Source organism: Clostridia bacterium, from assembly GCA_034926675.1.
Taxonomy (GTDB): domain Bacteria; phylum Bacillota; class DTU025; order DTU025; family DTU025; genus JAYFQW01.
In genome coordinates this window covers 57,672-100,632 of record JAYFQW010000003.1, presented here as the reverse complement: position 1 = coordinate 100,632, position 42,961 = coordinate 57,672, and the positions used below count along the sequence as shown (strand labels likewise).

At 58.6% G+C, this 42,961-nt stretch carries 35 protein-coding genes and 2 riboswitches (1 of these 37 running past the window's edge); of the genes, 21 read left to right on the top strand and 14 right to left on the bottom strand.

The window, feature by feature from the left end:
- Positions 1-288: 288 nt before the first annotated feature.
- From VB144_02065 to VB144_02040, 6 genes are all read right to left on the bottom strand, one after another.
- Positions 289-633, bottom strand: coding sequence for a hypothetical protein (locus VB144_02065; GenBank protein ID MEA4882443.1), 345 nt, complete (start codon positions 631-633; stop codon positions 289-291).
- A 37-nt stretch (positions 634-670) separates the two neighbouring features.
- Positions 671-1,105, bottom strand: coding sequence for a hypothetical protein (locus VB144_02060; GenBank protein ID MEA4882442.1), 435 nt, complete (start codon positions 1,103-1,105; stop codon positions 671-673).
- A 197-nt stretch (positions 1,106-1,302) separates the two neighbouring features.
- Positions 1,303-1,785: a hypothetical protein gene (locus tag VB144_02055; GenBank protein ID MEA4882441.1), complete on the bottom strand. Its 483-nt coding sequence runs from the start codon at positions 1,783-1,785 to the stop codon at positions 1,303-1,305.
- 168 nt (positions 1,786-1,953) lie between these two features.
- On the bottom strand, positions 1,954-3,030 hold the full coding sequence (locus tag VB144_02050) for a hypothetical protein (protein MEA4882440.1): 1,077 nt from the start codon (positions 3,028-3,030) through the stop codon (positions 1,954-1,956).
- Between the two features lie 930 nt (positions 3,031-3,960).
- Complete coding sequence (locus VB144_02045) at positions 3,961-4,671, bottom strand: PaeR7I family type II restriction endonuclease (protein MEA4882439.1); 711 nt, start codon at positions 4,669-4,671, stop codon at positions 3,961-3,963.
- Positions 4,647-5,684 (bottom strand): site-specific DNA-methyltransferase, encoded by a 1,038-nt coding sequence (locus VB144_02040; protein ID MEA4882438.1) that lies wholly within the window; start codon positions 5,682-5,684, stop codon positions 4,647-4,649. The genes VB144_02045 and VB144_02040 overlap by 25 nt, the downstream gene beginning before the upstream one ends.
- A gap of 913 nt (positions 5,685-6,597) precedes the next feature.
- Between VB144_02040 and VB144_02035 the strand changes: the two genes are divergently transcribed.
- From VB144_02035 to VB144_02010, 6 genes are all read left to right on the top strand, one after another.
- Entirely contained in the window at positions 6,598-6,984 is a 387-nt protein-coding gene (locus VB144_02035) for a hypothetical protein (protein MEA4882437.1), read from the top strand.
- A gap of 234 nt (positions 6,985-7,218) precedes the next feature.
- Positions 7,219-8,727 carry an ATP-binding protein gene (locus VB144_02030; protein MEA4882436.1) on the top strand — a complete coding sequence of 503 codons (1,509 nt, stop codon included), beginning with the start codon at positions 7,219-7,221 and terminating at the stop codon, positions 8,725-8,727.
- On the top strand, positions 8,724-10,088 hold the full coding sequence (locus tag VB144_02025) for a sigma-54 dependent transcriptional regulator (GenBank protein MEA4882435.1): 1,365 nt from the start codon (positions 8,724-8,726) through the stop codon (positions 10,086-10,088). The genes VB144_02030 and VB144_02025 overlap by 4 nt, the downstream gene beginning before the upstream one ends.
- Before the next feature lie 172 nt (positions 10,089-10,260).
- Positions 10,261-11,280 (top strand): ABC transporter substrate-binding protein, encoded by a 1,020-nt coding sequence (locus tag VB144_02020; GenBank protein ID MEA4882434.1) that lies wholly within the window; start codon positions 10,261-10,263, stop codon positions 11,278-11,280.
- 55 nt (positions 11,281-11,335) lie between these two features.
- Positions 11,336-12,973 (top strand): iron ABC transporter permease, encoded by a 1,638-nt coding sequence (locus VB144_02015; protein ID MEA4882433.1) that lies wholly within the window; start codon positions 11,336-11,338, stop codon positions 12,971-12,973.
- Positions 12,974-13,002: 29 nt separating this feature from the next.
- Positions 13,003-14,106, top strand: a complete 1,104-nt coding sequence (locus VB144_02010; protein MEA4882432.1) for an ABC transporter ATP-binding protein — start codon at positions 13,003-13,005, stop codon at positions 14,104-14,106.
- A gap of 40 nt (positions 14,107-14,146) precedes the next feature.
- Here VB144_02010 and VB144_02005 read toward each other — a convergent pair whose 3' ends face one another.
- Positions 14,147-14,506 carry a NusG domain II-containing protein gene (locus VB144_02005; protein MEA4882431.1) on the bottom strand — a complete coding sequence of 120 codons (360 nt, stop codon included), beginning with the start codon at positions 14,504-14,506 and terminating at the stop codon, positions 14,147-14,149.
- A 5-nt stretch (positions 14,507-14,511) separates the two neighbouring features.
- Complete coding sequence (locus tag VB144_02000; GenBank protein ID MEA4882430.1) at positions 14,512-15,039, bottom strand: Gx transporter family protein; 528 nt, start codon at positions 15,037-15,039, stop codon at positions 14,512-14,514.
- A gap of 313 nt (positions 15,040-15,352) precedes the next feature.
- On the opposite strand from VB144_02000, the gene VB144_01995 reads away from it, so the two are divergent.
- Both VB144_01995 and VB144_01990 read left to right on the top strand, forming a co-directional pair.
- On the top strand, positions 15,353-15,919 hold the full coding sequence (locus VB144_01995; GenBank protein MEA4882429.1) for a hypothetical protein: 567 nt from the start codon (positions 15,353-15,355) through the stop codon (positions 15,917-15,919).
- A gap of 271 nt (positions 15,920-16,190) precedes the next feature.
- On the top strand, positions 16,191-16,943 hold the full coding sequence (locus tag VB144_01990; protein MEA4882428.1) for a carboxypeptidase-like regulatory domain-containing protein: 753 nt from the start codon (positions 16,191-16,193) through the stop codon (positions 16,941-16,943).
- Between the two features lie 59 nt (positions 16,944-17,002).
- On the opposite strand, the gene VB144_01985 is transcribed toward VB144_01990, so the two are convergent.
- Both VB144_01985 and VB144_01980 read right to left on the bottom strand, forming a co-directional pair.
- A complete protein-coding gene (locus tag VB144_01985; protein ID MEA4882427.1) occupies positions 17,003-18,388 on the bottom strand; it encodes a YqaA family protein in 1,386 nt (461 codons plus the stop codon).
- A 70-nt stretch (positions 18,389-18,458) separates the two neighbouring features.
- A complete protein-coding gene (locus tag VB144_01980; GenBank protein ID MEA4882426.1) occupies positions 18,459-19,229 on the bottom strand; it encodes a hypothetical protein in 771 nt (256 codons plus the stop codon).
- A 338-nt stretch (positions 19,230-19,567) separates the two neighbouring features.
- Between VB144_01980 and VB144_01975 the strand changes: the two genes are divergently transcribed.
- From VB144_01975 to VB144_01950, 6 genes are all read left to right on the top strand, one after another.
- Complete coding sequence (locus VB144_01975; GenBank protein ID MEA4882425.1) at positions 19,568-20,863, top strand: ROK family protein; 1,296 nt, start codon at positions 19,568-19,570, stop codon at positions 20,861-20,863.
- Between the two features lie 100 nt (positions 20,864-20,963).
- Positions 20,964-22,097, top strand: a complete 1,134-nt coding sequence (locus VB144_01970; protein MEA4882424.1) for a glycoside hydrolase family 15 protein — start codon at positions 20,964-20,966, stop codon at positions 22,095-22,097.
- Positions 22,098-22,162: 65 nt separating this feature from the next.
- Positions 22,163-22,987 carry a sugar ABC transporter permease gene (locus tag VB144_01965; protein MEA4882423.1) on the top strand — a complete coding sequence of 275 codons (825 nt, stop codon included), beginning with the start codon at positions 22,163-22,165 and terminating at the stop codon, positions 22,985-22,987.
- Positions 22,980-23,819, top strand: a complete 840-nt coding sequence (locus VB144_01960; GenBank protein ID MEA4882422.1) for a carbohydrate ABC transporter permease — start codon at positions 22,980-22,982, stop codon at positions 23,817-23,819. The genes VB144_01965 and VB144_01960 overlap by 8 nt, the downstream gene beginning before the upstream one ends.
- Positions 23,820-23,990: 171 nt before the next feature.
- Complete coding sequence (locus VB144_01955) at positions 23,991-25,241, top strand: sugar ABC transporter substrate-binding protein (protein ID MEA4882421.1); 1,251 nt, start codon at positions 23,991-23,993, stop codon at positions 25,239-25,241.
- A gap of 144 nt (positions 25,242-25,385) precedes the next feature.
- Positions 25,386-28,361: a glycoside hydrolase family 31 protein gene (locus tag VB144_01950; GenBank protein MEA4882420.1), complete on the top strand. Its 2,976-nt coding sequence runs from the start codon at positions 25,386-25,388 to the stop codon at positions 28,359-28,361.
- Here the strand turns inward: VB144_01950 and VB144_01945 are convergent.
- Positions 28,332-29,117, bottom strand: coding sequence for an RNase H family protein (locus VB144_01945; protein MEA4882419.1), 786 nt, complete (start codon positions 29,115-29,117; stop codon positions 28,332-28,334). The genes VB144_01950 and VB144_01945 overlap by 30 nt on opposite strands.
- 471 nt (positions 29,118-29,588) lie before the next feature.
- On the opposite strand from VB144_01945, the gene VB144_01940 reads away from it, so the two are divergent.
- Together VB144_01940 and VB144_01935 are read left to right on the top strand one after the other, a co-directional pair.
- A complete protein-coding gene (locus tag VB144_01940; GenBank protein ID MEA4882418.1) occupies positions 29,589-30,089 on the top strand; it encodes a GNAT family N-acetyltransferase in 501 nt (166 codons plus the stop codon).
- Positions 30,090-30,322: 233 nt separating this feature from the next.
- On the top strand, positions 30,323-32,515 hold the full coding sequence (locus VB144_01935; protein MEA4882417.1) for a serine hydrolase domain-containing protein: 2,193 nt from the start codon (positions 30,323-30,325) through the stop codon (positions 32,513-32,515).
- A gap of 389 nt (positions 32,516-32,904) precedes the next feature.
- Here the strand turns inward: VB144_01935 and VB144_01930 are convergent, their stop codons facing one another.
- Positions 32,905-34,863 (bottom strand): AAA family ATPase, encoded by a 1,959-nt coding sequence (locus VB144_01930; GenBank protein MEA4882416.1) that lies wholly within the window; start codon positions 34,861-34,863, stop codon positions 32,905-32,907.
- 828 nt (positions 34,864-35,691) lie between these two features.
- Between VB144_01930 and VB144_01925 the strand changes: the two genes are divergently transcribed.
- The 4 genes from VB144_01925 (at position 35,692) to VB144_01910 (ending at position 39,649) form a co-directional block, all read left to right on the top strand.
- Positions 35,692-35,895 carry a histidine kinase dimerization/phosphoacceptor domain-containing protein gene (locus VB144_01925; protein MEA4882415.1) on the top strand — a complete coding sequence of 68 codons (204 nt, stop codon included), beginning with the start codon at positions 35,692-35,694 and terminating at the stop codon, positions 35,893-35,895.
- A gap of 161 nt (positions 35,896-36,056) precedes the next feature.
- A complete protein-coding gene (locus VB144_01920) occupies positions 36,057-37,349 on the top strand; it encodes an acetyl-CoA hydrolase/transferase C-terminal domain-containing protein (GenBank protein MEA4882414.1) in 1,293 nt (430 codons plus the stop codon).
- A gap of 97 nt (positions 37,350-37,446) precedes the next feature.
- Positions 37,447-38,451 carry a ketoacyl-ACP synthase III gene (locus VB144_01915; protein ID MEA4882413.1) on the top strand — a complete coding sequence of 335 codons (1,005 nt, stop codon included), beginning with the start codon at positions 37,447-37,449 and terminating at the stop codon, positions 38,449-38,451.
- Between the two features lie 79 nt (positions 38,452-38,530).
- Positions 38,531-39,649, top strand: coding sequence for an alpha/beta hydrolase (locus VB144_01910; protein ID MEA4882412.1), 1,119 nt, complete (start codon positions 38,531-38,533; stop codon positions 39,647-39,649).
- A gap of 30 nt (positions 39,650-39,679) precedes the next feature.
- On the opposite strand, the gene VB144_01905 is transcribed toward VB144_01910, so the two are convergent.
- Positions 39,680-40,750, bottom strand: coding sequence for a hypothetical protein (locus tag VB144_01905; protein ID MEA4882411.1), 1,071 nt, complete (start codon positions 40,748-40,750; stop codon positions 39,680-39,682).
- A gap of 21 nt (positions 40,751-40,771) precedes the next feature.
- Complete coding sequence (locus VB144_01900) at positions 40,772-41,971, bottom strand: aromatic amino acid transport family protein (protein MEA4882410.1); 1,200 nt, start codon at positions 41,969-41,971, stop codon at positions 40,772-40,774.
- 263 nt (positions 41,972-42,234) lie between these two features.
- A riboswitch (glycine riboswitch) is annotated at positions 42,235-42,359 on the top strand.
- A riboswitch (glycine riboswitch) is annotated at positions 42,360-42,430 on the top strand.
- Between the two features lie 96 nt (positions 42,431-42,526).
- On the opposite strand from VB144_01900, the gene VB144_01895 reads away from it, so the two are divergent.
- A protein-coding gene (locus VB144_01895) for a GrdX family protein (protein ID MEA4882409.1) crosses the window boundary here: on the top strand, positions 42,527-42,961 show its 5' portion. 69 nt of this gene lie beyond the right edge of the window; the window shows 435 of its 504 coding nt (coding positions 1-435); the start codon lies at positions 42,527-42,529; the stop codon falls past the right edge of the window.

The following is a 42,961-nucleotide window of genomic DNA, read 5'->3' as shown; positions in this document are numbered from 1 at the left end:
CGCGAACCCCACTCCAGGCCCCAAGCCTCTGTCCAATGGGCCCAAAGAATGTATTTCCTGCACTATTTCCAGGTTACGGCGTCCAAATTCCCGTGTTGATTCCTTGTTACCGATTTGTGGGAACCAATATCGTATCGTCAGACATTTCTCTTGGCAGCTGCCATCGTGGTTACCCCCTCGGATTGTATTTGCATTACACCCGAAGAGAACCACATGGCGGCTGTCCCTGTCAATACGCTCAGGATCCTCCCGCTGGATTTACACCACTACCTGAGACACTAACGCAGATTATGGCGGCTGTTGTACTCGCTTGGGCTTACGCGAGTTGAAGTAATTGATGACCGTGAGAATCACACCGACTACTCCCCAGACAGTCATATCCTTGAACACCGTGGTACTGCCTGCCGCGAGCCCGAGAAGGCCTGATAGTCCCGTAAAGACCATAGCAACCTTAGGAACCTGAAAAGCAAAAGCGCCGCCGATCATGAGGAGCAAGGCCACTAGCGCCCCAACTGAGCCTCCCTGACTGGCCGACGTTTCGCCAACGATAGTGCCGCCAACCCCTACTAGAAGAGACTGGAACAACACTGCAAAGCCAAAGAGCAGAGAGATGATGCCAGAAGCCAACTTCACAATGATTCCCCCCAGTTTCACACTTTCTTGAGTGGGATCAGTCGCTGAGCCTGTTGATGTATATGGTCCACGTGTTTGGATCACCGCTGGAAGTGGGGGTGGATACGTACATGAGCTCCCAAACGGAGTCAAAGCGGGACGAATCGTAGCGACCTGCTATGACAAGCTTCTGGCCTGAAGGCACTAAGCTGACTGCGGGTACGATGAATCGCAATGCGCGTTCTATTTGTCTTTGCACTAACGAGATGTCGTCGTGATAGGTGGCGAACACGAATACTACGCCATAACCAGGCAAATAGGTGAGTAGGACCGTCTCATCACCCAATGCCTTACTGAGTGCGCCCTTGAACACCTCCATGTCCTGCATCGCATCGGCCCATCCGGGGATCTTCTTGGGCTCGGCTGCTGCTATCGATACCGATCCGACGAGAAGTAACCCGATAAGCAACACCACAATCCTAGAACGGTTCACAGCAAAACCTCCTTTGGGATGCGTTCCCTTTTGTCTCTCTGCGTTTCTGCGCGATCTTGTGGCCCCTACCCAATGTCGCTCGAGTGCCAGCGCGTGAGGTGTCTTGCGATGTGCCGAAGCCCGGTGAACCCTGTGGCAGTCGTGCGGTGGCGCCACGTCACCTCCATGTACTCCACACCCGTGTCTGTACGACTCGCCTACTTAGCGGTGCTCATTAGGTCCTGAGGAGATACGGGAGCCTTGATCACTTCACTCATCCTAGAGGCCACTTCATCTGTGTTCGCCACAAGCACCGTGTCGTCGCCCAGACGTATTGCCCGTACCCACACGAAGGCAGTGAGAGGGGAGCTGCGGATGTACGATTGCATCCATGAGGCGGACTCGGCCTTGTCAGGCATGATCTTGCTGGTGCTGTAGCCGCTGAATGCCTCACATTTCTCGTTGAAGTAGTCGAAGAAGATGAAGCTAAGAGAATAGGCTTCGATGGACTGCGGGCCTGCATTCTTCACTGTTGCGTTCACGCTCAGCTCGGAAGACCCGGCGAACCCAAACTTCTCAATGCTGAGGTAGTCCTGCAGGTTGTTGATGATGTGCGTGCGCGGCGATAGGGCTGCCCTCGCAGGGCCCAAGAACACAGAGAGGCCTATTAGGCAAACAAGCAGCAAGGCGATACGTTTCACCATGGACACCTCCGATTTACTCTCCCTTGTTCAGTCGGGCTTCAGTAGTCCACTCCCTGCGTCTACCATCCGAACCCGAGTGCTGCCATCCCCAAGGGTGCCCAGGCGAGGAAGCGGAAGGCCATCTGTGGCACGGTCTCACTTCCTTGGTAGACGCTGGCCTGTGTTCTAGCGCCGAGACCTGACCAGCTGAAGCCATTCGACAGATACGGTGGGAACGGTGCGAGTTGCACCAAGAATGGTCCTGTACGAAGTAGGGATCATGATAGTCCCGGCAAAGTCAACCACATCGCCCTCCACAAGGCGGGTTTCCGCAGCCTCGCCATCCTGAGATATGAGGATGAGCATGTCATCGTCAACGTAGGAACCGAAATACCCCTTGCTCGTTGCGACTCTGTAGGTACCGTCCCCCGTGTCCTGCAGAACCTCGCCCTGCCGTCTTGTCGTCTTGCCCACGAAGTCTTCGGGTCGCCGAAGTAGTTCCCCATATGACTGTCTGGATGAGGCAAGAAGCGCCTTTCGCTTCTCAGCTGCCAGCTGCTCCTCGTGCTTCAGTCGAGCAGCCATCTTGTCGCGCGCGATACGGTCTACCTCGTTCTGCAATTCCACGGTGTTGTGATCCAGGAGCAACTGGTCCTGTAGGGATGCCAACTCCTGCTCAGTCGCGGATGTATCCCTATCCCAACTGGGTTTGAGGCCGAACCTCGCTTTGGCAGCGGCCATGATTGGGCGGTCGTGAGCTTCCATAACCACTGCAACCAGGCGGTCGCATGCATCACTGTCTGCTCCCTTTGGAACGCTGGCGGCGATCTCTTCGATGCGCTTAATGCGTTTGGGAAGTTCATCGGCAGGCATGCTGTTGTCAACTGCGGCCAGCTGCTCAGCCTCTGCGATAAGCAGAGCGATCCGTTCTTGGTCAACAAATGGTTGCAGCCGTTTGATCTCTGCAAGTAATTCCTTCTTGAGCCGCCCGCCGACTGAAGTGGATGCCTTCTTCAGTTGATTCGAGTGGTCGACGTAGTTTGAGGTGGGAGGGTTCGCCAGGAGCTGCTTAGCGTGAGCCGCTGTACTATCTGCTTCGAGGCTGAGCCCCAATGCAATGAACAGACAGAGGAGCGCGGCCGGAAGCACCAACCGGGCGAATCCACGGCGGCGCATTCTCGGAGCAGGCATTGCCTTACCGATGATGTTGGCGATGGCGACATATAGACCGAAAAGACTCAGCAACCAGAACACTGTACTCATCAGCCCGTCACTCCTTGGCTATTTCGTAGGCGTTCGCTCTCTCATTGTCGCGTGCGCAGACTGCGAGTTGCTAACGCAGTTTCTCAGGCTCCTAGTCCCGACAACCTAGTCTCCATCGCCTCCACGGAAGCCTAGCGGCGGTCATTGGGGATTCCTGTGATCGCATGCAACTCCAAGCAACGCATGCGCGAACCTGTCCGCTTCCCGTTCACAGCGGCCAGGCGAGATGAACGTGCTCTCCACGATCAGATAGTGCCTAGCAGGATCGTGCAAAAGAGCATGGCCAAGCTAATGTGCACGCGCATATGACAATTGAGACAAAGCCATGCATGGGCGCCGGCAGCACGATTTCGATGTGAGGGACGTCTAGCAGTTCAATGAGCTGGCGTGGATCGGTGGTGTGATATGTGGATGTGAGCTGCCGCGCGAGTCGTTGCGGCGGGTTCATATGATCACCCGATACTTCGCGTAATGGAGGCGCTCGCGCGGCTTGGTTTTTCTTGGGGCCTGTCTGACATGTGTATTAACGTTGGCCTGTTTCGACCCCTTCATGATTCTTCCTGCGAGTCTTCCGTGTTTTCCTCATCTTCTCCCGGCTGGCTCCTGCTTGCCTCCATAGTCGATGCGGAGGTGGAGCGGTTCCTGTATGGTACAGTGGCCAGGATAGTGCAGTTTCAACCTACGCGCCCGAGCGGGGCGCGACACTAGCGTGGGCACATCTGTGAGGGGAATCTACAAGTTTCAATCGACACCCGATCCCGAACACATGAGAATCCACGACGCTCCGGGTTTGCCGCATCCACTATGGCGCCCGTGAAGACATGGTCTAGCACAGAGTGACGAGTTTTCGTCTTCATGTGTCTGGTCAATTCTTCCTCTTGAGCCATCGCCGGAGGTCGGAATAGGTTGTCTGCGGCTCGCAGGCCGAAATCATGCCATGAAGCACTTCACGTGGCCAATGAGGTGATCAACGAATCTCTGGAAGCTCAAATCCGGGTTGGGCTGAGTGACTGTGGGGTTCTCGGGGTCTCTGGTTGAAGTTATGAAACAAGCTCCATTGTACAGTCGTTCTAGGACCAATCGTTTGCACAGAAGCTCGTATCGCTGTTTGTAGGAGGCATCCACAAAAACGGGGTCGACTGCGAAATGAGGTTCACTTACCTTGACAGGGCTGGACGATTGGTCGCAGTCCTCCAGAAGGAACAGATAGCCCAGCCATGGCGCTCTTGCCAGCCCGAAACGGCCCTCTCTGAATGCCGTCCAAAGGTCCTGAGCATTGCCTATTGCTTCTTCGACACGATTGTTGAAGTTGTTCCCGAAAGACGGTCCAGCCTGAGACTTCAGTTCAACCGCGCAGGCCAAGGCGGAATTGCGAACGACCAGAAGATCCCACTTCTTCTCAGGCCGATAGTATCCAGGTAGCTCCATGGCACTGCTGCGGTATATGCAGGCATCAGGAACGCCCTCGTCACGGAGGCGTTGGCAGATCAGATCCACAATGGCATCCATATGCTGCCCACCTGTGACGGATCGGCGTTCCCCGGAATCCTTGTCGCCATTCGCTCCCTGGCGGTCGCCTTGCAGGAGCCTGATGCTCCAGTAAGACCGGATTGCATCTATGAGTTCGTTGCTAGCTTGCATTGGTGATCACCTTCGTTGGGCGCCTCGTCGCCGAACATTGTCTGTTGATGAGAGATGCCGTCTGGAGTATCCACCAAGTGCAGTCCCGCTTGGGCGCAACGACGGACGGCCATCTTGACGAAATCGTGTTCTAGCTCAACGCCTATACTATGTCTGCCAGCCCTTGAGGCGGCTACGCAGGTGGTGCCGGTTCCGGCAAACGGGTCGAGAACTGTGTCGCCGACGAAACTGAACATCCTGATCAGACGATATGCTAGCTCCTCGGGATATGGAGCGGGGTGCTTTCGCGTTGAGGCGCCGGGAACATCTGACCAGATCTGCCGGAACCATGTCTGGTATTCCTCATTGCCAATGACACTCAGGATACGGGCCTGAAGGCTTGGCGTGCGATAGGCGCCGGGTTTGCGCTGCATAAGAATGTACTCTACATCGTTCTTGATTACAGCGTTAGGTTCATACGGCTTACCAAGGAAAGACGAACCATTCTCTATTTCGTAGTTTGCGTTGGCGATCTTGTACCAGAGTATCGGGGCAAGATTGTCAAACCCGATGTCCATACATTGGGTCTGTATGGAGGCATGTAGGGGCACTACATAATGTCGCCCATGGCGCCGTCGAGACCGGCATACATCGCCTACGACGATCACCAGACGCCCACCCTTCACCAGAACTCGGCAGCACTCACGCCACACCTGCTCCAGTCCGGAAAGGAACGCTAGATAGTCATCTACATTCCCCAACTGACCATCACAGTCAGGATAATTCTTTAGATCCCAGTATGGCGGAGAGGTCACAACCAGATGAACGCTTTCGGACTCCAGAAACCCCAGGTCTCTCGCATCGCCATGAACTATACGGTGGCCAGTTCGTAACCCCGCCACTGCGGCAGCGATACGCCTTTGAACCAAGCTGTCCTTGGCAATCAAAGGGATGCCCCGTTTGGGGTCTGATGTACCTACCATGGCCAGGATCTCATCAGCAGCTGTGAGATCCAAAATGGGTGACTCCGTCATCAAAGGTGTCTCCCTTCGGCTGAGACAGTGTGCTTACCTAAGATACTTCTAGCCGGCTGGATCAATACCTCCTGCACCTGATCGCTGATTCCCGTGTCGCGAACCAGCATGCCCGCAGGCCCCTCCGCCGGGAGCATTCGGCTGCACGGCAGAAACCGCCGGTGAAATTGCCGTCGCGTTCAAAGCGGAATGTTAGGCTGCACTTCTTGGCTTCTTTCTCCGGTATGATCAACTCGCCGACGGGCTGCGGCCTGAACTGACTCAAGTCTTCATCTTTGTGGGTTATTGGAGCGATGCAATCAGCAAGCTGCAGCCGCATATGGGGCTCCCGAGTTGGTCGCCCGCGCTGCCTGTCGAGGCGCGACTGGCGCGACCGAGTCCTGGGGCGATGATGTCGACGAATCCAGCAGTGAGACGAGCTCAATGTCGATGGAATCGACGTTGAAACGCGCGCAGTGTCGACAGATCCAGCATTGAGGCTCTCCGAACGTGCGTCCAGGCGGGATCGGCGATGGGGAGCGTGAGAAGGTGAGATCATGACATAATGTGGTGCGGTTGACTCGCAGGTAGACGCGTTTTCAGGGATGGGTCGGGCGCGCGATGCAGTTCACGTGAACCTCGACAGCGGGAGCCGGACCGTTAGTGTCGACGAAATGGACACTGACCTCGTGGTCAATGTCGAATTGAGTGGCATTCAGCGTGCGACGATGCCGGTTTGGTAGGCATTGACCGCCTGCGAGACCGGAATCTCAGGAACCGCAGATTTGTTTCTGCGGCTGTGGCGGCGGGCGAGGAATGTGCAGGAATCCGGAGATCAGCGTCGTACAATTACCTTGAAGGCGGGACTCGCATCAGCGGGCAGCGCCAAGATCGGATGGGCGAATGGCATGGTAAGAAGGAGGTGATAGCCATTATGAGCAGCGACAACTGGGACGATATCAAGACTCGATTCGTCCGTGACCGGCTTGCCGAAACCGCATGGGAAGACCGCATGTACATAGGCAAGCTCATGGTGATCGAGAGCTTCGTCGAGCGTGGAGGCCCTCATGCATGGGCTGAGGCCATGGTGCACCACTCGCTCAAGGAGCAGTTTCCTTTGGAGATCGAGTGCATCTCAAAGGAGATAAGAGAGGGGATCATGACCACGGCGGAGCAGTTCAACGAGATGAAGCTCAAGGCCGCGGAGAGATCCGAACAGTGGTTGCGTGAGAGGAGACTCCGTGCCCAGCAGCAACAGGACGAAGAGAAGCGCCGCCTGGAAGAGTCGCATAAGCAATGGCGTGACAAGGGTGGCAAGTGACAGGCCGAAACTAGCGCGTTCCAAAGCTACAGCAACTCCGTTCGCGGCGAGGACCCCTCACCTCGCCCACTTCATCCCCGGCGTCTCCGACTATTCCGCTTCCCTCACGCACACTGCAGCCCTCCGCACCTGTGACATCCCCATGCCCAATCACCACCATGCCGGCGACCTCGGCCAACAGGTGATCCCTAGCCAACCGTCGAATACGCGTCACGACGGAAGGGGGCCGACCCTGTGAAGCGGACGCGACTCGCCGATAGATTTGCGGTGTACGCTGCGCTTTTCCTCGCCGTGATCATGGCGGCCAACTGCTATTTCGGAATCCTGAGGGAGACGCGTCGCATCATGGACCAGATGCGCAAGGACGGCGTGGCTCTAGCTCAGGCCTACGCGCTTGCCATAGAGAACTCCATTGTCACTGACTCTGGGATCTCGCGCATAGTTGAACAGGCCCGTGCATCACGAGGGCTATCATACATGCGGATTCATGGACAGAAGGGCCGCTTCCTTACCTGGGCGGACCTTCTCGAGGATCCATCTTCTCCGGATATGGACGTATTCTCTGAGTGGGATGCGCCTGCTGACGATCCTATGCTGGCTACAGTCATGCAGACAGGACGGCCGCAGGACACCATACACTCGGTCCCTGATGGCGCCAGAGTGTACCGGGTGATGGTCCCCATCTACCTCTTCCGAAGTATGGTAGGCGCTGTGGAGCTGGGTATGGACATGACAAACGTTGTCCAGGCTGTTAGACAGGCAACGGTGCAGGCAGCTCTGATGACCATGGGGGCTCTCGCCCTTGGGATTGCGGGCATCTACATTCTGGCTACCACTGTCACCAAACCGATCGGGGAAATGACGGAGGCCTCGCACCGAATCGCTTCAGGCGACTTCTCCACCAGAATTCGGGTGAACACCGGCGATGAGCTGGAGGCGCTTGCAGGCCACTTCAACTCAATGGCGGCGAGCCTTGCGGTCTACTCTGAGCAGCAGAAGGAAGCCTACCGGGTCAGGCGCCTGGCCGAACTGGGTCAGATATCCGCATCGATAGCACACGAAGTGAGGAATCCGCTGGGTTCCATAATATCCTGCGCCAGGTACATTCAGTCCAAGGCTGCACAGCCTGAGACGGCTGAGCTGACAGCGATAATGATCAAGGAATCCGAGCGCCTGAACGCCCTGGTCCGGCAGCTGCTGGAGTTTGCCCAGCCCAGACAGGCGGAGGTCGCCTACACGGACCCGTCTCTGGTCTTGGCCGATACGGTGAGGCTCATAGAGCTCAGAGCCGCGTCGGAAGGAATCGGGGTGGAGTTCTCAAGGTCGGAGGTCCCCATGTCGTTCCTTGATCCTGATCGGCTTCACCAGGCATTCCTTAACGTGGGACTTAACGCAATCGACGCGATTGTCGAGTGGCGCAGAACGGGTGATCCTGCACTTCCAGTCGGGCAGGACGTAATATCCGTGAAGATATGCCATGACCAGCAGCGCGCTGCGATAGCAATTGCCTTCGACGACACGGGTCCAGGCATCTCCCGCGAGAACCTTGAGAGGGTGTTCGAGCCCCTTTACACTACTAGAAGCAGAGGGACGGGGCTGGGCCTTGCTATTGTGCGGCAAGTGGTGGAGGAGCATGGCGGAACAATCAGGGCGCAAAGCCCCCTGGCCAATGGAAGAGGGGCGAGGTTTGAGATCTTGCTGCCAGTGAGGAGCGGCGGCGGCGCGGAGGTGGGCCTGCCATGACCGGTCAGAGAGTCAGTGTGCTTGCGGTGGACGATGATGCGAGCCTCAGAACTGTGCTGAAGGTGATCCTGGCGGAGAAGGGCTTTGAGGTGGATGCGGCCGCCGACGCATTTCTCGCCATAGCAGCCCTAGAAAGGCGCTCATATGATGTCGTGCTCCTCGACATGAAGATGGCGGGGCGGACAGGCCTTGAGGTCATTCCGGATATCGTTGCGGGCCAGCCGAATGCGGTCATAATCATGATGACCGCATATGGAACCATACGGACTGCAGTGGATGCCCTCAGGGCAGGAGCCTACGATTACATCACCAAGCCTTTTGATGTAGACGAACTGGTGCAGGTTATCCATCGCGGCCTGGACGCAAGAGCGGGAACGGGGGAGGGGACTGGCCCTGCAGCCGGCCGTGGAGACACCGCCCGTTTTGCGGGGATTCAGTGGACATGCATGCCCATGGTGGAGGCATACTCAAAGGCTTTGAAACTCGCGCAGTACGATGTGACTGTACTGGTGACCGGCGAATCCGGCACTGGGAAAGAGCTTGTGGCCCACATGCTCCACGAGAACAGCCCCCGATCGGATGGGCCGTTTATCAAGATGAACTGTGCTGCAGTTCCAGAGACACTCCTCGAGAGCGAGCTGTTCGGGTACGAGAAAGGAGCTTTCACCGGCGCAGGGGCCCGAAAGCTCGGCCGATTCGAACTCGCCGACGGAGGCGCGCTGTTTCTCGATGAGGTGGGCGATATGAGCCCTGCGATGCAGGCGAAACTACTCCGCGTTCTGCAGGATGGGGAATTCGAGAGGGTGGGAGGGACCGACACCATAAAGGTGGACGTCAGGATCATCGCAGCCACGAACAGAGACCTAGGCTCAGCGGTGAGAGAACGGAGGTTCCGCGCTGACCTGTTCTACCGGCTGAACACAGTGACGATATGCCTGCCTCCCCTCCGGGACAGGCGCGAGGACCTGCCCACTGCACTCCAATACTTCCTGGAGCTATTCAACCGGCAGTTCAAGCGGGATTTTCGCGGCGCCGACGAGCAGGCCATGGATGCGCTCAGGAGGCATGAATGGCCCGGCAACGTCCGGGAGTTCCGCAACGCTATAGAGCATGCCGTCCTCCTCGGCGATGGGCAGTTGATCACACTGGCGATGTTGCCTGAGAGTGTGAGGGGCGGACAGGCGCCCCTCGATCCGCAGCCGATCTCCGAGGGTTCATCGATCAGGACTGTGGAGAGGGAACACATCTTGAGGGTTCTGGAGGCATGTGAGTGGAACCAGAGCCGATCGGCTGAAACTCTCGGGATACACAGGAACACGCTCAGGCGCAAGATCGCGGAGCTTGGCATCGAGAGAGAGTAGCGCGGAGCATGTGCACCAAGTTGGAGCACTGAGGCACTCGGGGAGTGCACCATCTTAGTGCAGGTGGGATGGATAGCGCCATGCTGTGCCTTCTCATGCGGCAGTTGCCCATGGCTGGCACGGCATTTGCTTGTCATATGCGGCAGCGAATAATCTCAGGAGGTGCACATCCATGAAGAAGCGATTGGCACTGTTGCTGGTTCTAGCGGCGTTGCTCGTGGGGATGGTTGCCCCATCTTTCGCAGCTCCAGATCCCAAGGAGCTAGTAGTGTATTTCACCTTCCACGAGAACGAGGCCAAGCGGCTGTTCGCCTTATTCGAGAAGCAGACTGGGGTGAAGGTCAAGTACCTGGCGCTTGCTACCGGGCAGGCCGTGGCGAGGGTTGAGGCCGAGGCTACAGCTCCTCAGGCCGACATCTTCCTGGGAGCGGGAGCTGAGAATCACGAGGCCATGAAGATGAAGGGCTTGCTCGCGCCATACGCCTCTCCTTCAGCCGATGCCATCTCGAAGGCGTTCAAAGACAGAGACGGCTACTGGACCGGCCTGTACCTTGGCCCTGAGGCGATAATCGTGAACAAGGACAGATTCGCGGCGGAGTTTGCGCCGAAGGGCATCCCGATGCCGAAAACCTGGTCCGACCTGCTCCGGCCGGAGTTCAAAGGCGAGATCGTCATGCCAGGCCCGGCCCTCTCGAGCACCGGCTACACGTTCCTCGCGTCCTACGTGCAGAAGTACGGAGAGGATGCTGCCTGGGCATTCTTCAAGGCTCTCGATAAGAACATCAACCACTACACCAAGAAGGGCCTCGCCCCGGCGCAGTTCGTCGCCACCGGCGAGTTCGTGATTGGCATCAACTTCATCCACGACCAGCTCCTCATGCAGAAGGCCGGGTTCAATGTGGACATCATTGTGCCGCCGGACGCCGGCTGGGAGATCGGATCAGTATCGATCATCAAGAACGGTCCCAATACTGCGAACGCGAAGAAGTTCATCGACTTCGTCCTTGGTGAGCAGGCGCAGCAGCTTCATACCGACTTGACGATGAGGATCCCCACAAGGGCCGACGTGGAGCTTCCGGGAGGGGTCAAGCCACTTGCAGAGCTGAACATATTCGAGGGCTTCAATGTGATCAAGGCTGCGAGCGACAAGGCCGCCCTTCTGGACAAGTGGGCTAAGGCCATCGGTCGGTAACCACGTATTGCAGGCGGGTTTCAAGCAGAAAGCCTGTAGATGAGGGGGTGGTTCCATGCGCAGTAACCCTGTGTCGAGGGACCTGAGGAGAATGCGGGGGGAGCCCCTCCTCGCTGCAATGATCCTAGCATCAGCGATGTTGCTCTTGCTGTTCGTGGTGTGGCCGATACTGAAGGTGCTGTCGCTTCCAAGCTGGGCGAACTGGGCAGCCTACTTCCAGAACCCCAGGTTCCTGAAGGCCACGCGCAACAGCCTGTTCATGGCTGCCATATCCACGCTATCAGCGACTGCCCTGGGGTTTCTGTACGCCTACGCAGTGAACAGGGCGAACGTTCCAGGCTCGAGGTTTTTCAAGACCATAGCCATCCTTCCGATCATGACACCCCCGTTCATCACTGGCCTGGCGTTCATCCTCCTCTTCGGCAGACGCGGCTTCATAAGCTGGACACTCCTGCACATGCGCCCCGACATTTACAGCTGGAAAGGCCTGTGGGCGGTTCAGACCTTCGCGTTCTTCCCAACTGCGTTCCTCGCGACATCCTCGGTGCTCAGGTCGATCAGTGCGAATCTGGAGCTTGCCGCTACTAACCTCGGGGCATCGCGGTGGCGCGTGTTCAAAGACATTGTCCTACCCCTTGCTACGCCCGGGCTGGCTTCCGCGGCTCTTCTCGTGACGAGTCAGGCTCTAGCGGATTTTGGGAATCCTATGCTCATTGCTGGTGATTACACAGTCCTGGCCACTGAGGCTTACCTGGAACTCATCACGAACTGGAGCCCGCAGGGGGCGGCCGTTCTTTCCGGCGTGCTGCTGGCGCCTGCATTGATGGTCTTCTTCGTCCAGAGAAACATCCTTGAGCGCAGGTCATTCGTCACCGTTACAGGGAAGCCCACAAACCTGGAGAAGAAGGGCCATTCGCCCATGGTCAGGTGGAGCCTGTTTGCGGCATGCCTGATTACATCGCTGGTGGTAGTCTCGGTGTACGGAGTGCTCCTGGTGTGCGCTTTCACGAAGACGTGGGGCGCCAACTTCAGCTTCACCTCCTACCATTTCGTAACGGCTGTGCTGCATGGGGTTGAACTGAAGAACAGTTTCATGCTCTCGGCTGCTGCTGCAGCCTTCACCGCGCTCTTCGCGGTGTTGCTCGGCTACATGGTGAATGTGAAGAAACCCATCGGCGCAGGCGCCCTTGATCTCATGGCGGTTATACCGGCCGCGGTGCCCGGCACAGTGCTGGGAATCGGTTATGTCCTATCGTTCAACACGCCCCCGTTGGCTCTCACAAACACTGCGGCGATAATCGTGATACTGATGGTGTTCCGATACATGACCGTGGGCTATCGGACCACGGTAAGCTCGATCAAGCAGCTGGACAGATCGATAGAGGAAGCGTCCACCAATCTCGGGGCCGACACCATCAAGTCGTTCCGCTATGTGATGCTGCCGCTCCTGCGGTCGGCATTCACCGTGAGTTTCATCTACACGTTCATTAAGGCGATGAACGCTGTGAGCGGACCGATCTTCCTGATATCTCCCCAGTGGCGACTTGCTTCTGTGTCCATTATCAACTTGGCCGATCACGGATACTGGGGCGAGGCTAGCTCTCTAGGAGTCGCAGTCGTCGGCATAATCGCCCTGACTCTGTTATTTTTCAGGTTCGCCCTTGGCGGCAAGGTGAAACTCTTCGAAATCTGAGCATCCAAATGCGTAAGGGGTGAAGGCAGATGGCCGATGGACGTGCTGGAGCGAGTGTGAAGCTAGCGGGGCTCGACAAGTGGTTCGGCAAGAACCATGTAGTCCGTGACCTGCACCTCGACATAAAGCCGGGGACCATGACGACCTTTCTCGGCCCTTCGGGCTGCGGGAAGACCACTACCCTCAGGATGATAGCAGGCTTCCAAGAGCCCGACCATGGACGCATATCAATTGGAGACCGAGACATCACTGATGTTCCTGCCTACAGGCGGAACACTGCCATGGTTTTTCAGGAGTACGCTCTGTTCCCCCATATGACGGTGGCAGAGAATGTAGGCTATGGCCTCCTGGTGAGGGGGATTCGCGCGGACGAGAGGAAGCGGCGGGTGCGCGCGGCTCTCGAACTCGTGGAGTTGGACGGAATGGGAGATAGGTTTCCGGGGCAGCTCTCCGGTGGCCAGCAGCAGAGAGTGGCTCTGGCCAGAGCGCTCATCGTTGAGCCCGATGCGCTTCTCCTAGATGAGCCGCTGTCGAACCTAGATGCAAAGCTTCGGGAGAGTGTGAGGATGGAGCTTCACCGGATCCAGAGGAGAACCGGCATTACCGCGATATACGTAACCCACGATCAGGAGGAGGCGTTCGCACTCTCCGATGAGGTAGTCGTGATGAGCGAAGGCCGGATTCAGCAGGCAGGTCCGCCTGATGAGGTGTACTACCACCCCGCCAATCGGTTCGTGGCGGAATTCGTGGGCACAATCAACCTGGCGCCCGCTCTGGTGACTGAGGTCTCCGGCAGCGTGGCCGCGATGCAGTGCGCATCGGCGGAGGTCGTGGCGACTGGGCTCACGAGGCCGATCAGGGCGGGGCAGACCGTGGTTATCGGCGTGAGGCCAGAATCAGTGCAGCTATGCTCTGTGGGTGAACCGCTTCCAACAGAGGATGCCAACGTGCTCCCAGGAAGAATCGCGGGCGCAGCTTTCCTAGGGCACAAACTGCGCTACACTGTGGAAGTCCCGTTCGGCAGCACCCCATGGGTGGTGGACCAGTTCGATCCCGGATCCTCGGTGGGGCTGTCCGGCGAAGTGAGCCTTGTCGTGCCTCGATTGAGGACACACGTGATGAGCGAGGAGTAGTGCGGGGAGTAGAAGCCAGGGGTAGAGCCAGCGGCTGAGCCTACTTGTCCACCATCTCTATCAGCACTCGATTTGGCAGGCACGCGCTGTAGTCTCCAACCTGTTCAAGCCAGCCCATTTTCACACATATCTTGTCGGGGCAGGGTGATGATAATACCCGCGCTCTGGTCCCGTCCACCTCCACGATTGTCGTCCCCAGGGGGCCTTTCACTGGGATTGTCTTCTTCAGGGTCCCGGACAGTGTCAATGTCGACACTACGCGATCACGTTCTTCGCCTATGGAGACTACTCTGAGTGTCGTGCCCTCGACCGTGCGCCCCCCGTGCGCCCCTCCAAACATGATCAGAGCTATGCCTATTGCGAGCAACACTAGTATGAGTATTCGCTCCCGTTTCCTCATCTGCCTCACCTTCTGTTCCTTGAACGCACATATTGCCGCACTGCGCCATCTAGGCTGTCGCAGGCTATTCCGATGAACACCCCTGTTACTATCGAAAGGCCCATAAGGACCGGCGCGCCGATGAGCAATCCTGGCTGCTGCAGCGCGATAATGGCGATTGCCAGCTGGCAGCTGGCATGGACTATTGACCCGATAACGCTCGCCCACACCGATGAGCATCCCTTGGGCAGCACCCGCAATGCAATCCCCATCGCTGTGGCGCTCAGAGTGGCCCCGGATAGACTCATCCAGAACCCCAGCCCCCAGAATTTGCCGCCGAGCATGCTCCCCAGTATGCTTCGAGCTGCACTGATGCCGATTGCCGCACCGAAACCCAGGTAGCGAAGGGCCACCAGGCTAGCGATGTTAGCAAGCCCGATCTTCGCTCCAGGGACCGGCAAAGGTGGGAACAGCGACTCCACAACATGCAGAGTGAGTGCAACCGCCAGTATCATTGTTAACTGCATCTGCCTCTGGAGGCCGCTAGATCTCAAGGATTCATCACCGCTCTGAATCGTCATTGTGTCAACTAGAGAACGGAACTGATGCTGACTCGCAGCACGGTACGAGTATACACTATTTGATACACCGCTGGGTATTGCGTGTGTATGAGGGCTTGTGCATGTGCGAGAGACTACGGTGCACAGTGCATTGAAAGCGTGCATCACGCACAAAATGACGGGTCGAATCGTGAGAATGGACACGCGTGCTAAAGACGCGGTAAATCGTGACAAGTAGCAGGGGGCGAGCAGGGGAGTGTCCACATAATGTGTGGCAACCCCAAAATGGAGGAGGTTAGTACTCACAATGCGTAAGCGTGCACTCCGCGTACTACTCATGCTCGCCCTAACGGCGGTTCTGGGCTTTGGTTCCGTTGCCGTGAACGCTGCTGCACCCACTGCTCCGCCCGCGCCCACTCTGGAGCAGTTGCTCCAAGAAGGCATGGATGTGATCGTTGCGTGCGTTCGGTGCGAGGAGCTCGTAGTGAGCGACATCCAGCTGTGCCCACCTCTGAAGTCGGGAACGGAACCCAGCATTCAGAAGTTCCCAGTAATCGACAACATCAAGATCTGCTCTGGCCTTGTGCTCGTCGATGCCCACGTCTGCAAGCTGGTTACATGGACCGATGTCAATGGTGTTGTGCGCAACAAGTTCGCCAGAATTCCTGTTGACTGCTGCATCGAGGCGCCCGGTGTGGCGCCCACTGATACTGTGGCTTTCCAGGCGATAGAAGTAGTGTGTGAGCGGGACGAACTGCAGAACGGGCGTTCTATACTCCATGAGAAGATGTGCGTGAGGATCAACCTGTCCATACAGCGCCACATAGCTGGCCCTGCAGAAGTGCTTATGGACGATACGGAGATTCTGAACTGACCTGCCTGAATGTTGGGGATTCGAGCTTCGGGACATCGTGCCTTGAACACTGGCTAACGGATAAAGGAGGAACCGGGCGAGTAATCGCCTGGTTCCTCCTTTATCCGCATATTCTCCGTAACGTGCAGGATTCTTCAAATCCGCGTCGCACACTTACGGGGGCGACGCCCATCGTGAAGAGTACGGGGCAGCCCACGATCCTGACCCGGCAGCCGGTTCGGCACTGCGTCGGCGGTCGTTGTTCAATGATTCTCTGGTGGGAGGTACTGTAATGAGTAATTCGGGCAAGTGCTGGAGGAACCTCAGAAGGATCGCCTCAGTGGGCCTGCTGTTGCTGGCGATGATCGGCGTGGCAGGGTGTGCAGGAGGCGGAGTGTACGTGTCAGGGCGAATCATGGCCGAGAACGAACCGGTGTATGGAGCTGCAGTGACACTGGGCTCATACGGATCCGTGATGACCGATTACGATGGAAAGTTCGAAATAGCCGGCGTGAAGCCTGGTGCGTACCAGCTGAAGGTGGCGAAGGCCGGATTCGTCGCCAAATCCGTGAATGCGAACGTGGCGGCTACGACTGATCTCGGAGAGGTGACCATAGTCCCCAATGACGGCACATGGACTGTCGAGGCAGTTCCCAGCCTCGGCCTCGGTCCGACTGTCCTTTCGGAGCTTCCCAGGGGGCTATCTTCCCAATCCGACAGTGCGCCTCCAGTCGACGTTCAAGCGGAGATCACCTTCGACCTCGCTTGTGACGACAGGCACTACGAATCGAAAGCAATCCTGCACATTCGGATGGAGAACGCAGCGTTCGTGTTTGAGCACAGCGGGTCTCTAAAGATCATGGGCGTGGAGCCCCTCGAGGAAGGCAAGAGTTACACACTCACTGCGACAATGCGCTTGACGGGCTCATCTTCTGAGCAGCAGGTCAACGCCACGATAACAGTAGAGGGTGAGTGCAAGCGCAGCCTCGTGGATGACAGGCTGTACACGGCTGATCTCGCGATCAACTTGAGTTCGCTGGTCTAGGCCAGGCTGCATCATGAGCAGCGTCGTCGGCCGCCGGCCCGCCTGCCGACGGTCGCCCGTTACCTGTGCGGCCGTCCTCGCTCAGCCAACCCCAGCAGGCGTATGCACAGAAGCAGCCAGATCCCGCCGGATGCCAGGTTGATCGCGGCTTCCGACGCAAGACGCGCGCCGAGCCCCACCTGGGCGATGGTGACGCCTGCGACCACGATCCCGGCAATGGCTCGAATGAGGCTCTGGAACTCGCGACGCCCCGAACTGGCCATGGCCTTCGCTGCTATGTGGGCCGCCATCCCGTAGAAGCAGAGCGCGGTGGCGGCGCCCACTCCAAGCAGAGCCTCTCGAAGTGCTGAAGGGCCAACGATGTCGGCGGCGCGCATGAGTTGGTCTAGAGAACCGGAGAGAGACAGCCCGAGAGCGCCTGATACACACACTGTGAGGGCAATGGCCCTCTCATGCTTGGCTCGGAGCAGCAACAATGCGATAGCCATGCAGAGCATTGCTGCGATCGCATTGTGGCTGCCCAGCGCCGAGATTGCCCGGAGTAGGCGACCCGCCTCAGGCCCAAGTCCGCGCAGGGCATCTGCGAGGCGAAGGCCCACAAGGTCGATACTGCGGAGGACTAGAACCCGCCCCGACCAGGCCAGTTCCGTCAACTCCTCAGTGACGATAAAGAGAAAGACGAGCCCCGCCATGGCATAGATCATCCACTCGCCCCAGAATCGCTTCTCGTGTCCGAGCAATGCGGCACGTGCCCGTCCAAATAGCCTGGCGCCAGGCCTGGGCCTGGGCTGCCGCGCCTGGCGCGCAGCGTCCCCATCTCGGTTCCCATCTCGGTTCCCATCCCGGCTCCCTGTCGGCCAGGCTGTCCCGGATGAGCGCCGCTTCTGCAGGCCTGCTGCTGCTACTGCGCCGGCCACCGCCAGGAGCGAGAGCGCGAGTGTCGCGATCTCGAACCAGGGCCCGATAACCTCACGCACCCGAGAGCCGAACCTGATGGTCATCGCTGCCTCAAGGAAGAAGCGCGCACCTCGCCCGATCAGCGATGCAATGAGGAACGGGGCCATACGCACTCGGAAGATGCCAGAGGCTATGGTGAACACCTTGAAGGGAATGGGTGTGAACGCCGCAATGCCGACTGCCCATCCGCCGTACTTCTTGAACAACGTCTCAGTTTGGGAAAGCCCTTTTCGATCCGTGAAGCGGAGCAGCATGGGTCTCCCGCCCCTTACACCCACGGCATACGCAAAAACCGCTCCTAGCACTGATGCTCCTGTGGTCACAGTGGCATACCACAGGGCACGCCGAGGGTGCGAAAGGCACAGAGGAAACAGCAACACATCTGGGGGAACTGGGAAGAAACTGGACTCCGCGAACGCCACAAGGAATAGCCCCAGAGCGCCCCATCTGCCGAATACTGTGATCGACCAGCCAACAATCGCGTGCATATGTCCACCTCATCATGATCTACAGTGCGATGGATAGCGTCTGAATGGCGTCCGGCCGATTTCCCGAGGCTCAGATGCCGCTATTGTGACTGCCTGGAATGAACTGCGTAAGCTCGCTCACGGCGTTTGCTTTCCTATCCACATACTTTACGATTGGGTGTGGGGGATCAACGCCTACCCACACAGTAACACCTGTCCCCTTCAGTTCCACGGCCCATGCAGTGTACCTCCCGGCGGGCACAGAGATGGTCTCCTTCTTAACAACATGCACAGTGAGGGTTCCTGTTATCCCGAGCCTGCTAATCACCGTGTTGAACGTGGCCCTGTAACCCCGGCGGAATGGAATAGCTCGGATTAGCATGGGCGCCTGCTCAAGGTCGAAGCAGGGCTGGGCCGGCGGTGCGATCATCTTATCCTGCACGCCGGATGGGAGAGAGGCGGTGATAGCCACCTCGTTTTCGTGAAAGAGGGCCGTGTAGGCTGCGCGTCCCTCAGATGAATCCCTAATGAACTCGGTTCTCACCGGGGTGAGGTAGTCAGGAGCAACGAATACCGTGGCTTGTTCATGGAAATCGCCGCCCTGCTTGTCGGATACCAAGGCAGCGCCCTCGCCATCCGCCTCCACCCGCAGTTCCCAGGAGGCGAAGGGCCTTCCCTCGATGCGGCTTTCGAATCGACTTGCCTCACCAGGTGCATAGGGGGCCTCCAACTGCAGGGTTCGCCTGGGATCGCCGTTTGTGTAGGCAATGATCCCGGCGCCTATGGCCAGAATGATGATCAGAAGGGCAACTGGGGATCTTGGACCCCGGGGCCGATCCTTCGGGCTGTTGAAGAGTGACAACGGCGTTCTGCTCCTCTCGATTCAGCTGAATCCATGATACTCCGTTGAGATGGTGGGCTCAAGTTACGTGCCTTGACAGATACGAACCTCGCTGCCGCAGATGGCCGGTCGGAGAGGCAGTCGCGCAACATTTTGTTCTGGAGAAGAAGGATTGCCGGAAGCAGTGCCGAACGCATAGGCGTAATAATTTGTACTGTCAGTGAACGAACAAATGCACTACTACACTAACAGCCGGTATAACTCGAAGTTAGGCGTAGATTGCCATGTGGCATTCGTTCATTGGAAAGCGTTATCGATGCGGTCAAGTCTTCAACTGCGATAGAGAGGTGCTGCACCTGATGGACGGCAGGACTCTGAGAACCGGTGATAGGCAGCTCATCAAGGACATTAACATATCCCTGGCCGTGAACGCCATAAGGCAATTCGGCCCAATATCCCGCGTCGACGTGGCGCGGCTGACCGGACTTGGCAGATCCACTGTGTCTGGTATTGTCGGCCTGCTCCTGAAGGAGGGGTTCGTGCGGGAGATCGGAAACGCTCAGCAGGATCCTGCCAAGCCGTCGGTGGGCCGTCCGCCAGTGATGGTTGAGTTCAACCCGAGCGCCAGGTTCGTGGTCGCTGTGAAACTTGCACCCATGAGCATAACAGCCGCAGTGACGGATCTTGACGCCGAGGTGATCGGCTCAGTGGAGATGCCTACGGGGACCCGTTTGAGCGAGAGCGCCATAAGAGAGCGGATATCCGAGGCCGTCAACCAGGCCATATCCAATTGCGGAGTCAGCACGGATAAGATCGTGGGCATGGGCGTTGCCATGCCAGGCATTGTCGATTCACGCACTGGTGTGTCAATCTCACCCCAGTTCTTCCTCTGGCAGAACCTCCCCCTGCGCAACCTGCTCGAAGAGGAGTTCGGCGTGCCCGTGTTCATCGATAACGACGCCAATGCCGCCACCCTCGCCGAGAAGTGGAAAGGGCACGGGCGCGGAGCATCGAATTTCGTGTGCGTTACGGTGGGAATTGGCATCGGCGCCGGGATCATCATCGACAACAAACTGTACCGTGGCGCCATTGCTGGGGCAGGAGAGATTGGGCATATCACCATCGATGAGGATGGACCCGAGTGCATGTGCGGCAACCGAGGGTGCCTGGAGGCATTTGCGGCTGATGCTGCCATCATTCGCGAGATGAACCGGGTTATCGAGTCAGGCCAGGAAAGCGTGGTCTCCCGCATCGCCGCGAGCGAGGGTAGGGAGATCGATAGATCGGTGATCGCTCGTGCTGCCGCAGCGGGCGATAGCGCGGCCCTTTCCGTGGTAAGGCAGGCGGGTGAACACATTGGAGTCGGCCTGGCAACGCTGGTGAACATCCTGAACCCTGAGATGATCGTGGTGGCGGGCGAGGCTGCTCTGGACTTCGGAGGCGCACTGTTGGAGCCGATGCGCGACTCAATACGGCGGAGGTCCATGGGCGTGCTGGCCCAAAGGCTGGAGGTTGTAGAGTCGAGCCTGGGCGCAAACATATGGATAGTGGGCGCTGCATCTCTGGTGCTCGATGATTTCTTCGGGGCGCCCATATACGAGAGGCGAGAGCGCGTGGCGGCGGTATCGATTCCAGAACTGATGCAGGGATCGTAGAAGAAGAACTCAGGCGAGAGGGGTAGGGTGGCAGCCTATGGCGATAGCCTGGGGTGAGAGCCTAGGGTGCAAGCCAACATGTTGGAGCGGGAGATGTGCAATGAACGATGGCCTAGCTGAAGCGAGCATCGCCTTGATAGAGAGGAATCAGCATTCCTCCGGGGCATACATCGCCTCGCCAAGCTTTCCAACGTACGCGTACTGCTGGCTTCGCGATGGGTCCTACACCGCCCATGCCATGGGTTTGTATGGACAGAATGACAGTGCGGCGGCATTCTTCCGCTGGGTGAACAGGACCATTGCGGGTGACCGGATGAGCTGCACCGGGAGGAGCGTCTCACCGGGCGAACGTGCAAGGCGAGCGCTGCGCGCGCGATGGACTCTGGAGGGAAAACGGGACGACTCCGAATGGCCTAACTACCAGCCAGACGGATATGGTGCATGGCTTTGGGCGCTTGACGAGCATGTGGCGCGCACAGGAGACCTCGGCTTGTGGCGAGAGTCGCTCGAGGCCGTTCGGTATGTGGTGGATTGCCTGTCGCAGGCATGGGCCATGCCGAGCAGCGATTGCTGGGAGGAACACCCCGACCGAGTGCATACATCCACGTTGGCATGCATCGCTGGCGGGGTCGAGCGAGTGGCTCGACGAACCGGAGATGTGCGGACGCTCTCCCTCGCTAGCGAGATCAGAGGCTACATACTCGAGCACGGCGTATTTGATGGGCGCCTCGCGAAGTTCTGCGGAGGTGAGAGGCGCGGAGTTGACTGGCCCCCGAAGGAGCGTGTCCATGTTGGTCCGTCCATCGGAGATTCCGTGGATGCGAGCCTGCTCTGGGCGGCTGAGCCGTTTCGGGTGCTAGATCCCTATGACCCACGTATGGCGCGCACCGTGCACGAAATCGAGCGTGGTCTCGTGGGGGAATATGGAGTGCACCGCTACTCCACCGACACTTACTACGGTGGTGGGCTGTGGCTCCTCCTAACGGCATGGTTGGGCTGGCACTACTGTGGAACTGGCGCCATTGCCAAGGCTCTTTCGTGCTTGAAGTGGATTGAGGAGCAGGCGGACGAGGACGGTTGCCTCGGAGAGCAGGTGAGCAGGGATCTCATCGACCCCGCTCTCTGCGATCCATGGATTGCCTGCTGGGGCCGACCCGCAGATCCTCTTCTGTGGTCGCACGCGATGTATCTGATCCTTCGAAAGGCGATTGAGGTACAGACGAGGGAGGTGTGAAACGCGTGTACATAGGCAAAGGAAGGAAAAGGCGCGCGACGATCGCGGCATTTCTGGCGCCTACGATGCTGGGGTTCGTGCTGTTCAGCTTCACCCCAATAGTGCGGTCTTTATACCTCAGCTTCACATCCTGGGACATTCTTCAGCCAGCGAAATGGGTTGGGATCGAGAACTACAGGGTTCTCCTGGGGAGCGAGGAGCTGTGGCGGGTCATGAGAAACACCGCCGAGTACATCGTGCTGTATGTTCCGTTGCTGCTTGCGGCATCACTTGCCATAGCCTCGCTTTTGAATCGGGACTTCCGCGGTGTTGGAGTCTACAAGGTGTTGTTCTTCCTCCCGGTTCTATCCTCATGGGTCGCCGGATCCCTGATATGGCGCTGGATTCTGAATCACAAATACGGCATCGTGAATGTCTTCCTCGGCTACATCGGGATAAAGGGCCCCGCCTGGCTCGACAACAAGTACTGGGCCATGCCGGGAGTTGTGATGGCGAGCGTGTGGAAGGACGCGGGGTTCTCCGCCCTTATCTTCCTTGGGGCGCTAAGGGGCATAAACCACGAGTACTACGAGGCTGCCGCGATGGACGGGGCAAGACCATGGGACCAGTTCCGTCACATCACCTTGCCGCTAGTGTCGCCCACCACCTTCTTCGTAGCAGTGACCTCGCTCATCAACTCCTTTCAGGTGTTCACCCAGGTGGCGGTCATGACAGAGGCAGGTCCTGCAGGCGCCACACAGGTGATGGTCGAGCGGATCTACAAGTATGCCTTCCAGTTCTTTAAGATGGGATACGCGTCGGCAATGTCGTGGCTGCTGTTCATCATTATCCTCGTGTTTACCCTAATCCAATGGCGGCTCCAAAAGAGGTGGGTGCACTACGATGGTTAGGTCAGCTCGCGCCTTCAAGACCGCTCTGTTCTATGTCGTGATCAGTCTGATCGCACTGGTGATGATACTGCCATTCCTATGGATGATCAGCACATCGCTCAAGGAAGCAGAAGCGGTTATGGTGCTCCCGATAAGGTGGATACCTGAGAAGATCAGCCTTAAGGCATACCGAGATCTTTTCACCATATCGACGATCATCCCTTTCCACCGGGCGACGCTGAACTCTCTGATCGTGTCGCTGCTTACAACCTTCGTCACCCTAACATCTTCGTCTATGGCAGCGTTCGCGCTAGCGAAGTTCGACTTCAGGCGGCGTGACCAGATTCTGATGCTGTTCGTGGCCACTATGATGGTTCCGCAGGCGGTGACCATGATCCCAAACTACCTAGTGCTGCGAACGTTGAGGCTGCCCAACACGTTCATCGGCTTGGTGCTGCCCATGATCTACAACGCCTGGGCGCTCTTCCTGCTGAGGCAGAACATCATGGCAATTCCGGAGCCGTACTTCGAGGCGGCAATAGTGGACGGAGCGGGGCCCTTCACGATATATCGCCACGTGGTGCTGCCCCTGGCCAAGCCGATCATCGCCTCCCTCGCGGTCATCACGTTCATGGGGACATGGAACGACTACCTCTGGCCACTGATAATGATATCCGACCCGAACAAGGCCACGCTCACACTTGCCCTCGGTAATCTGAACTCCAGATGGGGGCAGCACTGGGAGTTGCTCATGGCTGGCGACCTGGTTTCAATGCTGCCCGTAGTCCTAGTCTACATACTGGGCCAGAAGTACTTCGAAAGCGGCATCTCAGTGGGAGGGCTCAAGTCGTGACTCAATCGCGGCCTGTAGAGATATCACAGGATCGGAAAGAGGGTGAGGATGGGGACTGGCTGATCTGTGGCCATCGTTGGCCGACCGTCGGTGGACCTACCGGGACCGAGCGCTCGTTTCCCGTCTGCAGTTCGTATCTGTGTGCGATTTATCGATGAGGAGGAGATCCGCGTGCATAATAGGAGACTCGCGCTGGCGTTTGTGTGTGTCGCCCTGGTCGTGCTCTGCGCGCTTCCGGTCTTCGCAGCCAAGAAGGTCACGATTACCTACGGCAACTTCTCGGCTGGATCCGACAACGAGCCCACCCTGAACGCGATGAAGGCCGCATTTGAGAAGGCCAATCCTGACATCGAAATCAAGCTCCAGAACACCGGGTTCGGCGAGTACTTCCGTCTGTTGCAGACTCAGGTCGCAGGCGGGACTGCACCAGATTGCTACGAGCTGAACTACGAGAACTTCGTCGCCTTCGCGGCCAAGAACGCCCTAGCAGATCTTGGACCGCTTGCCAAGGCCGCTGAGGTCAGCTTTGATGGGTTTGATGACAACGCCCTCGATGCGTTTTCCTACAACGGAAAGCAGTTCGGCGTGCCTGGCAGCTACTCCGTAGTCCTGCTTCTCTACAATAAGGATCTTTTCGACAAGGCCAAGGTGGCCTACCCCAACGACAAGTGGACATGGAAGGACATAACCGAGGCTGGGAAGAAGATCCGCGCGCTTGGGGATGACACCTTCGGAATCATCCAGACTGTGCAATTCTGGGAGTTCTACAAACAGATAGCTCAGAACGGCGGCAGTCTCTTTAACGCGAACCGCACGAAGTTCACCGTGAATTCGCCGGAAAACGTGGAGACCTTGCAGTATATGGTGGACAAGATCATCAAATACAACATCGAGCCCACACAGGCACAGAAGTCGAACCAGGGTGAGTGGGATCTGTTCGCTACCGGGAAAGCCGGAATGCTGGTAACTGGAAACTGGGCCTTCACCTTCATGAAGGAGAAGGCGAAGTTCAGATGGGACGTGGCCGTGGAGCCGGGAAACAAGCAGAAGGCGTGCCACTTCTTCTCCAACGGATATGTGATCAACAAGGCCAGCAAGAAGCAGCAGGAAGCTATGAAATGGATCACCTGGCTCTCTTCAAGCCAGGAGTCGTCGCTGCTCAGGGTGAAGGCCGGATGGGAGACTCCGCCTGTGTCGGACAAGGCGGTCATTGAGGCGTACGTCGCGCAGAGGCCGCCTGAGAACAGGAAGGCCGTATTCGAATCCCTCAAGTACCTTGTGACGCCGCCAGTGATTGAGCAGTTCAATGAGATGTCGCAGATAGTCGATATCCAACTGCAGAAGGCCCGCGACGGGGAGAAGACTCCGAAGCAGGCACTGGATGATGCCCAGAAGGAACTGGAGCAGAAGATCAAGCTATAGGCGATCATCGGCGTACTGCAAGACCAGTTGAGATCGAAAGGGCCCGCCGCTCCGCCTGCCGCGGCGAAGGGCGGGCCCTTCGCCATTGTATATCGCCGGCAAGGCCGTCTGCCACATGAAACGATTGGCTATGAGGTGCATGACATGTCTGATAACAGTCGACTCACCATCCGCCATGTTCCAACTGGGTACTATCCATTTGGACACACCAGCTTCGACCGGAGCCCCCGTCACCCGATAGAGGGCGAATTCGTAACGGTCAGGGCTGAGGTGAATGGCTCACCCTGCGACAGGGGGGAGGATGGACACGAGCGCAAGCGTGAGCATGGGCGCGGGGATTGTCTCTATCTTGAGATGCGGTGCGGCGCAGTTGTCCGAACCATCCTCGGCAGGAAGATATCTGACTACCACGTGGAACAGTGTGACCTGGCGCCTTCTCAGGGGAGCGCGCCCGGGCACATCGAGTACGTCCTGTTCGAGCTGGGGCGATTCACAGCAGGCGATGTTGTGCGATACTCGATTCACGCAGGCATGGCATGTGCCGGCGATGATGGCAGCGCATCCTCTACATGCAGAGACGGGGCGTGTTCCGACAGTCTGGTGAGCGGACCTTACGAGTTCAAAGTGGCACAGGGCTACACGTGCAGCAACAACGCGGATCTATCGATTGAGAACGGACGGCTAGTGGCTCGGTTTGAGGCCGTCGGCCCATACGCCCCGAGAATCGAGTTCCGCTTTGAGGATGGGCGGTTGCTGATTACGCACTCCGTCATCGCGTCTGAGAGTGATCTCGGACGAGTCCCGATGGAGCGGATGGGTATCGAGGACGGCAGGACCGGGGCGAGGCTGGACGCTGAAAGCGACCCATTCCAGTTCATGCTGACGAGCGCGGATGGGCGAGTGCTGCTTCGAACGAAGCCCGGCTTGCCGCACTTCAGCTTCAGAGCCACGCCGCAGGGCGAAGCGTTCGAGTTCAGGCTGAGCATGGACAGCGCTGCTTCTCACTACTACGGGTTCGGCGAGCGTTTCGATTCGCTGGACCAGAACGGGCGAAATCCCGATGTCTGCGTCGTGAACCAGTATCTCAGGCAGGGAAGCAGGACCTACATCCCCATGCCCTTCTTCCTCACTGAGGCCGGGTATGGAATGCATGTGGCGACTGACAGGTACGTGAGCTACAGCCTTTCACCGTCACTGCCAGGGCAAATGAGTACGACTGCTCAGGTTGACCCAGCCTGTCCGGTGCTGGAATCGACAGTGTTCCTCGGCGCTCCGGCCGAAATCGTTCGGGCATACTCCAGATCCACGGGCACTGCTGCTCTCCCGCCGAAGTGGGCTTTCGGTCCTTGGATATCGGGCAATGCATGGAACACTCAGCGTGAAGTTGAGGAACAGGTTCGCCGCGGTGAGGAACTGGGCATTCCGGCCACGGTCGTAGTCATTGAGGCATGGTCCGACGAAGCGACGTTCTACCTGTGGAACGATGCTAGGCATTCCCTGGCCCCAGGGAGCCACGGGTTCAGCCTTTCCGAACTGCGGTTTCCTTCGAACGGCAGGTGGCCCGACCCGAAGGGCATGGTGGATAGTGTGCACGATTCCGGGGCGAAGCTTGTCCTTTGGCAGATCCCAGTCCTCAAGCGGCTGGCCGCCCATGAACCCGCATGTGAGCAGCACAGGAGGGACGAGGAGCATGCTTGCGCAGAAGGGTATGTGGTGCGAAATGCCGATGGAACTCCGTATCGCATTCCAGATGGATGGTTCGCCGGCAGCATGCTGCTGGACTTCACGAACCGCGAGGCCAGGCATTGGTGGTTCGGGAAGCGGCGCTACCTCGTTGATGAGCTAGGTGTGGATGGCTTCAAGACGGACGGAGGCGAGTTCATCCTCGATGATGGGGTGGTGTTCGCCGATGGACGACGCGGGGCCGAGATGAGGAACCGGTATGCCCTGACGTACATCGAGGCCTACCGCGATTTCGCCGGGCCCGGTCGAATAACCTTCAGCAGAGCCGGGTATGTGGGCGCGCAGGCGTCTCCGTTGTTCTGGGCGGGCGATCAAGCCTCATCATATCGCGAGTTCCGGGCTGTTCTCACGGCTGGCCTCAGTGCCGGGTTGTCGGCGGCGCCGTTCTGGGGATTCGACATCGCGGGATTCTCAGGTGACATCCCAACAGCCGATCTGTTCATCCGAGGATGCCAGATGGCTGCGTTCTCCCCGGTAATGCAGTTCCACTCCGAGAGCAGGGGTGCACAGAACTGGGATCGAAGTCCGTGGAACATCGCCGAGCGAACTGGTGACGAACGTGTAGTGGCGATATATAGGGACTACGCTAACCTGAGGATGAATTTGCTGCCGTACATATACAGCGAAGCTGCGCACGCAGCGGAGATTGGCGAACCCCTCATGCGAGCGCTAATGATCGATTTCCCGCAGGACCCCGCGTCGCTGCTTATTGACGATGAATACATGTTCGGCCGCGACCTGCTCGTGGCCCCGGTGATGGAGGAGCACGCGCGCGAAAGGCGTGTTCATCTCCCGCCAGGGGAATGGCTGGACTTCCGGACTCTGGATGCAATTGGACCAGAGTTCGATGGACCGGGGTTCGATGGGCTGTGCAGTGGCAGCGCGGGCGGGGAGAAGCTGGGTGCGAGCGAGCAGGGCGTAGAAGGGCCGGTGACCGGTGGACTGGACTCCAGCGGGACCATCGTCTGTATGTGCGATCTCGACGTCATACCGTTGTTCATCAGGAAGGGAGCAATCATCCCCATGAACCTCGGCGATGATCTGCGCCTAGGTGGTCCCATAGGAGTGCGAGGCGCTGGCTATCGGAATCTCGCTTTTCTGCTTACGGGAGACCCAGGGCAGGAATGGGTGTTCACCGATGACGAGGGGGTTCGAATCCGATTTTCCCCCTGCGGGGACGAGGTGCTCATCACTGCTGAGTCCATGGGCAACCTCGACCATGCATACCTGCTTTCCCGGAGCGCAGTATCGCGTGAGCCGAGCAGCTGTGACCAGGGCGGTTCCGCCACTTGGATGGGAGGCTGCACCTGCGTGAAGGCTGCCCGCGTCGAGCGCGATCAGCTCATGCTAGGAGTCCGGGTCTGTGTGGGCCAGTGAGGCTTGCACTGCGGCTTCCCGCGCCAGTGCATCCACGAGGTCGTTGCGGGGATCCCCGGAATGCGACCGCACTTTGAACCAGGCGATCTTGATGCCCGACTCGGCCACGCGCCTGACGTACTCCTTAGTGAACGGAGTGTTGGCCTTCCAGCGGCGCGTGGCCCACATCTCGAGGCCTAGGTAATCGTAGTGAATGGCAACCTGATTCACTCCGTTCTCGCGGCACCATTCCAGGGCGCGAACAACTGCGGTGATCTCGGCGGCCACGTTAAAATGACGCCAGGCATCGCGGGGTATTCCAGAACCCGAGTCGCGGAGCAACTCGGCGTCGCCTTCCATGATGAGGAGGCCCCAGCCCAGCGAAATCCCACCGTCCACGTCCATCTTGGATCCGTCAACCCATATGTTCACCATGCCCGGCTGGCTTGGAGCCTCGGTAGTGCGCGTGCGCAGGCGAACTCCGCCGCGCGGCACTTTGTCGCGGAGAGCATCAGGTTTGTGTGTTGCGGCTGTTGGGGCCACATGCGTTGCCGCGAGCCACGCTTTCTCAAGCACACGCTCGATCTGCCCGTCTCCCTTCAGCTCCCGCAGGACCATGCTGGGCCCCTTCCGGCCGCTGTACACCAGAACCCGTCCGGCATATCCATCAAGGCGGACTGGGCTGCAGTACTGTGATATCGCATCTCCCACCTCACAGGGCACTGAGCGAAGCAGGAGTTGATCTCGGAGCCTCAATGCAACTTCGTGTGGTGTCAATTTGAGTCCCCCATCTGGCGTGGCATTTTGGCATTCGCAGAACCTGAGTGCCTCGCGGGACATTCCGGTTGGGCTCGCCCTATCCTTCGACGCAATCCTCGCCCAGTCCTGCGTCACATCGCGGACAGGCGCCTGAGGGAGGCTCGACTTCTGCGCCCGCGCCCTGTCGCATCGCCTCTGAGCCGAATCGAACCTGCGCCCAGTCCTCCTGCGCCCGCGCCCGCGGGAGAGGGCGCGGGTCCTGTGCAGGTTGATACCTGTTCAATGTCGAAATTCACAGTGTTATGCTATCGGCCAGGACGGATAGTCAGGTATCTTGCTCTTCTCAGAGGTGTTCTCGCTAACATGAGCATTGGAAGCAGGGAATGCGGACTCGTTATGCTGGCCACGGGAAAGCAGGGAAGAGCACCCCGGCGCGCGGGTGACATGGAAATCTCTGATGCACTTGCCTGAGGAGGCGAAAGATCCAACATGGATTACATCATTCGTCCAGTGAGGCCTGAGGATGCAGAGGCCATTAGCGAATTCCGGCGACTGCCCAAGGTGATGGAGTACACGTATGCCCTGCCGTCGGAGCGAGTGCGTCTCATGGAGGAATGGCTCGGGAGCATGGGACCCGATAACCACGATTTCGTAGCTGAGGCCGACGGAAGGGCTGTTGGCGTAGCCGGTGTTCAGGTGGCCAGGGGCAAGCGGCGCCACGTAGGAGAGCTGGGCATATCCGTGCACGATGCCTATCAGGGATACGGAATAGGAAGGGCTCTTATGGAGACGCTGCTGGACCTTGCCGATAACTATCTGGGGCTCATTCGGGTGGAGCTTGAGGTATTCGCCGATAACACCCGAGCGATCAGCCTTTATGAGTCGCTCGGCTTTGAGCTGGAAGGGCGGAAGCGCAAGGCGGTATTCCGACGAGGCGGGTACATCGACGTACTAGTGATGGGCAGGATCCGAGAGCCGAGAGACGCGTAGGCGCATAGGCAAGTGAGTATGCGTGCGCGGGCGTGGGTGTGGACATGTTGGCATCGCCAGGTGCACGAGGGCCGCGCCGTCGATGCATGCACGTAGGTGCTGGCATATGCGCGTGGTGTCGCGCGTGGTGTCGCGTGCGGGAGTATTCGGGTGTGCGGAAGTGGTAATCAAGGTCCGGATATGCGGGAACGGGTACTTCGGGAATGGGTACTTCGGGAATGGGGGTCTGCCGAGTGGCGCGAGCGAACGGACCGGCGGGGCTGGCCATACGTACGTCGAACGGGTGTAGACATGCGAGAGAGTGGGCGGCTGTCTCCCTGGCTCTTGTCGTCCTTGCCCTTTTCGCCCTACTCACCGTTGTGCGCGTTCCGGACCTCACTGTGGCTTCTCCTCCGCAGCTGGATGGGGCCAGACGCTCCACTGTGGCGCCGATGGGGGCTTGGATTGCGTCGAGATTCCGCTCTGTGGGCGCGCCGACGGCGCGTCTGCCTGTGGGCAATTCGGCTGCTCCTGAAACTGCGAATCTTGGACAGATCGAGTCTTTTCTCGATGGCTTCCTCGCAGAGGCAATGCAACGCATGAACGTGCCCGGCGTGGTATTCGTGATGGTCAGAGACGGCCAGACGGTTCTGAGCAGGGGATATGGCTTCGCCGATTTGGAGAGGCATGTCCCAGTCGACCCGAGTAAGGCGGTATTCAGTGTAGGGTCTATCTCAAAGCTGTTCACTGCCACAGCTGTGATGCAGTTGGTGGACCGAGGCCTTGTGGATCTGGATGATGATGTGAATCACTATCTCGATTCACTGATAATCCCGCCGACGTATCCGGCGCCAATCACAATTGGAAACCTCCTGACCCACACTGCCGGGTTTGACGAAGGATATATCGGGATGGCGTCCGCGGATGAGCGGTATGCTATGCCCCTCCTGCAATATCTCGCAAAGTGCATGCCCGCGCGAATCAGGCCGTCTGGCCAGGAGATTCAGTATAGCAACTACGGAATGGCGCTGGCTGGCTATGTTGTGGAACACGTGAGCGGCATGCCGTTTTCGCAGTACGTGAAGGAAAACATCCTCGCGCCTCTGGCGATGGATCACAGCGGGTTTGAGCTGTCCGACACGGTTGCGGATGGCATCGCCAAGAGCTATCGCTCTGTGAAAGGCTCACGTGTGCAGGTCGCAGTACCGCACGTGCAGATCAACCAGGCTCCTGCTGGAGCATTGATGACCACTGGAGATGACATCGCCAGGTTCATGATCGCCCACCTGAACGAGGGCAGGCTCGGAGATGCTCGAATACTCACTCCTGAGTCCGCTCGCGCGATGCATACTCAGCAGTTCACGAACCATCCCATGCTCCCGGGCGTGGCGTATGGTTTCTTCCCCGATACGCGCAACGGACGGCGAATCCTGTCGCACGATGGAGCGGTATGGAACTTCTACAGCGCACTCGTGCTCATACCGGAGGAAAATACCGGATTCTTCGTCTCATGCAACAGCGACTCTGGCGCAGCCCTCCCCTACGAGCTAATGGGGAACCTGTTTAGCGAGTTCTACCCGCCGACCGAGGACGCTGGGTCGATCAGCGCCATTGCGACGCGCCCAATCTCTGGGTTCGAAGAGCGGGTGAAGGCAATCGAAGGTGCATACCGACCGACTCGCTACCCTAGGCGCACCGTGGAGAAGCTTATTGCGCTTTCACAGGAGTACCGCGTTGAGGCAAACAGAGATGGGTCCATCGTTCTGCACCCGCCTGGCGGAAGTCAGCCCGCCGAGGTGTGGGTCGAGATAGAGCCGTTCGTGTTCAGAAAGCTGGGCGCGGATACCCTAATGGCATTCAGAGAAGCATCACCCGGCGACGCCGGTCGCATGTTCATAGGAGCGCATTCCTTCGAGAAACTGCGGTGGTATGAAGGAACCTCGCTGCATGTGCCGCTGATTGTGGGATGCACTGCACTGTTTGCGCTCGCCATCGTTGTCTGGCTTGTCCGAGCACTGCCCGGGCTTACGCGGCGGAGCCGGAGTCGGATGCGCTTCCAGGCGCCTGGCTCCCGACTGGCTGGCCGAGCAAGAATCCTGTGTGCTGCGGTGGGGATTCTCAACATCGCGGCGCTCGGCAGTGGGGCGCTTGGCCTTCTGTCGATGCCCGAGTGGGAGATGGTGAGCACGGCGCCGAGGGCGCTAGTCTTTATCCGGGTCCTCTCTCTTGTCGGAGTCCTGCCAGCCATTGCCCTCGCAGTGTTCGTGGTCCGCGGGTCACGTCACCGAGGGCGCCTGAGCGTGGGCAGCCTGGATCTTGGCGGATTCGGCTGGCGGCGGGCGCGGATGCCGTTCGTCACTGCAGCGTGGTCATTTGCGGTGCTAGCAGCCGAGGCTGGAGTGCTCTGGTTCCTATACTACTGGAATCTGCTGCGCGTCAGCTTCTAGTCTCGCGCCAGGCCTCGTGTCTGTGTTGCATGCCTTCCTTACAGCTCGGCTCGCCGGCAGTCTGTCTCGATTTGCTGTGCTCTCCGGCGATAAGCAAGCACGGTGGGAGGAGAGGATTACCGATTAGTGCCGAACGTGGATTGTCCAGGGTCATTGTCTCGGTTTTGGTCGGCTTCGTGTTGCTGATCAGTGGAGCACCGATAGTCCTGCCTCAGGCCCAGCCCCAAGGGCAGATCGTGGGCTCGGCGTGTATGGACCCATCGGGAATGCGCCCACACTGGGAATAGTAGGGCTCGCTCCCTGCCAGAGTGGCAGCTATGGCGGTTCGACCGGCGTCGCTGTCGGTGTTTGCGAAGCAGGCGATGCAACCCCTGTGGAACGCTTTGAGTTCATATCAGTCCCACTGACCGTGCACCCTGCGCGGTCGCCTCATCCACGAGTGCGGCTACCACCGATGGCACGTCGCCGGGGCTCTTCGCCGCCGCCACGAGGGTCTTCTCTCCATGCCGACTGATGGACTCCACGGCTGCCTCAGGACTTCGGTCATGCCTGTGGGCGCCTGCGAGCACGCCTGCGGCGAATTCCATGATCTCCACTGTCGAGCGGTAGCTGCGCTTCAGTTCCACATAATGGGCATCGTGGCCGAAGCTGTCGAGAATCGCCTGGGTATCGGTAACCCCACTTACCGGGTTTATCGCCTGGCTCACATCACCCAGCACTGTGAACCTAGCACTGGGGAACAGCGTTTTGAGAACCTCGTACTCTGCGGGCGTGTAATCCTGCATCTCATCGATTACTACATGCCGCATCCTCGCCACGTGCTCGGGCGCCCCCATAAGCATCAGGCCAAGCAGCGTGTATGGCGCCAGGTCTTCATAGAACAGCTTCCCGCTGCGGATGGCTTCGGCAGTGACTGTGCACCCTGGCGCCCATGCCTGGTTGGTGTCATGGAATCCCAGATACGCATCTGTGAGCGAGAACAGGCCCCATTCTGAGAGTGAATCGAGGAAGCGTGTGGCTGCCTCTCGTAGCTGCGGGGGAACGTTCCTGGCATCTCGGTATACAGTGTAGAAACTGACCCATCCATCATTGCTCAGCCGCTCCCGCACGTCGACCTCGGTATCACGCTCCCGCGCGATGTGGCCAGCAACCCACCGAGCCGCGGTGCGGCGCGCACGGTTGACCCGAGACTGAATGGACTGGCCGGGCAGTTCCTCATATGCCTTACGCAGGCTGTCGCCGGAGAACTTCGCACGCTTCGCTGAGCCGTCGTCGAAGACGAAATCGGGGAAATCCACCGAGGCCGTTGTCAGGTGCTCGGCGTAGCGAGTGAGCGCAGGGATGATCTCCCTTGAGCTCTTGAATGATATCGAGAGGCTGCGCGGATCGCCTGCGGACACGCTAGGATGCTCAAGGCAGTACTCGATATGAGATGCATGATCCTCCACGGAGAGCCCGGACGGGAATACTGACGAGGCAAGCTCCGCGAAGGTGAGCTCCTCCATGTTCTCCTCTCCAAGCTGGGGAAGGACCGTGGATATGTAATCTTTGAACACCGGGTTGGGTGACAGCATCAGAACACTGGATGATTCGGTGACATCGCGTTCCGAATAGAGAACGTAGGCCACCCTGTGCAATGCCACGGACGTCTTGCCACTTCCTGCTGCACCTTGCACCACCAGTACCCGGTGCTCCTCGTCGCGAATGACCTCGTCCTGTTCACACTGGATGGTCTGGACTATCGTCCTCATCTGCCCATCGGTGCTTCGCTCAAGGAGGTCCTTCAGGATGTCGTCATTTGCACGCACTCCCGCATCGGCGATGTCGAGGAGTGTAGAGCGGTGCACCTCATACGTCCTCTTCGTGGGCATGTCGCCTGGGATCACGCCCATCGGCGCAACATACTGTGCGCGTCCCGGCTCGAACTGGTAGTACAGTTTGCATATAGGTGTGCGCCAGTCGTAGACCAGCTTCTGCCCTGCGGCGTGATGGAAAAGCCAGCCTGTGCCCACGTACACCGCCATGATATCGTCTTGATCATCTGGCTTGAAATCGACTCTTCCGAAGTAGACTCTAGGCTCCATGGTGATGAGTTGCCGGAGGAGCCTCGACTTGATGATGGGGACACCTGTCTCCTGCTCCATGAGAGTCTGCAGGCTGGCGATGTCGGCGATATCCGATTCCGCCCGAGTATCCGCAGCGTACGCCGCCAAGCCGGACGACACTCTCTCGGCCTGCTTCAGTGCCCTCTCAATCGCTGTGATCTGCACGCCCACCTCGCTGAACGTATGCTGAAGTCTGGTCCGCTCAGCTAGGAGTTCCAGCGGGGAAATGTCGTCGAGAGCCATTGGAATTCCACCTCCGTTTCAGCTGCCCCGCGGGGAGACAGATGTCCTTGGCCCCAATACGGGGGTGCGTCGTGTCGGATGGCCTGGCAATACCGGATCGGATGGCGCCGGATGTAGCGGCACCGGATGTAGCGGCACCGGATGCAGCGGCACCGGAGCTAGTGGTGTTGGAGCCGGTAGTGCCGGGCCTGACTGCGTCACAGGGGCAATAGTATATCACATCTGCGACGAGCGATGCGAAACGACACCCAAGGCCCTAGGACCCAAGACAAGCGGCGCCCAGGACACACCTAGGAACGATCACGTAGCAATCGTCGTGGATTCTCATTAATGGGGAAGAATCGCCGGGAAATCCCCACGCATGAGAATCTGAGGCGGATTATTACTCAAAAATGAGAAACGGCAGGGCATTCGTGCGGATCCCGAACTGTGCGCAGAAGTCCGCCCCTCGCACTCGGATACGCATAGCAGCTGTAGCAGGCGTGAAGGGGAAGGTCGACTCAGCGCCTCCGATCCTTGTGGTCTCGATCTTGGCGTGACGGAGTCAGATTCTCATTAATGGGGAAGAATCGCCGGGAAATCCCCACGCATGAGAATCTGAGGCGGATTATTGCTCAAAAATGAGAAACGGCAGGGCATTCGTGCGGATCCCGAACTGTGCGCAGAAGCTCGCCCCTGGCGACCACCTGGAGTGCGTTTGTCATCAATGCTTGTCACAGCCGTGACCTCATTTCGCCGACCTGAGGCATCTCACCAGAGATGGGTTGGACCTGGCCAGATCCTTCGCTGATCAGGCTGCACTCGCCATAGGAAGTGCTGAGCTTGCGCGTGCAGGCGGAGGAAACAGCAGCTGCCGCAGAGAGAAGCAGGTTCGCGAGGGACCTGCATGATGCCGTAACCCAGACCCTGTTCTCAGCTAGTATCATCGCGGAGGTTATTCCCAAGATATGGACGAGAAACCCGGAGGAGGGGAGGGACGCCGTCGTCCTGACGAACTGTTCATCATTCATCATTCATGCGCACGCCGCTTGACCTCTCCATGTTGCTCTCCATGTTACTCTCATGTAACCCCCATGCAACGCATGTCCATTACTATCACGCTGGCAGTGGTGCAGTCTACTGTGCCTTCGCGTCTTCGTGCTGTTGTACCCGGACGGGCGGACGCGACGACAGATTACGCAGGGGGGATGGCGTTGGACCCGAAAGAGCTTTACCGCCGGAAGCTTGTTGCGATTGAAGATGCCGTGGCGCAGGTGAAGTCGAACCAATCGATTGTGATCGCCATGTGCGCCGCGGAGCCTCCAGGGCTTCTCAATGCGGTCTCGTCGCGGAAAGACGAACTCGAGAATGTCACTATCATGTCGTGTCTGCTCATGAGAGACTACGAGTTCCTGAAACCTGAGATGAAAGGCCATTTCCTGAATGAGGCGTGGTACTATGGGCCGAACTCCTACAAAGCTCACGCGGGCGGAACTGTTGCCTTCCTTCCCAACAACCTCCACGAGTGCGGGGTGAAAAAGCGAGACCTCGATCCCGCCGACATCTTCTGGGGCACTGCGACACCAATGGACAAGAATGGCTACATGTCTCTCGCGCTATCAGTGACGTACGAAAAGCCCATGATCGCCGGGGCAAAGATGGTCGTCCTCGAGATCAACGAGAACCTTCCACGCACGTTCGGTGATACACAGATCCACATTTCGCAGGTGGACTACGTGGTTGAGAACACAGTGCCCCTAGTGGAATTGCAGCCCATTGAACCCACTGATACCGAGGCGGAGATCGGCCGGAATGTTGCCAGCCTGATCGAGGATGGCAGCACGCTCCAGCTCGGCATCGGAGGGATCCCCAATGCGGTGACGTCGTGCCTGCTTAACAAGCACGATCTCGGCGTGCATACTGAGATGGTCACCGATGGCATGGTGGATCTGTTCAACGCCGGGGCGCTTAACGGTCGAAGGAAGACGCTGTGGCCTGAGAAGATGGTCGGGTGTTTCGCACTTGGCACGAAGAAGCTCTACGATTTCGTCGATGATAACCTTGGGGTTGAGTTCTACGGAGGACACATAACCAATGACCCCTACGTAATCGGGCAGAACCACAAGATGGTTAGCATTAACACCACCCTGCAGGTGGACCTCACCGGGCAGGCGAACTCTGAAACCCTAGGCGTGCGCCAGTACAGCGGCGCCGGCGGAGCCGCGGACACGTGTAGGGGGGCCCAGAGGTCTGCGGGAGGCAAGTCAATACTGGCCCTGCGGTCAACTGCGAAGAATGGCACAATTTCCACAATCGTGCCATGTTTCAGGGACGGGCAGGCTGTCACGATCACCCGCTCGGATATCGACTACGTAGTGACCGAGTATGGAATAGCCCACCTGAAGTCGATGAACGTCAGGAAGCGTGTCGATAGGCTGATCGCTATCGCCCACCCGGATTTCCGGGAGGGGCTGTGGGCGGAGGCCAGGGCGCTTTCATATGTATAGTCGTCTGTATGGTCGTTGATCTCTATGGCAGGCAGCAGCTTTACATGGTCGCGGCGCGCAGTGGGCCGACGACAACCAACGGATGGAGGTGTTTCGAATGGACAGGTACGCCACCATAGTCGGAACGGGCATGTATCTTCCTGAGACCGAGATGACCAACGAGAAGATGGCGGAGCATTTCGAGGCGGTTCGCCCAGGGCTTGGGCAAGTCGTGTTCAAGCTTCAGGATTCCTCGAGCATACGGAAGCGCTGGTATGCTCCACGGGAGTGGGCGACCTCTGACCTGGCCGTTAGGGCAGGGCAGGAGGCTCTGAAGAACGCTGGCATCGCACCTGAGCAGCTTGATCTCATCATCCTGGGCACTGATTCGCCTGACTATACCACCCCAGCGACCTCGGTGGTCGTCCAGCACAAGCTGGGTGCGGTGAACGCGGGCACGTTCGATGTGGGGTGCGCATGTGCATCGTTCCCAACCGGAATCGCGGCAGGGGCCAGCCTTCTTGCGACGAACAGGTGGATGAAGTATGTCCTGGTGATCGGGGCGTACATGATGAGCAAGCTTGCCGACCCCAATGACGTCACGTCCTTTTTCTACGGAGATGGGGCGGGGGCTGCTGTGCTCGCTGTCGACTCCAAGCCCGGCTTCATAACCTCATCATACGTTGCAGATGGCGCCTACCACCAGGCTTGGGGCATCTACTCCGGCGGCACGTTCGAGCCAGCCACGTGTGAGTCGGTGCAGGCTGGCCGCACCGCCGTGAAACTGGTTGGCAAGTACCCTCCTGAGGTGAACCATGAGGGCTGGCCGAAGGTCGTGCGCTTTCTTGCGGAACGAGGTGGGTTTGACCTTTCCGATATCGATCAGATCATCTTCACCCAGGTCCGCCTGAACTCAATCAAACTGGTGATGGAGACATTGGGCCTGCCAATCGAGAAAGCTCACTGGATCATGGAGGAGTGGGGCTACACCGGTTCTGCATGCATCCCGATGTGCCTCGATGATGCAATGAGGAAGGGTAAGATCAAGTCGGGAGATCTGCTAGTGCTGGTCGGATCGGGTGTCGGCTACAACCAGGCCGGTGTTGCTCTCCGGATGCGGTAACGGATCACGGGGTTCAGCTCGGCGCAGCCAGTCGCAGCCGGTCGCAGCCAGTCGCAACCAATTGCAGGGAGGTGTGAGAATGGGAGTTCTGGAAGGCATAGAATCCAAGTACATTGATGTTCCTCGCCTGCGGTTCCACGTACTCACCAGGGCAGTTCGGGAAGGTGGGACAGTTCGGGAAGGTGGGACAGTTGGGGGCCGTGCGGCAGCCAGGCTCTGCGGCCCTGCAGGGGCAGGGGAACCGGTCATGTTCCTCCATGGCAATGCCTCATCCTCTACGTTCTGGGAGGAGGTCATTCTTGCCCTGCCCCCTAGATACCTGCCCATCGCACCTGACATGAGAGGGTACGGGCTCTCGGAAGTGAAGCCCATCGATGCTACTAGGGGTGTTCGGGACTGGTCGGACGACATAGATGAGCTTGCCTCTGCAATGGGGTTCGACAGGTTCCACGTGGTGGGTTGGTCGTTGGGCGGCGGGGTGGCCATGCAGTGCCTCATAGATCATCCAGATCAGGTAATGAGCCTGACTCTGGTCGCGCCTGTGTCGCCTTATGGGTTCTCCGGCGTCAGGGGATGCGATGGTCAGCCATGTTTCCCCGACTATGCAGGGTCCGGGGCCGGCGGCGTGACGCCGGACTTCCCAAGGCTGGTGAAGGAGAAGGCCCGGGAGGGCGGCGACAACCCGATGCTGCCCCGAAATGTGCTGAACATGTCCTATTGGAAGCCGCCTTTTCGCGCGGCGCGAGAGGAGGACTTCCTGACCTCGCTTCTTAGTACTGCAATTGGCGAATGGAACTACCCGGGCGATTTCACCCCGTCGCCCAACTGGCCGGGGTTTGCCCCTGGGCCGAAGGGGGCGTTGAACGCGTTTTCATCCAAGTACTTCCGCACTGACGGTATTGTCGATGTATGGCCAAAGCCGCCGATATTGTGGGTTCGCGGCGCTGATGACCAGATCGTATCGGACACCTCGTTCTGGGATATTGGCACGCTTGGCAGGATAGGGCTGGTTCCCGGGTGGCCCGGAGATGACGTTTTCCCGCCGCAGCCCATGATAGGGCAGACCAGGGCGGTGCTTGACGAATACAGGCGACGTGGAGGCGAATGCCGGGAGATCGTGTTCGCCGACTGCGGGCACTCTCCGCATGTTGAGAAGAGGGAGGAGTTCGTTGAGGCGCTTCTGGCCCACATTGGGTAGATGGAGCAGTGCGCCGCTTCGGATCGGCGCCTACCCCAGGTATCTGGGATCGAGATATGTTTTCCCTGCGAGCCCGGGGACTGGCCTATACTCCTTCACCATGATGTTGTAGCTCAGCGGCAGTATGGAGGCGCGGCGCAGCCAGGCGAGTTCAGGCTCTTCATCATCGGTTGCGACGATGAGATGGTCGACTTTGTGTTCGAGGGCCATGTTGTTGGCTGTAGCCAGGAGCGCCCTCAGCTCAGCCTGTCTCTTGCAGCTGTGCCCGCGCCTCCCGTCTGTTCCACGCTCAGCCATGACATCGATCACGTTCCACACGCGGATCTCCTCACCAGGGCGTGGCACTTTCGGAACCGGGATCACATGCCCGATTCCGCGCATGACCGTGCCAAAAGCGGTGAGGCCGGGAGGCATGGCAGCCACTCGCCTGGTGTAATGGTGGGAAACATCCCATATCTTCAGGGATGAACCTCCGCACTGCAGTTTCGCTAGCAAGCAATCATCATACAGCGATTGCATGTGGGCGAAGTCGCGCGCCATGGGCCATGCTTCGTAGTCTGCATAGTGCTCTTCCAACACGCGGTACTCTTGGGCAGCATCTACTGAACTGCTTATCTCAACAGAAAGCGTGACTGCACGGCGCCGGAAGGCGGGGAACACCAGGAATTTCTTCCCTCCCCGTCGCGTTGCGCCCATGCGCTGTGAGATACTCTCTGAGCGGGAGTTATCATCTTTGATCAGTCCGAATATGAACTCCGCGCCTTGTTCGAGGAGCCTCTCCTCGAATGCTCTCCAGAGAACATACATTGCCCGGGAAAGGCCCGTGTTCGTCTCGGGGTTTGAACGCAGGTCGAACATGTAGGCGCCCATGCGCGTTTCCCCGTCGATCCTCAGCTTCAACAGGGCTGCAGCCATCACCCCGTGAATCCTGTGCGTCGTCTCGTTCTCTCCAACCATGAGCACGTAATCGCCGAACTGCTTCGCGCGGCTGAAGAAACTATCCCGCTCATCTAGCAGGCGCACTCGGTCACCCTGCCCGGCCGTTTTCTCAATTCGCAGCAAGGTCTCGTCATCACGGAGTTCAGCTGGCCTTATGATCATGGTCAATGACCTCCTGGAGATTTACAGCGCTGCATACAGGAGAACCCCCACGTAGAAGAGGAGAAGTGCGGCTTTGACCACGGGTGAGTACAGCACCCCAACTTGATACTCCGGGGTGCGTTCCGAGCGCGCGCGGGCGCGGCTAAGAACGAAGATGGGCAGCACCGCGAGGATTACTCCGCCAACCGCCCCGGCGGCCTGGATCATATCAAGAAACCCGAGCTTCCCCGCAAAGACTATCGCAAGAGAAGGCAGGACTGTGATTCCGAAGGCGATCAGCCTGGAGCGAACATTCCATTCCGACTTGAATCGGAGAATCTCTACGACATTGCCCAGGGATGCGCCGGCCGCTCCCCAGAACGACGTGACCAGCGCCAATAGAGCGAAGATGTTGACTGCGAGGTAGATGACCGGCCCCAAGGCGTGGCCCCATGATATCGTCACTACCTCGGAGATCTGCTCCGGATTCTGCAGCCCGAAGATGGCGATGGGAAAGGCGACAAGAAATAGGAGGTTGATCCCGAGCCCCCACTTGACTGCGCGAGGTATTAGCCGGGGTTCGTAAGCCAACCCGCGCACTACTTCAGGCACTATGGTGTGGGACATGGACGTGAACACCCCGACCGGAAGAATGGCCACTATTGGCGCGAGGGAGAACCTCGAAAGGCGAGATGCGTCGAACCCGGGATGCAGAATGGAGGCTATGGTGAGCGCCACGAGGGCTGCCCCCATGGCAATGCTGGCCCATTTCTGCGCAGCGCCAGTCGCCTTCAGGCCCAGCCACACGATACTTGCACCCGGCAGCAGGAATAGGAGCGCACCCACCGACGGCGGAAGCTCGAAGAGAGAGGAGATGATCCCGCCTCCGCCTATCACGTAGGCTGTGAGAGACGGGATGGCCAGCCCCACGGTGAGTGTGGACATGAGCAGCAGGTAGAACCGTCCATAGCGGGAGTTGAACATGTAGGTGCGCATCAGGCCGACCAGTTGTCCGGGGCTGTTGGTTCTAAGCATCAGTTCCACGATGTATAAGTGCGAGATGAGCGAGAACAGCGTCGTCACTACTGAGACGATGACCGCTCCGGCGTACCCTGAGGCTCTCGCGGCGTATGGGAGAGACAGAATAGCTGCGCCAACATTGGCGCCAACAAGAAGCAAAACCGCTTCTGACAGGGTGAGTTTCCGAAAACGCAGAGCGCCTTCTGTGAGCTGGCCGGACATGGATCCACCCCTTCACGCCGTATGCGATGCGCACCACCGAGCATCCAACGGCTCGGCCTGCCGCGGCGGCCCCGCGGCAGGCCGGGCGCCGAGACACTGCGCGAATACTTTACACACTCCGCGTCCGAATCCTTCTCGAATTTCGATGGCAATCAGGAACAAGCCTGTGGTCCTTTTGCAGATACCGAGGGAATTGGGAATGCCTTCGTCTTGACACTGGTATTGTGAGATAATACACTAGCAGGTGTAATAGTGCTAGCCGGAGGAAGGTCGCGGGAGAGTCTCATTAGTGGCGTGTAGCCTGTAGTGGGCGCCGAAGGAGCAAAGGTACTCTGCCAAGCCGAGGCAGTATCCACAAACTCTCAGGCAGAAGGACCGCGACTGGACGGCGCCTCTGGAAAGCTTCGCGAGGGCACCGAAGGAGTAAATCTCTCAGGTTCCAAGGACAGAGAAGCAATACGGCATCTGCATTGCCGTACTTGTTTTCTCTGCCTTTTTCATTTTCCGCAAGGATGCTCACACTAACTCCGCGGCGTAATGGAGGTGCTCACGATCATGCCGTTGCACTATCGGATCATCACAAACAACCCGTCTGTAGCTGCGCGGTGGCCCGAGAGCACTGAATGGATCGACGGCAGTGCTAATCAGGTTTTTCTCAGGGCAAGAGACCTTGTCCACCGTTGCCACTGCCTTCTCACTCACCCGTTGGCCGGTTCGGTCAAGCCTAACCAAACACCATATCGGTCGATTGTCGTGGGGGATGTTCCTGCTGCCACAGTCGACTACGACTCGCTCCGGCTGATCGAGGGGGCGCTATCAGTTGCCGCGCGACTCGGGCCTCCGAGGTTCGCTCGCCGCGGCGACACGACGCGGGCCAAGGAGAGCGTCGCAACTGCCGTTGCCGCGCAGATGCCTGCAAGGCTCGACGACGACTTCCAGCTAATCGATTTCACGCTCATGCAGAGTGCTGTGGAGAGTCTGGGAGCGCAA

What these genes read in the sequence shown, in the direction of transcription:
- VB144_02050 (MEA4882440.1), bottom strand. Translation starts at nt 3,030, where the DNA reads ATGAGTACAGTGTTCTGGTTGCTGAGTCTTTTCGGTCTATATGTCGCC.
- VB144_02045 (MEA4882439.1), bottom strand. Translation starts at nt 4,671, where the DNA reads ATGCAAGCTAGCAACGAACTCATAGATGCAATCCGGTCTTACTGGAGC.
- VB144_02040 (MEA4882438.1), bottom strand. Translation starts at nt 5,684, where the DNA reads ATGACGGAGTCACCCATTTTGGATCTCACAGCTGCTGATGAGATCCTG.
- VB144_02035 (MEA4882437.1), top strand. Translation starts at nt 6,598, where the DNA reads ATGAGCAGCGACAACTGGGACGATATCAAGACTCGATTCGTCCGTGAC.
- VB144_02025 (MEA4882435.1), top strand. Translation starts at nt 8,724, where the DNA reads ATGACCGGTCAGAGAGTCAGTGTGCTTGCGGTGGACGATGATGCGAGC.
- VB144_02020 (MEA4882434.1), top strand. Translation starts at nt 10,261, where the DNA reads ATGAAGAAGCGATTGGCACTGTTGCTGGTTCTAGCGGCGTTGCTCGTG.
- VB144_02015 (MEA4882433.1), top strand. Translation starts at nt 11,336, where the DNA reads ATGCGCAGTAACCCTGTGTCGAGGGACCTGAGGAGAATGCGGGGGGAG.
- VB144_02010 (MEA4882432.1), top strand. Translation starts at nt 13,003, where the DNA reads ATGGCCGATGGACGTGCTGGAGCGAGTGTGAAGCTAGCGGGGCTCGAC.
- VB144_02005 (MEA4882431.1), bottom strand. Translation starts at nt 14,506, where the DNA reads ATGAGGAAACGGGAGCGAATACTCATACTAGTGTTGCTCGCAATAGGC.
- VB144_01995 (MEA4882429.1), top strand. Translation starts at nt 15,353, where the DNA reads ATGCGTAAGCGTGCACTCCGCGTACTACTCATGCTCGCCCTAACGGCG.
- VB144_01990 (MEA4882428.1), top strand. Translation starts at nt 16,191, where the DNA reads ATGAGTAATTCGGGCAAGTGCTGGAGGAACCTCAGAAGGATCGCCTCA.
- VB144_01985 (MEA4882427.1), bottom strand. Translation starts at nt 18,388, where the DNA reads ATGCACGCGATTGTTGGCTGGTCGATCACAGTATTCGGCAGATGGGGC.
- VB144_01975 (MEA4882425.1), top strand. Translation starts at nt 19,568, where the DNA reads ATGGACGGCAGGACTCTGAGAACCGGTGATAGGCAGCTCATCAAGGAC.
- VB144_01970 (MEA4882424.1), top strand. Translation starts at nt 20,964, where the DNA reads ATGAACGATGGCCTAGCTGAAGCGAGCATCGCCTTGATAGAGAGGAAT.
- VB144_01965 (MEA4882423.1), top strand. Translation starts at nt 22,163, where the DNA reads ATGCTGGGGTTCGTGCTGTTCAGCTTCACCCCAATAGTGCGGTCTTTA.
- VB144_01960 (MEA4882422.1), top strand. Translation starts at nt 22,980, where the DNA reads ATGGTTAGGTCAGCTCGCGCCTTCAAGACCGCTCTGTTCTATGTCGTG.
- VB144_01950 (MEA4882420.1), top strand. Translation starts at nt 25,386, where the DNA reads ATGTCTGATAACAGTCGACTCACCATCCGCCATGTTCCAACTGGGTAC.
- VB144_01940 (MEA4882418.1), top strand. Translation starts at nt 29,589, where the DNA reads ATGGATTACATCATTCGTCCAGTGAGGCCTGAGGATGCAGAGGCCATT.
- VB144_01930 (MEA4882416.1), bottom strand. Translation starts at nt 34,863, where the DNA reads ATGGCTCTCGACGACATTTCCCCGCTGGAACTCCTAGCTGAGCGGACC.
- VB144_01915 (MEA4882413.1), top strand. Translation starts at nt 37,447, where the DNA reads ATGGACAGGTACGCCACCATAGTCGGAACGGGCATGTATCTTCCTGAG.
- VB144_01910 (MEA4882412.1), top strand. Translation starts at nt 38,531, where the DNA reads ATGGGAGTTCTGGAAGGCATAGAATCCAAGTACATTGATGTTCCTCGC.
- VB144_01905 (MEA4882411.1), bottom strand. Translation starts at nt 40,750, where the DNA reads ATGATCATAAGGCCAGCTGAACTCCGTGATGACGAGACCTTGCTGCGA.
- VB144_01900 (MEA4882410.1), bottom strand. Translation starts at nt 41,971, where the DNA reads ATGTCCGGCCAGCTCACAGAAGGCGCTCTGCGTTTTCGGAAACTCACC.